The organism is Chloroflexota bacterium, from assembly GCA_013152435.1.
GTDB lineage: Bacteria > Chloroflexota > Anaerolineae > DUEN01 > DUEN01 > DUEN01.
The window spans coordinates 1-42300 of record JAADGJ010000038.1 but is presented as its reverse complement, the minus strand read 5'-3'; the positions used below and the strand labels follow the sequence as shown (position 1 = coordinate 42300).

The 42300-nt window shown below is 63.3% G+C and carries 35 protein-coding genes; 21 read left to right on the top strand and 14 right to left on the bottom strand.

Going from position 1 to position 42300, the window contains the following annotated elements:
* Positions 1-2151 (top strand): response regulator (locus GXP39_05135; GenBank protein NOZ27423.1); only part of this gene is annotated, 2151 nt, incomplete at its 5' end.
* Here GXP39_05135 and GXP39_05130 read toward each other — a convergent pair.
* Positions 2075-3337 (bottom strand): response regulator, encoded by a 1263-nt coding sequence (locus tag GXP39_05130; GenBank protein NOZ27422.1) that lies wholly within the window; start codon positions 3335-3337, stop codon positions 2075-2077. The two genes, GXP39_05135 and GXP39_05130, sit on opposite strands and share 77 nt — an antisense overlap.
* A gap of 255 nt (positions 3338-3592) precedes the next feature.
* Between GXP39_05130 and GXP39_05125 the strand changes: the two genes are divergently transcribed.
* The 6 genes from GXP39_05125 (at position 3593) to GXP39_05100 (ending at position 11282) form a co-directional block, all read left to right on the top strand.
* On the top strand, positions 3593-4705 hold the full coding sequence (locus GXP39_05125; GenBank protein ID NOZ27421.1) for a hypothetical protein: 1113 nt from the start codon (positions 3593-3595) through the stop codon (positions 4703-4705).
* A 306-nt stretch (positions 4706-5011) separates the two neighbouring features.
* A complete protein-coding gene (locus tag GXP39_05120) occupies positions 5012-6406 on the top strand; it encodes an extracellular solute-binding protein (protein NOZ27420.1) in 1395 nt (464 codons plus the stop codon).
* Between the two features lie 327 nt (positions 6407-6733).
* A complete protein-coding gene (locus GXP39_05115) occupies positions 6734-7663 on the top strand; it encodes a sugar ABC transporter permease (GenBank protein NOZ27419.1) in 930 nt (309 codons plus the stop codon).
* Between the two features lie 122 nt (positions 7664-7785).
* Positions 7786-8574, top strand: a complete 789-nt coding sequence (locus tag GXP39_05110) for a carbohydrate ABC transporter permease (protein NOZ27418.1) — start codon at positions 7786-7788, stop codon at positions 8572-8574.
* Positions 8575-8622: 48 nt separating this feature from the next.
* Positions 8623-9861, top strand: a complete 1239-nt coding sequence (locus GXP39_05105) for a Gfo/Idh/MocA family oxidoreductase (protein ID NOZ27417.1) — start codon at positions 8623-8625, stop codon at positions 9859-9861.
* Positions 9862-9917: 56 nt separating this feature from the next.
* Complete coding sequence (locus tag GXP39_05100; protein NOZ27416.1) at positions 9918-11282, top strand: sulfatase-like hydrolase/transferase; 1365 nt, start codon at positions 9918-9920, stop codon at positions 11280-11282.
* Here GXP39_05100 and GXP39_05095 read toward each other — a convergent pair.
* The 10 genes from GXP39_05095 to GXP39_05050 all read right to left on the bottom strand — a co-directional run bounded on the left by GXP39_05095 (position 11276) and on the right by GXP39_05050 (position 21949).
* Positions 11276-12715 (bottom strand): CehA/McbA family metallohydrolase, encoded by a 1440-nt coding sequence (locus tag GXP39_05095; GenBank protein ID NOZ27415.1) that lies wholly within the window; start codon positions 12713-12715, stop codon positions 11276-11278. The genes GXP39_05100 and GXP39_05095 overlap by 7 nt on opposite strands.
* Positions 12716-13155: 440 nt before the next feature.
* The gene (locus GXP39_05090; GenBank protein NOZ27414.1) at positions 13156-14733 is read right to left on the bottom strand and encodes a VWA domain-containing protein; all 1578 of its coding nucleotides are present in this window, start codon (positions 14731-14733) and stop codon (positions 13156-13158) included.
* Positions 14734-14947: 214 nt separating this feature from the next.
* Positions 14948-15415, bottom strand: a complete 468-nt coding sequence (locus GXP39_05085; GenBank protein NOZ27413.1) for a hypothetical protein — start codon at positions 15413-15415, stop codon at positions 14948-14950.
* Entirely contained in the window at positions 15405-15851 is a 447-nt protein-coding gene (locus GXP39_05080) for a response regulator (protein ID NOZ27412.1), read from the bottom strand. The genes GXP39_05085 and GXP39_05080 overlap by 11 nt, the downstream gene beginning before the upstream one ends.
* A 314-nt stretch (positions 15852-16165) precedes the next feature.
* Positions 16166-16993 carry a ribonuclease III gene (gene rnc, locus GXP39_05075; GenBank protein NOZ27411.1) on the bottom strand — a complete coding sequence of 276 codons (828 nt, stop codon included), beginning with the start codon at positions 16991-16993 and terminating at the stop codon, positions 16166-16168.
* A 48-nt stretch (positions 16994-17041) separates the two neighbouring features.
* Positions 17042-17839: an ABC transporter ATP-binding protein gene (locus GXP39_05070; GenBank protein ID NOZ27410.1), complete on the bottom strand. Its 798-nt coding sequence runs from the start codon at positions 17837-17839 to the stop codon at positions 17042-17044.
* Positions 17839-18645: an ABC transporter permease gene (locus GXP39_05065; GenBank protein NOZ27409.1), complete on the bottom strand. Its 807-nt coding sequence runs from the start codon at positions 18643-18645 to the stop codon at positions 17839-17841. The genes GXP39_05070 and GXP39_05065 overlap by 1 nt, the downstream gene beginning before the upstream one ends.
* Before the next feature lie 86 nt (positions 18646-18731).
* On the bottom strand, positions 18732-19760 hold the full coding sequence (locus tag GXP39_05060; GenBank protein NOZ27408.1) for an ABC transporter substrate-binding protein: 1029 nt from the start codon (positions 19758-19760) through the stop codon (positions 18732-18734).
* Positions 19761-19839: 79 nt separating this feature from the next.
* Positions 19840-20952, bottom strand: coding sequence for a pyridoxal-phosphate dependent enzyme (locus tag GXP39_05055; protein ID NOZ27407.1), 1113 nt, complete (start codon positions 20950-20952; stop codon positions 19840-19842).
* A 91-nt stretch (positions 20953-21043) separates the two neighbouring features.
* The gene (locus tag GXP39_05050) at positions 21044-21949 is read right to left on the bottom strand and encodes a ChbG/HpnK family deacetylase (protein ID NOZ27406.1); all 906 of its coding nucleotides are present in this window, start codon (positions 21947-21949) and stop codon (positions 21044-21046) included.
* Positions 21950-22214: 265 nt separating this feature from the next.
* Here GXP39_05050 and GXP39_05045 point away from each other — a divergent pair, with 265 nt between their 5' ends.
* The 9 genes from GXP39_05045 to GXP39_05005 all read left to right on the top strand — a co-directional run bounded on the left by GXP39_05045 (position 22215) and on the right by GXP39_05005 (position 30510).
* Positions 22215-23495: a Gfo/Idh/MocA family oxidoreductase gene (locus tag GXP39_05045; GenBank protein NOZ27405.1), complete on the top strand. Its 1281-nt coding sequence runs from the start codon at positions 22215-22217 to the stop codon at positions 23493-23495.
* Entirely contained in the window at positions 23492-24271 is a 780-nt protein-coding gene (locus GXP39_05040; GenBank protein NOZ27404.1) for an MTAP family purine nucleoside phosphorylase, read from the top strand. The genes GXP39_05045 and GXP39_05040 overlap by 4 nt, the downstream gene beginning before the upstream one ends.
* Positions 24271-25479: a GNAT family N-acetyltransferase gene (locus GXP39_05035; GenBank protein ID NOZ27403.1), complete on the top strand. Its 1209-nt coding sequence runs from the start codon at positions 24271-24273 to the stop codon at positions 25477-25479. The genes GXP39_05040 and GXP39_05035 overlap by 1 nt, the downstream gene beginning before the upstream one ends.
* A gap of 63 nt (positions 25480-25542) precedes the next feature.
* On the top strand, positions 25543-26256 hold the full coding sequence (locus tag GXP39_05030; protein ID NOZ27402.1) for a class I SAM-dependent methyltransferase: 714 nt from the start codon (positions 25543-25545) through the stop codon (positions 26254-26256).
* A gap of 11 nt (positions 26257-26267) precedes the next feature.
* The gene (locus GXP39_05025; GenBank protein ID NOZ27401.1) at positions 26268-27275 is read left to right on the top strand and encodes a hypothetical protein; all 1008 of its coding nucleotides are present in this window, start codon (positions 26268-26270) and stop codon (positions 27273-27275) included.
* Positions 27268-27849: a UbiX family flavin prenyltransferase gene (locus tag GXP39_05020; GenBank protein ID NOZ27400.1), complete on the top strand. Its 582-nt coding sequence runs from the start codon at positions 27268-27270 to the stop codon at positions 27847-27849. Before GXP39_05025 ends, GXP39_05020 begins: the two co-directional genes overlap by 8 nt.
* Positions 27850-27907: 58 nt before the next feature.
* Positions 27908-28393 (top strand): pyridoxamine 5'-phosphate oxidase family protein, encoded by a 486-nt coding sequence (locus GXP39_05015; protein NOZ27399.1) that lies wholly within the window; start codon positions 27908-27910, stop codon positions 28391-28393.
* A 164-nt stretch (positions 28394-28557) separates the two neighbouring features.
* Positions 28558-29532, top strand: a complete 975-nt coding sequence (locus GXP39_05010) for a flippase-like domain-containing protein (GenBank protein NOZ27398.1) — start codon at positions 28558-28560, stop codon at positions 29530-29532.
* Positions 29533-29535: 3 nt separating this feature from the next.
* Positions 29536-30510: a glycosyltransferase family 2 protein gene (locus GXP39_05005; GenBank protein NOZ27397.1), complete on the top strand. Its 975-nt coding sequence runs from the start codon at positions 29536-29538 to the stop codon at positions 30508-30510.
* Between the two features lie 114 nt (positions 30511-30624).
* Here GXP39_05005 and GXP39_05000 read toward each other — a convergent pair whose 3' ends face one another.
* Positions 30625-31629, bottom strand: a complete 1005-nt coding sequence (locus tag GXP39_05000; GenBank protein NOZ27396.1) for a hypothetical protein — start codon at positions 31627-31629, stop codon at positions 30625-30627.
* Positions 31630-31931: 302 nt separating this feature from the next.
* Between GXP39_05000 and GXP39_04995 the strand changes: the two genes are divergently transcribed.
* Positions 31932-34367 (top strand): glycyl radical protein, encoded by a 2436-nt coding sequence (locus GXP39_04995; GenBank protein ID NOZ27395.1) that lies wholly within the window; start codon positions 31932-31934, stop codon positions 34365-34367.
* 18 nt (positions 34368-34385) lie between these two features.
* On the opposite strand, the gene GXP39_04990 is transcribed toward GXP39_04995, so the two are convergent.
* Positions 34386-35405: an ROK family protein gene (locus tag GXP39_04990; protein ID NOZ27394.1), complete on the bottom strand. Its 1020-nt coding sequence runs from the start codon at positions 35403-35405 to the stop codon at positions 34386-34388.
* A gap of 158 nt (positions 35406-35563) precedes the next feature.
* On the opposite strand from GXP39_04990, the gene GXP39_04985 reads away from it, so the two are divergent.
* From GXP39_04985 to GXP39_04970, 4 genes are all read left to right on the top strand, one after another.
* Positions 35564-36808: a methyltransferase gene (locus GXP39_04985; protein NOZ27393.1), complete on the top strand. Its 1245-nt coding sequence runs from the start codon at positions 35564-35566 to the stop codon at positions 36806-36808.
* 513 nt (positions 36809-37321) lie between these two features.
* Positions 37322-37594 (top strand): MoaD/ThiS family protein, encoded by a 273-nt coding sequence (locus GXP39_04980; protein NOZ27392.1) that lies wholly within the window; start codon positions 37322-37324, stop codon positions 37592-37594.
* 131 nt (positions 37595-37725) lie between these two features.
* Positions 37726-39834, top strand: a complete 2109-nt coding sequence (gene moeB / locus GXP39_04975; GenBank protein ID NOZ27391.1) for a molybdopterin-synthase adenylyltransferase MoeB — start codon at positions 37726-37728, stop codon at positions 39832-39834.
* Between the two features lie 84 nt (positions 39835-39918).
* The gene (locus GXP39_04970; protein ID NOZ27390.1) at positions 39919-40848 is read left to right on the top strand and encodes a cysteine synthase; all 930 of its coding nucleotides are present in this window, start codon (positions 39919-39921) and stop codon (positions 40846-40848) included.
* Between the two features lie 382 nt (positions 40849-41230).
* On the opposite strand, the gene rsmA is transcribed toward GXP39_04970, so the two are convergent.
* Complete coding sequence (gene rsmA / locus GXP39_04965) at positions 41231-42103, bottom strand: ribosomal RNA small subunit methyltransferase A (protein ID NOZ27389.1); 873 nt, start codon at positions 42101-42103, stop codon at positions 41231-41233.
* Positions 42104-42300: the final 197 nt, after the last annotated feature.

Here is a 42300-nt window from a genome sequence, read left to right as displayed (position 1 = left end):
CAGCAGACGGCGTGGCACCTTTTCACCATCAGCCTGGTCTTCACCTGGCTGTGGATGATGGTCGCGATCTTCGGACGGCCACAGGTGGCAATCAAGGCACTGCTGGTACTCGTGACCCTGCTGTTCTGCGCAGCGATCACCTATCTGATCTCCCAGCGCTCACCGAAGCCAGCCATGCCTTGTTTCCTGTTCAGCCTGACCGCAGCCATCACCTTAGCTCTCATCTTAATGCGGTCAGCGGACCTGGCCTATCTTTACGCCATTCCCGTGCTGCTCGCTGGCGCGCTGATGCATCCCTGGCTGGGCTTCGTTATGGCCGCGGCCTTCGATCTCGTGCTGCTGCTCGTCTACCCGAATCTGCGTGGCCTCCTCGCGAATACGTTCCTCACGCCCGGGATCCTCCTGGCCGTGAACCTCGCCGCCCTGGTGGCCTGGGCGTTCTCCCGTAATTTCTACATCGTCCTGGAATGGATGTACGAGAGCTACCGACTCGCCGAACAGCAGACCCGCGAGGCTCAGATGCATCGCAGCAAGCTGCTCACCGTACTCAACGATCTGGACCGCGCGTACCACCGCCTGTGGCGCGCCAATGAGGCACTCGCCTGGGCACGGCAGCAGGCGGAAGAGGCCAAACAGGCAAAGGCCCGCTTCGTCGCGAACGTCAGCCACGAGCTACGGACGCCCCTGAACCTCATCATCGGGTTCAGCGAGATGATGGTCACCGCCCCGGAGAGCTATGGCCAGCCGCTGCCGCCAGCCTACCGGGGAGATCTGAACGCCATCTACCGCAACGCCAAACACCTCTCGGACCTGATCGACGATGTCCTGGACCTCAGCAAGATCGAAGCCGACAGCATGCCGTTGAACAAGGAACAGGGGGATCTCCGGCAGATCGTGAAGGAGGCCACCCGCATGATCCAGGGGATCGTCGAGGCCAAGGGGCTGAGGTTGACACTCGAGTTGCCGACCGAGCCCGTACATCTTCAGCTGGATATCACGCGCATCCGCCAGGTGATCCTGAACCTGCTAAGCAACGCGGCCCGGTTCACTCAAGAGGACGGGATCACCGTGCGTCTGACGGTAGAAGAGGACCAGGCGACGGTGACGGTGACCGATACCGGCCCCGGCATCCCGGAGGACGTCTTGCCCAGGATGTTTGAGGAGTTCTACCAGGTGGACGACTCGATCCGGCGAGAACACGGCGGCACGGGGCTTGGGCTGGCCATCAGCAAGCGCTTTGTGGAGCTACACGGCGGCCGGATATGGGTGACGAGCGAGGTAGGACGGGGAAGCACCTTCGGTTTTTCTCTGCCCATCTCGCCGCCACCAAGGGAGACGGCTACGTATCGGCCGGCGTACGAGGTGCTGCCCTTTGGCGATGGCGCCGAGCGCATCTTGATCATACGACATGATGACCCCAGCGCTGCGTCGATGATCCAGCGCCATTTTGAGGGATACCGGGTGGAGCTGGCTCGCTCCGACGCGGAGCTGCTGGACACGGTCAGGCGTCTATGCCCCACGGCCGTGATCGTGGACGCGAGGGACAAAGGCAGAACAGAAGCCCTGTTGAGAGAGGCCCAGTGCGATGAGGTGCCGGTGATCAGCTGTCCCTTGCCCACACGTCCGAAAATGGCGCTGGAACTGCAGACGGCCGATTACCTGCTCAAGCCCGTGACGCGAGAGGTCGTCCGGCAGGCCTTGAGCAGGGTCTCGCGCCCGTTCTCGAAGGTTCTCATCGCCGATGATGATCCGGCCATGGTGCGCCTGCTGACACGCATGGTGCGCGCCGAGTACCCGCATGTGCAGGTGCTCCAGGCCTACGGCGGCGTCATGGCTCTAGAGATCGCGCGCAGCGAGCGACCGGAGGTTATGCTGTTGGACCTCTTGATGCCGGGCATGGATGGACTCGCGGTGTTGGAGCAGGTGCGAGCGGACTCTACGCTGGCCGACATGACGGTGATCGTGGTGACAGCCACGGAGTTGGGCGAGCAGGCCGCCAACCTGAGCGGCGAGATGACGCTGAGGATTCCGACCCCCCTCTCGGTCAGCGAATGGCTGCGGCTGCTGTGCTCGATCACGACGGCGTTACGCCCGACGCCGGAGTCAGAGGTAACCAGAGAGAAAGCTCCAGCCGCAGTGCCTCCTGGCTGACCGGCTTGCGCAGATAGCCATCCGCCCCCAGCGCCGTGGCCAGGCCGGGCTCGTTGAGGATGGAGCAGATCACCACCGGGATCTGCGCAGTGGCTGGATTCGTCTTCAATTGCTGCAATATCTCCCAGCCGTCCTGGCGAGGAAGCATCACGTCGAGCAGGATCAACGAGGGAGTGATCTGCTGAAGCACCTCGAAAGCCTCGACAGCCGTCCCCGCCCCGATGACCTCAATGGCATACTGACTCGTGAACCGCTGAAACAGGTTGATGATATCCGGCATATCATCGATGACCAAGACGTGATGTGGCCCAGCCAGCGGCATCCGGATCTCAACCCGCCACGGATCCTCCTGACAGGTGACCTGCCCTCCCTGCCTGCGGAGCAGCTGGAGGGCGACATCCCAGCCGATCCCCTCGCGCTTGGCCTCTCTGGAGATGGGAACGCCTCGCCCCGTCCCCGGCTTCCGGCTCAGTGTCAGATGCAGCTGCCCAAGCCGCCGCTCGATGTGGATCAAGAGAGACCGCTGCCCCGTCTGGTCAAGTCCGCTGGTGAGCAGATTGATGAGCGCCTGTCGTAGCATGGTCCGGTCGGCGTAGACGGGCAGGGACTCGGAGGGGTCGGACAGGACGATCCTCGCGCCGAGCTGGTCACAATAGGGCTTCAGATCGCTCAGGATCCCCTTCAACACGTCGTGGATATCCAGGACCTCCGGGTGGGCGCGAGCGTTGAGCTGTTCCACGGTCGCCTGGGCCAGGGTGCGGCGATCCGTAGGGGTGACGACGCGAGACTCTGCAGATTCTGTGCGGTCGTCTATCTGGAGTCGATCCCAGAGCACCGCGGCGACGGCCTCGACCCCTTCACGCAATTTCCGATAGACCTGGCGAGGGCTGATGGCCAGGATCCCCGCGATCTCCTCCGGGCCAAGCCCATCGATATAGCGATAGCACAGGGCGCTATAGCCGCAGCTGGCGTCAGGTGAGGTAGATGTGGCGTCGACCGGGCTGAGCTGCTCAATCGCCTCGATCAGGAGGCGCCGCAGTTTTTGCGCGCGGGTCACCCTGTCCGCGTCGGGGACGCCGTCCAGGTATCCGGCCAGAGGATGGCTCTGCAAATGGACGGGGTCGTACAAGTGCGTAAGGGCATCCCTCACGTAATCGATGAATTCGCTCCGGCTGATATCCCCCATGATCCCCCACCGGCGACACGGAACCCACGTGACAAAAATTGGCAGAAAGTTGTCAGAAAGGACCTTGACCCAGCCCAACGGAATCCATTATAGTTGAATCACGATGAGGACGTCAAACACATATTGAAGACGAGGATTTGTCCTCAATGATCGACAGATCGGGAAGGCCGTTCCAACTTCAGGCCGGCCTCCGAGCGGGCGGATCGGAGAGGCTATCCTCATAGAGCCGACACGGACGACTACGGATAGGGGAAAATGACACCTTCCATCTGGATGTCCCCTCGGGAGCGAGTGGAGGCGGCTTTGTTGGGCGGGACCCCGGATATGGTCCCGTTCACTATTTATGAGCGACATTTGCCCACCGGCGAGACAGAGCGACGCCTGCGTGACGATGGGCTGTGCATCGTGCAGCGTGAGCCGCCGGTGTATACGGTGGAGACTCCCAACGTCTCTGAGGAGCAAGTGCATTTCACCGGCGAGGACGGCATGCGGCGGGTGCGCACCATCCTGCGGACGCCCGTGGGCACGTTGACGGCGGTGTCCCGGATGGTCCCCGTGGGCGACACGGCTCTCGACAAGGTCATGCCGTGGACCCACTGGAGAGAGGAGTATCTCTTCAAAGGGCCAAACGATTACGAGCCTCTGGAGTTCCTGATCCGGGATCGTCGTTACCGTCCCAACTACGAGATATTCTCCGCCCGGATGGCATTGATGGGGGATGACGGCATCATGCGCGCCAACATCGGCTATTCCCCCCTGCAGGAGATCATCTACGTGCTGATGGGGATGGAGCAATTCGCCATCGAATGGGCCGAGCGACGGGACCGGGTGATGCGCCTGTACGACGCGTTGACGGAGGATCGGCGCAAGATCTATCCACTGGTCGCCCAATCGCCCGCGCGGATCGCCAATTACGGAGGCAACGTCAGCCCGGAGGTGGTGGGGCTGGAGCGATTCGAGCGCTATATCCTGCCCCACTATGACGAAGCGGCGGAGGTCCTGCACGCGCATGGGAAGCTGCTGGGCGTCCACTTCGACGCCAACGTCAGGCTGCTGGCCCCTGGGATCGCCCGCTCCAAGATCGATTATGTGGAGGCGTTTACGCCCATCCCGGGGAGTGATATGACGCTGGCAGAGGCGCGCGCTGTCTGGCCCGACAAGATCCTCTGGATCAACTTCCCCTCTTCCGTGCACCTGGCCCCTATCTCGACGGTGGAAGAGACCACCCGGCAATTGCTGCGCGAGGCAGCGCCTGGGGATCGCTTCATCATCGGCATCACCGAGGATGTTCCATCCGACCGCTGGCAGGAGACCTTCCCCGCCATCTTGCGCACCATCCGGCAGGAGGGGCGGCTACCGCTCTCCTAGGGCAACATTGACTCCCTCCCCAAGGGACGACCGATGATGGCCCTTCGGCATCGGCACAGCACACGTGACGCCCTCCGGCCCTAGCCCAGGAGCGAGATAGAGCACAAAGCTGTATCCGAGGAGGTGATGAGGAGGAGAGAACTCGACGTTCCCCATGTCTTCAAAAAGCGCTGACATCCCTCTCTCTTGATCGTATTGCGGAGCGATGGCCTGTTAGCCCTCACGTCTGGAACGTCATCCGTTTCCCCACAGGAGGCATTGACGGGAAGCTCTTCCCGCCGGCCTCACCGATTAAAGGAGGTCGTGATGGACAAGAAAAGGACTTTAAGCCGTCGGCGTTTCATGAAGGCCTCTGGTGTAGCCGCAGCGGCCGTCTTCATGGCGGCCTGCGCGCCCGCTGCGCCCCCGCAAGCCCCCGCCGAGGAGAAGGCCGAAGCCCCACCGCCCGCTGCCAAGGAGCCCATCACGCTGCGATACCGCAGCTGGCACTCGCCTGAGGCGTCCGTCGGCGATAAGGCATGGTATGAGTGGCTGTCCGAGAATTACGCCCAGGAAGCCCCCGACGTCACCCTCAAATTCGAATTCGTCCCGTTCGGGTCGGAGTATATCCAGAAAGTCCTAGCCGACTATGCTGCCGGAACGCCTCCCGATCTCCTGCACTCCTCCATCATCTGGGCGCGCGACTTCTACGACCGCGGCGTGTTGTTGGATCTCGACGATTACCTCGACGCGGTCCCAGAGCTCGCGCCGGATCAGTTCTACGGGGAGGCCACCAACCGATATCGCTCCAAGAACGGCAAGTATTACGGGGTGCCGTGGGAGGGGCCGGACTCGAGCATCATCGCGATCAACAGCAAGCTGGCCCAGGAGGTGGGCCTGGACCCGCACGGCGAAGACATCAAGACATGGGACGATTTCGTAGAGGCGGCCAAAGCGCTTACCAAGCGCGAGGGCGGCGAGATCGTCCAGGCCGGTTTCCTGGTGACCAGCATGCGCTACATTGAACCTTTCGCCTCTTGGATGTATAGTAATGGCGGCGCGCTGCATGACGATGCGATCACGCAGCCAACATTCAACAACGAGCGCGGCAAGCAGGTCCTGCAGCTACAATTGGATCTCCTGAATAAGCACCAGGTCTCGTTCCCCATCTCTCCGGAGCGACAGGACACGCAATTGTTCCTGCAGGGCAAGGCGGGCATGATCTACGCCGGCACCTGGTCCACGACGCACTTTGAAGGGATCGCGCCTGAGGGATTCGAGTACTGGTTCATGCTCTTCCCCCAGGGGCCCATGGGGGATGGCCCCAGCACGACGACCTGGTCGAACATGTTCGTGCTGCCTAAGAAGACGAAGTATCCGGACAGGGCCTTCGAGCTGATGCGATACTGCACAACGCCTCCGGTCGTCATCAAGCGCTTCGAGCTTTCCACGCGCACCACGCCCTTGAAGGCCATCTTCGAGAGCGAGGCCTGGCAGCAGCTGCTGAAGAAGTATCCTCAGCTGGAGGTCAAGATCCCGGCTGCCGAGGCCGGCGGCGTCTATCCCTACTTCCCCTTCTTCACGGAGGCCAATGACGCGCTCGGTACGGAGCTGGAGCGGGTCATCCTGGGCGAAAAGGACATCGAGGAGGCGCTGGCCGAGGGCGAGAAGAAGGTGCAAGAGGTCATTCAGCGACGCCAGAAGGAGTTGGAAAAGTCATAAACCGCATGTGGAAGGGCTCAGAGCGTGCCCGAGAAACCCCGCTGCCCCTGCCATGGAGAGGTCCGGAGGGGATTCCCCCCTCCGGACAAAGCTCATCTCTCGCCTTTGACCTGCCCGGCCTCGGCCCAGGTCCCTGCGGAAGGGGCCGAGGCCGGGAAAGTGGGATTTCTGCGATCAGACACGCTCCCACGCACGGCCGCCGAGGCATGATCGAACGTTCCCGCCGTGAGCCTGACCGGACAGATGGAATAGGATCGACAGAGCCGACTGTGCTTCTGGATTCAGGCAGGGGCGCAGTCGGCTACTATTGGGCAGAGGTGCAATGAAATGGCTCAGAATGCGGATCCGAAGCGATCTGAGGAGATCTACGTCGCCCCTCCCCTGTGGAAACAGCCCCGCAAATGGATCGCCGGGTACATCTTCGCCGGACCGGCGACCATCTTGATCGTCCTGTTCTCGATCATCTCCATTGTCATCTCCCTATACCTCAGCTTCTTCAACTACGACGTCATCTCTGAAGTGACCCCCTTCGTCGGCTTCGACAATTACAGGGAAGCCCTCTATGATGATGAGCTGTTCTGGATCTCGTTGAAGAACACGGCCATCTACGTAGCGGGCGTCGTACCTGGCATCACGGTCATAGGCTTCCTCCTGGCCCTGGCGGGACACAAGGTGACGCATGGGCGGGGGGTCTTCCGCACCGTTTACTTTCTGCCCTCTATCACACCGATGGTGGTCATCGCCCTGGTCTGGATGTGGCTCTATAGCCCCAAGGGCATGATCAATCAGATCCTCGCCCGCATCGGGATCCCGGGCCCGAATTGGCTCTTTGATGAAAACCTGGCGATGGCGGCCGTCATCGTCATGAGCATCTGGCAAGCGGTGGGATATTACACCGTGATCTACCTCGCAGGCCTGGCGGACATCCCACAGGATTACTACGACGCTGCCAGGGTGGACGGAGCGAACTGGTGGCAGGAGATCGTCTACGTGACGGTGCCGCTTCTGCGTAACGTGACGCTGTTCGTCACCGTGACCCTGGCGATAGCAGCCTTTCAGATGTTCACCCAGGTATACGTCATGACGGAGGGCGGGCCTGGCACGGCGACGATGACCATGCAGTTTCTCATCTTCCGGAACGGATTCCAATACTTCCGAATGGGATATGCGGCCGCCATATCCTGGCTGCTATTCATCGTCATCTTCGTGCTCGTCATGTTCCAAATGCGCACCACGCGCTCCGAGCAACTGTTCTGAGGGGAGGGGATATGAGCCAGAGGGAATCCTTCCAACTGTCACAGCGTGATCTCCTCGAAGCTCCATGGAGCGCGGAAGCGCTTAGACTGATGCGAGACGCATTGCTCCGTGGGTGGCTCTATGTGATTCTCATTGTCCTTGCTGTTATTATGGTCTTCCCGTATTATTGGATGCTGGTCAACTCGCTGAAGGGGCCGAGAGGGTTCACAGCCGATCCGTACTCCCTGATCCCGAAGACGATCAGCTTCGAATCAATCGGCTACGTGTGGGGGGCGGGAAGCGTCGCCACCTACCTCAAGAACAGCCTGATATACGCCACTGTGGTCCTGCTCATTCAGACGTTCATAAACTCGCTGGCTGCGTACGCCTTCGCACGCGTTGAGTTTCCAGGGCGTAATGTGCTGTTCATGGCCGTATTGGCCACGATGATGTTGCCGTATTCCGTCCTGCTCATCCCCACCTACCTGATCGTTTGGAAGCTCGGGTTGGCAAACACGAGAATGGGGGTTGTGGTGCCGGCCTTCGCCAGCGCTTACGGGATTTTCATGTTGCGCCAGTTCTTCCTCAACATCCCTATGGAGCTGGAAGATGCGGCTCGCATCGATGGATGCAGTCGCTTCCGGATCTATGCTCAGATCATTCTGCCCCTCGCCCAACCCGCGTTGGTGACGATCGGGTTGTTCACCTTCATCTCCCAATGGTCCGATTTCACGTGGCCGCTGGTGATCTTGAGTGACTCTACAAAATACCCCATCACCGTGGGGTTGTCGTTGTTCCGGGACGAGAACTACTTCTATTGGGATCGGACGTTTGCAGCCTGTCTGCTGGGCACACTGCCGCTGGTTTTCGTCTTCTTCCTGGGGCAACGCTACATCCTCGGCGGCATCAGCCTCACGGGCTTGAAGGGCTAGAGGGGGCCAGCCGATCTCAGAGCGTATCTTCACTACAGGAGCGTCGTGATGGATCCCATTCGCATCATCGTCGTCGGCTGCGGTGGCAATCGCGGGGCCTGGTTCGTCGGCCAGCTGGCCCGGCATTCCGACTATCGCGTGACAGCCCTGGTCGATCGGGTGGAGGAGGCGGCGCAGGTCGTCGCCGAACACTACGGCCTGGCGGGTGTCCCCGTGTACCCGGACACCGCCGAGGCGCTGGGGCAGGTGCCCTGTGACGCCGTGTTGATCGCCACGCCGGATGGCCACCACGTGGAGCCGGTGGTGGTCGCGCTGGAGAGAGGAAAGCATGTGTACGTGGAGAAGCCGCTGGCCATCACCCTGGAGGACTGCCTGAAGATCGTCAGGGCCGATCGGGAGGCCGGCGGCCGCACGATGGTCGGCTTCAATCTCCGCTTTGCCCCGCTGTACAGCCACATGCGGCAGATGATCGCCGAGGGCGCCGTGGGGCGGGTGCTCACCATCCAGACCGACGAGTTCTATTACGGCGGCCGCACATACTTCCGCCGGTGGAATCGGCTGCGCCGCAACAGCGGCGGCCTGTGGATCACCAAGGCCTGCCACGATTTCGATCAGCTGTACTGGCTGGCCGATGCCTGGCCGGTCCGGGTCAGCGCCAGCGCCCGCCTGACCTATTACGTCCCAAAGCCGGAAGCGGGGGAGCGATGCAGCGACTGCCCGATCGAGCCGGAGTGCCCCGATTCCTACCTGAGGGACACGCGGCACGTCTCGCCGCTCCGACGACGGTTGGAGGCGATCCGTGAGGCGGCAGGTGCGCCACCTCCTGACCTCTGCTTGTACAACTCCGAAAAGGACACCTTCGATCACGGGATCGCCCAGGTTGAGTTCGAGAACGACGCGCTGGCCGTCTATACGCTGAATGTGGTGGCCCCGTTCACCGATCGGCGGGTCCGCATCGGGGGGACCGAGGCGACGATGGAAGGGCAACTGAGCAGCACGGACATCCTGTACTGGCGCCGCCACCAGGTGGATCGTCCGGACCAGGCGGAGCGCATCTCCCTGCTGCCCCCCGGGCGGACGGAGATCGATTCCCACGGGGGAGGAGATGTCTTCCTGCTGGACGATTTCGCCGCCTTCGTGCGTGGGCAGCCCTCGCGTGCGATCCCACCGGCCGAGGCCTCGGTGGCGGTGGCCATCGGGCTGGCGGCCACGCAGGCGTCCGATGCGAACCGAACGGTAGAGATGGCGGAGATACCCGGCTGGGAGGAGCTTCGATCGATCGGATGAGCAGAGAGCGGGTCCTGTGCTGAAAGATTGAGCCCGGTCTAGAAAGAGAAGCGGGTATGAGGATCATCTATTTCGATATCGACTGTCTGCGGCCGGATCATCTGGGCTGTTATGGGTACGGGAGGCCCACGTCTCCCACCATCGACGCCATAGCCCAACAGGGGATACGCTTTGAACACTACTACTGCTCGAGCTCGCCCTGCCTCCCCTCCAGGACGGCCTGGGCCTCCGGCCGCTTTGGGATCCGCAACGGCGTGATCTCCAATCACGGCGCTGGAGCCCGATTTTACATCAGGACAAGACCCTATGGCGGCCCTCAGCCGGAAAACGAGATGCTAATGCGCCATCTGAGGGCACACGGATACGACACCATCAGCTTCTCGAACTTCGCCGACCGACACAACGCGCTCTGGTTCATGTATGGGTGGAGCGAATATCACACGCCCAATCTGAAGGGCGGCCAGGAGACGGCGGAGGAGGTCAACGAAGCCGTGCTCCACTGGCTAAAGCACAACGCCACCCGAGAGAACTACTTCCTCCACATCAACTACTGGGACGTACACCGATGCTATAAGATGGACGCCTCCTGGGCGGATCGATTCCGGGAATTCCCCGTAGAGCAACCGTGGCCGGACGAGGAGACGATTCAAGCCCATCAGAATATCCACGGGCCGTTCACGGCACAGGGACAATTCCCGGATGGCGTGAGCCCATTTCCTCTCATGCCCGGCTCCATATCCTCCCGCGAGGATTTCGAGCACATGATCAACGGCTATGATGCCGCCATCGCCTACACGGACCACCACATGGGCATCGTCCTGGACGCGTTAGACCGGCAAGGCGTGCTGGACGACGCGGTCATCATCATCTCTGGAGACCACGGAGACGCCTTTGGCGAACACGGCATCTATTCAGACCACGTGTGTGCGGATGAATGCATCCACCGGATCCCTTTGATCATCCGATGGCCCGGCGTCTCCGCAGCCCATCAGAGATCGGACGCCTTCTTATACAATGTGGACTTCGGGCCCACGCTATGTGATCTCCTGGCCATCCCCGTCCCCGCTGACTGGGATGGCCTCTCGTTCAAAGACAATATCCAGGGCAAGCCCGGTCTCGATCGGGAATACCTGGTCTGGGATCACGGGCTCTACACCGTTCAGCGGGCCGTCCGAACCAAGACGCATCTGATGATCCGGACATACGACGATTTCGGATACCCGTTCGCGCCGGTGGAACTCTACGACATGGTGGAGGACCCATATCAGACGCGAAACATATGCGACGAGCGTCCTGAGATCGTCCAGCAATGCAGTCACTTCATGGAGGAGTGGATCCAGGAACAGCGGATGAAAGGGCATTGCATCCCGGATCCATTGGAGGAGATATTACGAGAGAGGGCAAACAGCTCAGATCACTGAGAACGCAGATAGATCGGGTTTCCCAGCGCGGCGATCCTCGGCTCGCCGCCTGGGAGATCGCCCCACTCCGACTCAGGGTAGACGATCTCAGCCCGCACGAAGCCCGCATCGACGGGTACCCGCGCTGCATACTCGAAACCATCGCTCGTGATCGGGACGGCCTCCGCCAACCCGGACCGGGTCAGCAACCAGAGCACCTTGCCAGAGGCCCCAAGCACACGGGCGTGCACGAGCGCCTCCGACGCTCCCCTGCACGGCAGCTCATCTCCCATCATGACCGTGTGTCCACCCGCCTCAGCCGTCAGCTCGATCCTCGGCCCGGCGGGGCTCTCGCTGATGAAGACATGACCGGCACGAACGCCCGCCAGGATCGTCTCCTGAGCAAGCGCCTCGGCATACACCCAGGTCGTCGGCGTACCCACCTCATAGAACCCCAGGACGCCTCGGAAGGGCGGCTGGTGCCGATCGCTGCCCCCTACGGCGACCACGCGTCGCCCCTGCTCCAACAGGCGCATCCAAAAGCGGCGAGACTCCCAGTTCCGCACGAACCAAGGGGCCTGCCACACCTCCACGCAGTCAAAGGGGAGGTCCGTGCCGTACTCCCACGGCGGGCCGCCCTCCTTGGGATGATTCACGGAGAATAGTCGTCCCCGCCGATGGGCCTCCTCAATGACCCGGGCGACATCGTCCCGAGAGCGGCAGCGGAAGTCCAACCATCGATCGATCCCCCACACATTCGCATGGCCGTAATACGTGGTCACCTCCACGCTCGGGATCAGCAGCAGATCGTCCCCGCTGAGGGTCCGCAGATGCGGCACCTGGCTCACCGTGTTGTGATCGGTGACGGCCACGAAGTCCAGCCCCCGTGCCCTTGCAGCGGCGGCCAATCCGCCCGGAGATCCCGAGGCATCGCTATGGTACGTATGCGATTGGAAATCACCGCGGAACCAGCGAGGGCTGTCCTCGCCGCCCATCGCCGGCCGGACCACGTGTCCCCTCTCCAGCCCAGCCACCTCCGGCAGGCTGAGCGTGGGATAGCCCTGGCCGAGGCCCGGATCGTCCCACAGCCACACGTCGACCTGCCATCGACACCCGGCTTCCTGGATCCTATACAGCCCCAGCATCACGGACCAGCGGCCGGCGGGAAGCGGGCCGGGCAGATACCCGGGCGTCGCATCCCGTTCGGCCACCGTGAAGCGATCACGAGCCCCCCCGCTCCATCCCCGGAACCCGTGCACATTGCCGCCACGAGAATCAAACAGGCCGATATCGATCGTGTTGCCGCCACCCTCCCGGCCCTCGTACTCGTACCGGACGTCGATACGATGAACTCCCGGGGGGACGTCGAAGAAGAGGTACCGATAGTCGCCCTGCGCCTTGTCGTCCGGCGTAAAGCGACCCTGGAAATGGTATGTGGGATTGGACGAGGTCACGGCCATCTCCGACAACTCACCTGATTCCCAGAGACCCGCGTGCGAAGCGACGCACTGCCCGGGCTATCTCTCTCAATATCACTATTCCACAATCCGAAATGACCAGCTGATCTCTCCGTCAGGGAACAGATGCAACGCGCCATCAGAGCGTGTCTGAAAATTACCGGCAAGGTGTCTGAGGGTCTCCTTCGACTGCCAGCTCCACAGGGGGAGGTGTGGAGGGGCTTCCCCTCCGCGGAAACCCTGCTTTTCCGGCCTGCACCTGCCTTTCTCGGCCCTTCCCGAAGGACTCGGACCGAGGCCAGGCAGGTCGAAGGCGGGAGAAAGGCTTTTTCCGGAGGGGTTCCGCCCCTTCGGGCCTCCCCACAGCAAAAGCAACGGCATTTCCCAGACACACCCTCAGAGGCGCGTTGCACCTGTCTGCGCCGGTGAGATCCCGGCTATTCCTGCGCCGCCAAGCGGTTGGCCTGCGAGATCAAGTACACGAGCTCCGTCACGTCGGCGTCGTCCGGCATGGCCGCACTCACCCGCTGGGCCAGCGCCAGCACATCCTCGAGCTTGGTGTTCTGGGCCCAGTAGCTCTCCCGCAACACCTCAGCGAACTCGGCCACGGCTGCATCCAGCTGGAAGCTGATCGGGGCCTCCTCGAACGTCGGCAGGATGTCTGAGGTGTCCAACGACTTCTGGATCTCTGTCACCTCGCCGGTATCCGGATCCTGGTACCGTACGAACACGGTGGCCACCCGTCCCTCGGCCCCCTCATGCAACTTGAACTCGTACAGCGCCGTCACGCTGTGCCCCGCACCGACCTCGCCCGCATCCACGGAGTCATCCCGAAACTCCTCCGCCTGCAAACGGCGATTCTCATACCCCAGGAGGCGGAACCGGCTCACCACCTCCGGATTGAAATCGACCTGCACCTTGGCATCCTGAGCGATGACCTGGAGCGTGCCCGTCAGGTTCTCCACGAAGATGCGTCGGGCCTCCGCCAGCGTATCCACGTAGGCATACGAGCCGTTGCCATTGTCCGCCAACTGCTCCATCAGCACATCGTTGTAGTTGCCCATACCAAAGCCCACCGTGGAGAGGGTCACCCCGTCTGCCACGTATCCTCGGATCTCCTCCAGGATCCCCTCAGCGCCCGTGCGTCCCACGTTCGCCACGCCATCGGAACAGAGGATCACCCGGGTGATCCGGTCCTCCGCCAACGTGCGGACCGCCATCTGATAGCCCAATCGCAGCCCCTCCTCGGCGTTGGTCGATCCGCCGGTCTGCAACGATTCGATGGCAGCGATGATGGCATCCCGGTTCGAGGCCGAGGTGGGTTCCAGGACGACCTGGGCTCGTGATCCGTAGACGACGATCCCCACCTCGTCGGTTGGGCGCAGCTCATCCACCAGCAGGCGCAAAGCCCGCTTTACCAGCCCCAATCGGTTCTCACGGGACATGGAGCCCGACACGTCGATGACGAAGATCAGCGAGGCGTCCTTGCGATCCTCCGCAGGGATATGACGCCCCTGCAGGCCGATACGCATCAGGCGATATCTCTCGCCGCGGAAGGGAGCCGGCGCCGCATCCAGTTGGATGGCGAACGCCCCCTCCTCCGGCTCAGGATAGTTGTGCTTGAAATAGTTGACGAACTCCTCCACCCGGATGGCCTCCGGCGGAGGCAGGTTCCCATCGGTGATGTAGCGGCGTACGACGGTATAGGACGCCGTATCCACATCCATGCCGAACGTGGAAAGATGCTCATCCTCCGTATCGATGAAGGGATTCACCCCATAGGTCTTAAAGAAGGTGGCGTCATAGGGCTCAGCATTGGGTGGGGTCGTCCCGCCGGTGGACATCGGCGCCTCGGGCATCGCCTCCTTCGCCATAACGGCGGGGGTAGCCATAGGAGCCTCTCTCCACTCCTCCTGGGGGGAGGGAGCCAGCCCGGCCGGGGCGCAGGCAAAGGTGAATACGATCATCGCCACGATGATCCAGCGCAGGCGGGGGATACTGGGTCGTGCAGTCATGAGATACCTCCTCGTTCTTTAGGAAGAAACGCCGTGTGGGCTCATTCCAGGGACGACCGACGCAAACCGTTTGTTCCCAACGCAATGGATCCCGCCCTACGCTGGAATAGAAATCGCCGAGCGTCGACGACGCTCGGCGCCGAAAGCGTTGAGCACACAATCCCTCCCAGGCCGATCTCGATCCCATGGGGCCGTGCGATAAGCCCGATTACGGCTATGAGCTGGCCGCCGCAGCGATCGCTCCCCCGATCGCCCCCAGGATGGCGGCGAAGACGAGATTGCTGATGCAACATAGCCCCGCGCTCAAAGTCACCATGGGGAGGGAGAAGAACATCTGGGGGTCAAGCCCAGCCTGCCGATACATCTCCATAAGCTGTGGAGGGAGGCTGCGCATGGCCGTCTGCGCCCCTCCCATGAGTGTATACGCCAACGGTGTGGCGATCATGCTGGCAATCCCATATCCCAAACCGGCCAAGGCCCCTGCCGCCGCCCCGGCCCCGGCCCCCGGCCCGGCGTCACGCGGGGCCGGCATCCAGAGCGCGGCCAGAATCCCGATCACGACGTAGAGAATCAGGGATAGTGGGACGACCAGGCATCCCAACAAAGGCACGACGGAGATCAGGCCCAAGAACGCACCCAAAGCTGCGCCGATGAGGCCAGCTCGCCACGTGCTAGGAGCCATTCGGACCCTCCTCACTCAGGCCAGAGGCCCCGTTTCCCTGCGTGGCCTCACGATCCAGGTTCGTCAACACACGGTCAATGCACACCAGCAACTCGGAAGGGGAAAACGGCTTGATGATGTACTCAACGATCCCAGGAGTCTGCAAGCCCTTCTCTCGCTCCTCCAGGCTCCCCCGAGCGGTGATGATGATGATCGGGATATCACGCAGCTCCGGATCCTCTCGCATCTCACGATGAACGGCCCATCCGTCGACTTCGGGCATCATCAAATCCAGCAACACCAGATCCGGCCGTTCGGCTCGCACGCACTCGATCGCCTCTTTCGCGCTGGTGGCGCCGAGAACCTCGATGGGACGCCGACGCAACGCCAGCCGGATGAGGTCGATCATCTCCGTCTGGTCCTCTACATAAAGAATCTTCCACGTACGATCTGCCATATCACCATCCCTCGGCCACTCATGATCACGATCGATCTCCCGTGGGCGCGATCATTCCAGCATACAGAAAAAATGTAACACCCATCCAGGAAGCTGTCCATCGCCTTTTGGTCCCGGGTATACTCAACCCGAAGATGCATCACGCCCAGCCCGGAAGATTTCCCTATGGAGCGGCTCGGTGGCTATCCGAAGAACGCCCCTCCATGCGAACAATTTCCCGCACTTAAGGATACACGATCCCTGCCAGCCCAAGCATGACAAAGGGCTGATTTTTTCCCTGCAGGTCCCATGCCGCATTCCACGGAACGGTCAGATCATGGATTGGGATGCGATGATGAGCCAACGGCAGGCGAACGATCGCCCTGCTCGCCCTCCTCTGGCTCCTCGTCCACCGAGATCGGGAGCTTTCCCTCCGCCTGAAGCCGGGCCAAGGTGTCCAATGCCGCCTGGGCTGCAGCCTGAGCGGCCAGTTGCTTGCTCCGCCCTTCCCCCTCGCCGTATACCACGCCGTTGATCAGAGCCTGCACGGTGAATTCCTTCGCGTGATCGGGGCCGCGCTCGTCCACCGTTCGATAATAGGGCGTGGCTTGAAAATGCGCCTGGCTCCATTCCTGGAGTCGGCTTTTGGCGTCCTTGTTCAGCGCCTCCTGAAGCACACGATCCAATTCCGGCTCGATGAAGGGGCGAAGGAAATCCTTGACGGCCTCCAGGCCCTGATCCAGATAGAGCGCTCCCACCAGCGCCTCGAACGCGGCACACAACGTGCCCGGCCGATCCCGTCCCCCCGACTCCACCTCGCCACGCCCCATGAGCAGGAATTGGCCCAACGAGATCCGCCGGGCGAAGCGCGCCAGCGTGTCCCGACGCACCAGCGCCGCCCGCATATTCGTAAGCGGCCCCTCACGCTGCTCCGGGAACTTGTGATACAGGAACTCGGCGACGAGGAAATCCAACACGGCATCGCCCAGGAACTCCAGCCGCTCATTGTCGGCCAAAGGGAAATCTGGGCTCTCGTTCAGGAACGACCGATGGGTCAACGCCCGCTGCAGCAACGTCTTATCGCTGAAGTGCAGGCCCGTATGCGACTCGAACCGTTCCAGAGTCTCCGTGATTTTCGCCAAAGGGTGTCCCCCCTTACGCATCTTGTGGGGGATAGAAGCTCTTGTCATCATATACCCCGACTTATGCTATCACAAACGCTCCACAGGCGCAATGGATTTCATGCTCTCCTCACGAATCAGCTCGACGACCTCCCGCTTGATCTGCATAAACTCGGGCGACATCTCGATCGCGTACGATCGGGGCCTCGGCAGCGGCACATCAATCTCCCGCTTGATGCGTCCCGGCCGATTCGTCATCACATACACCCGGTCAGCCAGGAAGATCGCCTCGTCGATGTCGTGGGTCACGAACAGGATCGTGGTCTTACTCTGTTCCCACACCTGCAACAACAGTTCCTGCATCAGCCCCCGGGTCTGCGCGTCCAACGCGCCGAAAGGCTCGTCCATCAAGAGGATGGATGGATTATACGCCAGCGCCCGGGCGATCGCCACCCGCTGCTGCATACCACCGGACAACTGATTGGGATACACATCGGCGAAGTCCTCCAGTCCCACCAGGCGCAAATGCTCCCGGGCGATCTCCTCCTGTTCCGCCCGGGACAGCCCCCTCCGGCGCAGCGAGAACTTCACGTTATCCAGGACCTTCAACCATGGGAAGAGCGTGTAGGACTGGAAGACCATCCCCCGATCGGCGCCCGGCCCATCGATCCGTCGCCCGTCCACCTCGATGATCCCATCCGTCAGGGGGATCAAGCCCGCCACCAGGTGCAGGAACGTCGACTTGCCGCATCCGGACGTCCCCACGATGGTCACGAACTCGTTGGCCGCCACATCCAACGAGATCCCATCCAGAGCCACCAGCGGCCCCTGTTCCAGATGGAAGACCTTTCTGACCCCTCGCGCACGCAGCTTGATGGGACGACTCATCAATGACGCCCTCGCACCCACGGGAACAGACGTCGATACAGAAACTTGAAGGAGAAGTCCGTGATCAGGCCCAACAACCCGATGACAATGATCCCCAGGATGATCCGCTCGGTCTGGAGATAGCGCTGAGCACGCATGATGCTGTATCCCAGCCCCGAGGAGGCCGCCACCAGCTCGGCCACCACTAGGTAGGTCCAGGCCCATCCCAACGTGATGCGCAGCGTATCCACGATCCCCGGCAGGGAATACGGGGTGATCACCTGGGCCAGGATCTCCCACTTGCTCAGGCCAAAGGTGTAAGATACGTTGATGAGGTCCTTAGGCACGTTTTTCACGTTATCTGCGATCATCAGTACCTCCTGGAAGAAGGTGCCGATGAACAGGATCACGAACTTCTGCGTATCCCCCACCCCAGCCCATAAGATGGACAATGGCACAAACGCCACGGCCGGCATGTACCGGATGAAATCGATGGGTGGCTCGAAGAGGGCCTCAAAGAAGCGGAAGTTCCCCATGAGGACGCCGATAGGCAGCGCCACCAGCGTGGAGATGAGCCAGCCGACCATAATGCGATAGATGCTGGCCCAGGTATCCGCCCACAGCGACCCATCCCGAGCCCCCTCTACGGCAGCCTCCAGGATAGCCGTCGGCGTGGGGAGAAAGATGGGGCTCACCAGTCCGCCGTAAGTCAATACGCACCAGATGACGAACAAGGCGATCAGGAATACCGTGCTGATCGCCATATAATGGCGACGCGGGATCTCCTCACGCAGCAACAACAATTCGCTTAACACCTCTCCCCCCATCCACAGGAGATGTAGGATGGAGGGCCAAAGGTGCCCCGCTTTGGCCCTCCATGCCGGTGTTCACTCCTACACATCTACCTGCACACTCACGGCAGATAGGACGGATCCAACACATCCTCCGGATCCGGCACGCTCTCGACCGCCCCCGAGGCCAGCAAGACCTGCATCACCTCTCGATAGGTCTCCTGGATGGGACCGGAGAATTGTTCCTTGTTCTCCTCTAGATCGTACAGCTTGATCCCCTTCCACGCGACCTTGAATTCCTCAAGATCACTTCCCACCGCGTCGGCGATAATCCGTTGCCCTTCCTCCGGATACTCATCCAGGAAGTCCATGGCATCCTGCCAGGCCAGAATCATCGCCCGCACCTGGTCGCCCTTCTCATCCAACACGTTCTTGGGGAAGGCCAGGAAATCGCCGATGAGCCCGGGCTTGACGGCCGCACTGTAGATGATCCGATACCCCTCACCCCGGGCCAGAGCGGCGGAGATGTACGGCTCATACGTGACGGCGACATCCACCCGCCCGGCGACGACGGCAGCGCCCGCGTCGGCGGCGGGCATGGGCACGACCTCGATATCATCCTTGGTCATCCCGTTCTGCATCAGCGCATAGCTGAGCAGCAGATCGCTGGTTGTGCCCTCCTCAAAGGCCACCTTCTTGCCCTTCAGGTCCGCGATGGTCTCGATGCCCGGCCCGGCGATGATGGCATCCGCCTCAAAAGAGGCATCCTCTAGCAGGACCAGCTTCAGGTCCACACCGGCGTTGATCAAATACGCCGAGGTATGCGTGGCGATGTTCGCCCCGTCAAAGCGGCCCGCGGCCAATGCGGCATTCAGGTCCTGGTCGGTGACGAAGTCGACCAGCTCGACGTGAATACCATGATCCTCAAAGAAGCCTTTCTCTTTGGCGATCCACCAGGGGCCGTAACCGATCCAGGGTTGGGTGCCGATCTTGAGCGTGGGCATCTCCGCGGGGGCTTCGGCGGGCTCCGGAGTGGGGGTAGCCTCCGCAGCAGGCGCCGCCGGAGCGGGAGGGGCGGCAGGCGGCGCACAGGCGCTCACCAGCACAGCCAGGGCCAATGTCAACCCGATGAGAGACAAGACATGCCGCATAAGAGCCTCCTTTCCTCCTGAAGCATGACTATCGGCCAACGTTTACGATTATGAACGCACCCATGTGCTCTGGGTCCCGTCACTCTGATGCCACCTTGGGCGGGCTCTTCAACCCAGATCCCGTCAGCGCCACAACCACGATCTCCCCGGGGGTGACGTAGGGGCGTATCTGGGGCAGGACGGCTGCGGCCGTCGCCGATGTGGGCTCGACGTAGAGGCCCGCACGGGCCAGTCGCTCCTGCGCCTCCGAGATCTGCGTCTCCGTCGCCACCAGCGCGATGCCATCGCTCTCCCGCAGCGCCGCCAGCAATGCCCGGCCCCGCACCGGCTGCACGATGGCGATCCCCTCCGCAACGGTGGATTGGGCCGGAACAGCCTCCACCTCCTTGCGCCCGGCCGTCATCGCCGTCACCAGAGGCGCGCATCGCTCCGCCTGAGCGGCCACCAGGCGGGGCAGTCGATCGCTCACCCCCGCCGTGAGCAGGGCCTGGAACCCCCTCCAAACGCCCAACAACAGCGTGCCCTGCCCCACCGGCGTCACGAACCAGTCAGGGACCCGATGCCCCAACTGCTCCCAGATCTCCCAGGCGGCGGTGGCCATCCCGACCAGCGTCAGCGGATGCCAGACGTGACTGGCGTACACAGCGCCCGCGGCAGCCTCGGCCTCAGCCGCCCGCGTGGCCTCCAGGCGGGGGCCAGGCACCGGCACCAACTCGGCGCCGTAGACGGCGATCTGGGCCTGCTTGGCCGGGCTGGCATACGCCGGGACGAACACACGGGCCTTTACACCCGCCCGGGCGGCATAGGCCGCCAGCGAGGCGCCCGCGTTCCCCGACGAGTCCTCCACCACCCGATCGACCCCACGGGCTACGATGTCATTGATCACCAGGGCGGTGCCCCGATCCTTGAAGGAGCCGGTCGGGTTGAGCCCTTCCAGCTTCCAATATAGATCCACCCCTTCCCACACGCCGGAGATCAAAGGGGTCCAGCCTTCACCGAGGGTGATCGGATCACTTGTGAGCGACGGGGGTAACATCGCTTGGTAGCGCCACAAGCCAGGCCGATAGGAATCGATCGCTTTCGGGTCGAAGCGGGGGAGACCGACCATCTCACGAGGGCCGCCGCAGGCGCAGGCCCATTGATCTGCTGGCCAGGACTCGCGGGCGCCACAATGGGTGCAGACCAGCTTCATTTGTACACACATGCTCAGAAGGGATAGCCGGGCGGATTATAACATAAAAGCCCCGTGCGTAAAACGCGGACATGTGCCGTGTGTGACAAAATCATGTGGAGGCCTCCCCGCGCAAGAGGTCCCGCAACGTCCGATACCCGATGACATGGATGCCGTTCTCCGCCAGCCAGCTCCAGAACTCGGGATCTGAGAAGACCTCCCAATCAGCGACCCGGCCACTCCAATCATCCTCCGGAGCGATGGCCCGAACCTCGTCTCCCGGGCGAGCCGCATGATAGATCAGATGGGTCAATCCCGGCGGGAGCTCCTTCACCAAGAACTTGTATCGCTCCTTTCGGCTGTCCCCCGGCACGTCGTACAGATCCGTCAAATGATCCAGGACCGGGAGTCGTCCATCCCGCTCCAAAGCCTCCACAAGCTCCGAGATCGCCTCTACAACGTCCGGCGACAAACCATACCGCTCCACCTGCTCGCGCCGGATGCGCGGCAACATGACGGGCACCCGATACGTCAGCCCCAATTCCACGTAGGCGGACAGCAAGGCCGGATGGACGATCCCCCCCATGTGGGTATCGATATGGGTGACATCGAGTCCCGCCGCCAGCGCCCGCTCGACCTGAGCGCGCATCTCGATGATAGCGGCCTCAGGTTGCATGTGCGCATGAAGGCTCTCCACATCGGGCCAGAAGTACCCCTCATGGTCCAACAAGCCGCTCTGAGGATCGCACGTGGACAGCGGGCGCCAGCGATACAGAGACCACTCGCTGGTCAACGTCAAGTGAATGCCCACGTCCGCCTTCGGATGCGCGTGGGCCCATCGGATCGTCTCGTTGACCCAGGGACAGGGCATCATCACCGAGCCGCAGGCCACCGGAGCCGCCTCCGCGATATCGGCAAAGGCGGTGTTGGCCGCATGGCACATCCCCAAATCATCGGCGTGGAAGATCACCACACGATCGTCAGGGGAAAACCCCAAACGGGCCAAGAAGGGATTCATGGATACCTCCGCATTCAGAAGATGATCTCCAGACCTCGAAAGGGCACGCCCGAACGGCCCTCCAAGGCCACCGAAGCATAGGCATGGGAGGAGAAAATGTCAAAAACGGTGCCACCAACGTCGCATCTGCAGAGGAATATGATATAATGCCGGCGCTCGCAAATGAAGCCCCATATGTCCCGTGGGAATACACCACCGGGCATTCTGGGGAGTTGCGCGATATCCACTTTATAGTGCATAATTCTGTTGCACAGGAGGAAAGGACATGTCGCAGCCGGTCGAAGCGGTACTGGTCGGAGCCGGGAATCGGGGACGCGAAGCCTACGGGGCCTACGCGCTCCGCTATCCACACCGACTCAAATTCGTGGCGGTTGCCGAGCCCATCGCGGAGCGAAGAGAGCACTTCGCCAGGCAACACAACATCCCGCCGGAGCGTCAATTCGCCTCCTGGGAGGACCTCTACGCCCAGGGCCAGCTGGCGCCCGCGCTGGTCAACTGCACGATGGATCGTGACCATGTGGCCTCTACGATCCCCGCGCTGGAGCTGGGATACCACGTGCTGCTGGAGAAGCCCATGGCCACGACCCCGCACGACTGCGTGCGCCTGGTGCGCGCGGCCGAGAAAGCCGACCGTATCCTCCAGATCTGCCACGTGCTGCGGTACACCCCCTTCTTCATCGCGGTGCAGGAGGCGGTGCAATCCGGGCGCCTGGGCGACGTGATGACCGTTGAGCACAAGGAGAACGTGGTCTACTGGCACATGGCTCACTCGTTCGTGCGGGGCAACTGGCGCAACAGCCAGACCTCCAGCCCGATGATCCTGACGAAATCCTGCCATGATCTGGATATCCTGGCGTGGACGCTAGGCACCCGATGCCTGCGCATCTCCTCCTTCGGCTCCCTGACCCTCTTCCGCCCCGACCGAGTAGGACCGGAGATCCCGGAGCGGTGCACGGACGGCTGCCCCATCGAGAACGATTGTCCCTTCTACGCGCCGCGCATCTACCTCACCGAGTACACCGGCTGGCCCGTCTCCGTGATCTCCCTGGACACCAGCATGGAAGCCCGGCTGAAGGCGCTGCAGGAAGGGCCCTACGGCCGTTGCGTCTACCGTTGTGACAACAACGTGGTCGACCACCAGGTCGTGGCCATGGAGTTCGAGAACGACGTTACCGTCGTGTTCACCATGCACGGCCATTCCCATAAGGAAGGCCGCACAATGCGATATGACGGCTCCCGTGGTACGCTGCGAGGGAACGCGGCGGAGAACGAGATCATCCTCTACGATCACGTCACCGGGCGCGAGGACGTCATCCGGCCAGGACGCATCGGCGGCGGGCATGGCGGCGGCGACACCGGCCTGATGAACGCCTTTGTGGAGGCGGTGCGCAATCCCGGGCGGGAGGTGCTCAGCTCGGCTCGGGCCTCGCTGCAGAGCCATCTGATGGCATTCGCCGCCGAGGAGGCGCGCCAGACCGGACGAGTGGTGGATATGGCAGAATACGCCGGGCAAGTGGAAGCAGAAGTGATCGCGGGGGAGGCATGAGCGAGGCACGGGTGCTCCTGTTGGTAGCCATCACAATCCCCCCTCCGGCGCTGGAGGCGCTGGGCCCGGTGGTGGCCGAACACACCGTGGACACGCCCTGGGGAGCCATCGGGCCCATTGCGGAGCGATCCCGGCCGGGCGGCCCCGCCCTCCTGGTGCAGCCCTACTTCGGGCTGCCCACACGGCTGGACCCGAGGGCGACGGTGTGGGCCGCCCGACAGCTAGACGTCCAGCGCGTGATCGGGTGGGATGCGGGCGTGGCGCTGAGCCGATTCCTGCATCGCGGGGACACGCTGATCGTGGATGATTACATCGATCATGCCCACCATCAGCCGACCACCCTGTTCGAGGAGCAGGGCATCGGAGGGATCGGACAGGATCCGGCGTTTTGTCCCCAGATTCGCTCCGTGCTGCAGGAGGCTCTGCCGGGGGCTATAGACGGCGGCACCTACCTGGCTGTGGACGGCCCTCGCCGGGAGACGAAAGCGGAAGCCCGGATGTACCGGGCATGGGGCGGCGACGTGATCGGACAGAATCTGGTCCCCGAGGCCGCCCTGGCCAAGGAGCTGGGCCTATGCTACGGTGGGCTGGTCACCGTCACCGATCACTCGGCAGACCTGCCCCCCGAGCCCGAGACGGGAGCCGTCCGCAACACGCTGAAGATCGTTCTGGAGGCATTGCCCCAAGTGGCTCTGGCACTGGTGGGAGAGCCCACATGTGACTGTCAACAGGCGGGTACGGGAACACAAGACCGCCATCCTCTAGTGGAGCGTTGATGATCGAAACTCGCGGCATCCGTTCAGAAATCGAGCTACGCGAGGCAACCCGACTGACATTGGAGGCTTTCAGCAACGGCGGTTCTGATGAGGCCATAGACCGAAAGATCAGCCGGGTGCTCGCTCACCCCAGCTATGAACCGGGACGGATACGCGTGCGGATGGTGGGGGGACGCATCGTATCCCATCTGTGGATCATCGAGCGGACCATGCGACTTGGGTCGGCCGAGTGGCGTATGGGAGGCATTGGAGGCGTCTGCACAGCCCCCGACGCCCGAGGCCAGGGACATGCCTCCGCCCTGCTGCAGGATGCCCTGGACCTCATGCGCCAGGAGGGGTTCGACATCTCCCTGCTCGACGGGATTCGGGATTTCTATAACCGCCTGGGATACGCGGTCATCTGGCCCCATTCCCACCTGCTGATCCCCGTCGAGGAAGCCCGTGGCCTGAAGGGAGACTACGACATCCGGAAGATCTCGATCGCGGATATCCCTGTACTGGCCAGGCTGTACCACGCGACGTGGGGACAGAGGCCCGGGTCGCTCGTTCGGCAGAAGGCGCACTGGCGCTGGTTCCTGGAGGTTCCCCGCCCCGCCTGGGCAGCGACCAACGGCAAGGGACGGGTGCAGGGCTACGCCATCGTCTCGGAGCACCGTCCCGACGAGGTGATCGAGCTGGTAGCCGCCAACTCTGGAGCTGCCTATGCCCTGATACGCCATATCGCCGACTCCCTCGGGGACCGCTCGGAGACGATCCGGATCAACGTAGCTCGGGACGATCCCCTGGTGCGTTGGCTGCGCAGAGCCTGCCGGGTCACGCTGATCGAGAGGACGTCGCCCGCCGGCGGATGGATGGCCCGGTTTGTCAACCTGGAGCAGGCGATGACGAAGATCCAGGACGAACTCAGCGCTCGCTTCCTACGCTCCCCCATGCAAGACTGGCGCGGCCGGGTGAATCTGGTGACGGATATGGGAACCATCGCCCTGTTCTGCCGATACAGCCGCGTCGTCGTGCGGGAGACGGCCCCCACCGTAGGCTACACCTGCCGCGTCCCGCAAGATCGGTTGATCCAGCTGGTGCTGGGATTTCGATCCGTGGAGGATATCGCAGAAGATCCCGACGTGGCCATCCCGGAGATCGCCCGGCCGTTGCTAAACGTCCTGTTTCCGCCCCAGGCGGCCTACATCGCAGGGCTCGACTGGTTCTGATCCCGGCCAAACGGGCCCCGCGATCCGACGCTTCCACCCGTCCGACTCGAAGGCGCCATGCACATGTCCTCACAACCACCCTTCCCGGAAGGGGAAGACAAGGCCACATACGTCAACCGCATGTTCGCCGCCATCGCCGCCCGGTATGACCTCATGAACCGCCTGATGACCGGCGGACGAGATCAAGCCTGGCGCCGCTATGTGATCGAGATCGCCCAACTGCCGCCGGGCGGCCGCCTTCTGGACGTCGCCACCGGCACGGGCGACATCGGCTACGAAGCCCTGCGTCAGGTCCCCGACGCTCAAGTGGTCGGCGTGGACTTCACCCTCGAGATGATGCGGGTGGGACAGCGCAAGCGAAACCTCGGCCGCATGGCCTTCGTGGGGGGAGACGCCTGTCGGCTGCCGTTTCCCGACGACACGTTCGATGTGGTGACGTCGGGGTTTGGCATGCGCAATGTGGTCGACCTTGAGGCGACCTTCGCCGAGCAACGACGGGTGGCTCGGCCGGGCGGCCGGATCATCTGCCTGGAGATCACCCCACCGGCCGACGGCTTGTGGGGAGCCTTGTATCGGATCTACTTCTTCCGCCTGGTCCCCCTCATCGGCGGGCTGATCACGGGACGACCGGATGCGTATGCCTACCTGCCCCACTCCACCGAGCGGTTCCTCGCCCCTGACGAGCTGAAGGCGCTCATGGAATCCGTCGGGCTGCGGCACGTGCGTTATCGCCGGCTGATGCTGGGGACGGTGGCGATCCACATGGGAATCAAATGAGAGGTGAGCCCATGAACGGATACGAGCGGGTGATGTCGGCTATCGATGGAGTGCGAGGGACGGAGATCCCCGCCGGGCCGTTGCTGATGACCTTTGCGGCCGCACACATCGGCGTCCCGTACGATCGCTACGTCCGGGATGCCAGGCTTCTGGTGGAGGCTCAATGCGCCGCGGCGGAGGAGTATGATCTGGACATCGTCACCGTCTGCTCGGATCCGGTACGAGAGGCACACGCCTGCGGTGCGAAGTGCAACTTCCCGGAGGACGGTGTACCCTCCGCCACCGAGCCGCTGATCCGGGATCCGGCCGACCTGGCCCGGCTGGAGATGCCCGATCCGGAGCGATCCGAGCGCACGCGTGACCGCATCGAGGCCGTGCGCCTGTTCCGGGAGCGGGTGGGCGGTCAGCGCGCCATCCTGGGCTGGATCGAGTCCCCCTTCCAGGAGGTGACCGTCCTCCACGGGCTACAGCAGACGATGCTGGACATGATCGATCGGCCCGACTTCGTGCGGGACATGCTCGCCTTCGCCGTGGAGATGGAGATCCGCTTCGGGCTGGCCCAGGCGGCCGCCGGCGCCGACATCATCGGGGCGGGCGATGCGGTGGCCTCGCTCATCTCGCCCCAACTCTACGAGGCCTTCAGCCGTCCCTATATGAGCCAGGTGTGTCGAGCGCTGCAGCGGGCCGGGGTCAAGGTGAAGTATCACGCCTGCGGTGATACGAGACACCTCCTGCCCTCCTTTGCCGGCCTGGGCGCTGACATCTACAACCTGGAGGCCGACCTCGGTCTGGCGCGCCGCCGCCTGGGAGATGATGTCTGCCTGAAGGGAAACGTGGATACCGTCGAATACCTGCTGGAGGGCACGCCCGAATCCGTATATCAGGCAGGCCAGGCGGCGATCCGGGCGGCGGGCGGTTACGGCATCATCCTCTCCGGCGGATGCGAGATCCCCAAGGCGACGCCGCCTGAGAACTTGCACGCGCTGGTGCGTGCAGCCCGGGAGTATCCCCATGACTGAGCGCCTGATCGTGGCCATCACCGGCGCCTCCGGCGTGATCTACGGCATTCGCCTGCTGGAGATGCTGGCCACCACCGATGAGATCGAGACCCACCTGATCCTCTCTCCTGCGGCCAAGATCACCATCGCCCAGGAGACGGGCTGGAAGGTCTCCGATGTGCAGGCGCTGGCCGAGGTCGCCTACGACAATCGGGACGTCGGGGCTGCGATCGCCTCCGGATCGTACCGAACCCATGGCATGGTCGTGGTGCCGTGCAGCATCAAGTCGCTGTCCGCCATCGCCCACTCCTACGCGGCCGATCTGGTGGCCCGGGCCGCCGACGTGACGCTGAAGGAGGGACGCCCGGTCCTGCTGGTGGTGCGGGAGGCACCGTTGCATCTGGGACACTTGCGGCTCATGGTCCAGGCAGCCGAGATCGGGTGCGTGATCTTCCCGCCGGTGCCCGCCTTCTACGCCCGCCCGCAGAGCGTGGACGAGATCATCGACAACACGGTGGGGCGTATCCTGGCGCGGCTGGGCATCGAGAACAGCTTATATCACCGCTGGCAGGGGCTGGCGGGTCCACGTGAATAAAGTGTGACGACCTTCATCCTCCGTTCATCGTCCATCGTCCGGAGCTTTGGGAAGCCAAATGCCGGATACCTTACGAGACCGCATCGCCAAGTTCCTCGCCGTACACACGACGATGACGCTGGCGACGGTGGGGCCGGACGGCGCTCCCCAGGCCGCCGCCGTGTTCTACGCGCCCGACGACAGGCTCAACCTCTACTTCCTCTCGGAGCCCGACTCCCGGCACGCCCGCAATCTGTCCCTTGATCCTCGCGTGGCGGCAACGATCCACGCCGACGGCCAGGATTGGCGATCCATCACCGGCCTTCAGATCGAGGGCACGGCCGAGCAGGTAAAAGACGCCCGAGAGCTGGCCCATGCCACCCGAACCTACGCCGCCCGCTTCGATTTCGTGGCCGGGCTGCTCACGGGCGCCGGGGAGGGACCCGCCACGCTCGTCGGCCCGCTGGCCCGCAGCCGCCTCTACGTGCTCCGTCCCCGCTGGATCCGGCTGATCGACAACCGGGTGCGGTTCGGACACAAGGAGGAGTGGCGGGTGAGCGAGTGAGCGAGTCGATGAATCAGCGAGTGGGCAAATCGGGATTGATCAGCGTGCACCAGCGAAATCAGCGTCCCATCTCCAGCAGGATTCGGAACAGTGCTGCCACCCCGTCATTGTACAATCCCCTATCCCTGTGCTAGAATGCGGCGATCGCACAGGAGAAGGGATCGTTGGGGACACCGAGATCGCCGCGTGGGCGACGCTATCTGAGCCAGATCATCAAAATCGCCGTCAGCGTGATCCTGCTGGCGGCGTTGTTGCGCGGGGTAGACTGGCGTCACATCCTGGCGGAGTTACAGCAGGCCAATCCCGCCTGGGTGGCGGCCGCGTGGGCACTGTTCGTCGCAGGGCTGGCATTGCGGGCCTGGCGCTGGGAGGGACTGCTAGTCGCCAGCGACATTCACGTCCCGCTGGGGATCCTCACCCGTTGGTACTTCATCGGCGGCTTCTTCAACACGGTGCTTCCCACCGGCTTCGGCGGCGACGTGGTGAAGACGTACGTGCTGGCCCGATACTCATCCCGCCCTGGCGCGGCCGCCGGCTCGGTCCTCGTCGATCGCTTCTCCGGCATCTTGGCGCTGTTGCTGATCGGCGGGGCCGCGCTGCTGGCCGCCCCCGGGCTGGCCACCCCCATCACGGCCGGATTGATCTGGCTGCTGCTGGTCGGCGCCCTGATCGCGCTGGCGCTCATGGCACAAAAGGGCGTACGGGATTGGGTGCACCAGCACATCCCCTGGCTGGCGCATACCAAGCTCGGACAGGCGCTGCTGGATGCCATCCCGGCCTATGGGATCCGTCCCATCCTGCGGGCTCTGGTCATCTCACTGGCCTTCGACGGGCTGCTCATTGGCGTCAACGTCTGCCTGGCGCACTCCCTCGGCCTGAGCGTGGCGCTGCCCTACTTCTTCATCTTCGTGCCGTTGATCTCCCTCTCCTTACTCCTGCCCTCGGTGGGAGGGTTAGGCGTGCGGGAGCTGAGCTATGTGGCCCTGTTCGGGCAGGCGGGTGTGGCGCCAGCGGCCGCCACGGCGCTTTCCCTGCTTTACTACGCGGTGACGCTGGGCTCCGGCCTGCTGGGTGGCCTCCTCTATCTCCTGCCCACATCAGAGCCCGTGCCCATGACATCCGTTTCCCGGAGGGAATGATCGGTGCCTGAGGAGACGCGATCCCCCGAGATCTCCGTGGTCATCCCGCTCTACAACGAGGCGGAGAACATCCCCGAGCTGTACCGCCAGCTCACGAAGGCGCTGGAGAGCATGGGCCGCCCGTACGAGATCATCATCGCCGATGACGGGAGCACGGACGGCAGTTTTCAGGCGCTGGCCGAGATCCACGAGCGGGATCCTCGCGTGAAGGTGATCCGCTTTCGGCGCAATTACGGACAGACGGCCGGGTTTGCCGCCGGATTCGAGCGAGCGCGCGGGGAGTGGATCGTCACCATGGATGCGGACTTACAGAACGACCCGGCGGACATCCCCCGGCTGATCGCCAAGGCGGAGGAGGGATACGATGTGGTGAGCGGCTGGCGAGTGCATCGCCAAGATGCGCTGCTCACTCGCAAGATCCCGTCTCGGATCGCCAACTGGCTGATCGCCCGGGTGACCGGCGTATATCTGCACGACTACGGCTGCTCGCTCAAGGTCTATCATCGGGATGTGGTGAAGAACATCCGGCTGTACGGCGAGCTGCATCGCTTCGTCCCGGCGGTGGCCAGCGGTGTGGGGATCACCGTAGCCGAGGTCCCGGTGAACCATCGCGCCCGGGAGCGGGGCCAGTCCAAGTATGCCGGACTGCGCAAGACTATCTCCCGCACCGTCAAGGTATTCCTGGACCTGCTGACGGTGCGGTTCCTGCTCAGCTACTCCACTCGCCCTATCCATATCTTCGGCACATTGGGGCTGGTGCTCTCCGGGCTGGGAGGGCTGCTGGGGCTCTACCTGACGTTCGAGAAGCTGGCCCTGGGACAGAACATCGGCACCCGGCCGCTGCTTTTGCTGTCGGTACTGCTGGTCATCCTGGGCGTGCAGATGATCAGCATGGGGCTGCTGGGCGAGGTGATGGTACGCATCTACTTCGAGGCGCAGGACAAGCCGATCTACGTGGTGCGGGAGGTGCTGGAGTAGGCGCTCAGCATACCGGCAAGCCCCTCGCTCACAGCTCATAGTATCCCAGGAGCCACCAAGGGCTGGAAAAGATCACCAGCTCCTTCACAATACCACGCCCGACACGGCTCGCGCTCATCCATCTCGGCGCCGACGGGAGAACAGCCACAACACGCCGGCTACGCCGCCCAACACGGTGAAGGGATGGGCACTGGCCCACAAGCCCACCCGTAGCGCCTTGCGAAACCGCTCCGTCTGCTCGGCCATCCCCAACGGCGGGACGACAGGCTGATCCCAATCGAAGTCCCGCAACCGGGTCAGGAACCCCTGCTGCACACATCCCTCCAGGCTGAACACATGGATGTCGTGGGTCCAACGATGGGCCAGACGGAGATCCCGAGCGAACTCGCTCCAGTCCAGAGGGGGAGGCAACGTAACCCCCTCGAACTCCACGCCGCCCCCGGTAACCCCCACGCCCACCGACTGGGCATCCCGTGCGTAGCTCCAGAGGAAGCCGGGGCCGCGCGGCCGCATGTAGCTGGTATACAACATCAGGACCTCACGGTCGGCGGGGATATCCACCAGGCCGCCCAGGCGCTGAAGCAGCGAGGAGCCCGCCTCCCGCTCGTCGATGATGAACGGGATCAGATAACTGTCCACATGGTAGCCATCCGCCCGAATCTGCGCCACCAGCGCGCTATACTCGATCTGGGCGCGACGCAGCCTCTCCCGATCGAAGAGCCGCCGCAACACCCTGGGCAGCACCTGCCATCGGTTGACCGCCAACTGCCGGGCCTCGCGGAAATCCGGCTCGATATCCAGGCCCACACCCGCCCAGCGAAGATCATGCTCGGCTGTCCAGGCCTTGAACGCCACATAGCGGGCGGCCGCCTGCGAGGCATTGTTCTGGTTGAACCAATACCCCTGGCTCTTGGGCAGCAGCAGCCAGGCGATCACAGGAATGCCTGCCTTGTTCAGGCGACGCACGACCTTGGCCCGTTCGGAGGAGAGGTCCAGGATGCCCAGGCTGACGCTGGCATCCAGGGCCTTTAGATCGTTGATCACCTTCGATCCGGAGAACAGCTCCTGCAACGCGTCAGCTTCCAGCTCGCAAAAGAACGTCAATCGAGGATGTGCCATATCCTTCGCTCCATGAGTAAGAGTTCATCTGCCGACGTCATCCTATCGTACCAGCTTTCGGGCGAATCGTACAGCCCGGAAGGACCGCCCCACGAGAGCCACCGGCCGACCGGGCTGCTTCGCACCCCCTTCTATCCTGACAGCAACTCGGCCCCATGCTAACGCAACGCGTCAGACGTGTCAAAGGCGGTGACACAGCGAACAGGCATAGAGCGCAATAAGTTGCTCCACCTCACGCTTGAACATATAATAGGATCACTGTGATTACCAGGATCGGCCGTTATGTCGAAGGAAGGCACCGGATGGACAGGACAATTGCGCTGAACCAACTTCGAGAGGACCCAATACTGGCGTTTCCGCCCGACGAGTGGAGGACCACCCGCCCTACGGACCGTATTGCCCGCCTGAAGCGGCGGATCATGGAGACGGAGCGCCAGATCGACATCGAGCGGGCCCGCTACGCCACACAAAGCTACAAGCGCACCGAGGGGCTGCCGATGCCCATCCGACGCGCCCATATGCTGCTGGACCTGGTGCGCCATATGAGCATCGCCATCTACCCGGGCGAGTTGATCGTGGGCAACCGGTCGCTGCTCCCCCGCATGGGCGTCATCGCCCCTGAGGGAGCGGTGAACTGGCTGGACGAGGAGCTGGAGATCCTGCCTATCCGGCCGCAAGACCCGTTCCAGATCAGCCCCGAGCAGATCCGGGAACTGCGAGGGGAGATCTTTCCCTACTGGCGCGGCAAGACGTTGGAGGACATCGTCGCCGCCCGGCTGCCAGACGACGTGAGGCGAGCCGTCAAGGGCAAAGCGTTTAGCCTGAATCAGACCGACCACGCCCAGGGGCACATCCTGCCCGATGTAGAGGGATGGCTGCGACTCGGGGTGAACGGCCTGCGAGACAAAGTGGAAGCCGCCCGGCAACGCCTGGAAGCCCAGACGGTGGAGCAGCAGATCTTCTACGAGGCGGCCTCCATCGCTCTGCAGGCCGCCCATGAGTTCATGAACCGCTACGCCAACCTGGCGCGAAGCCTGGCTGCCCAGGAGCCCGATCGCCAACGGCGAGAGGAGCTCTTGCGCATCGCCGACACGTGCCGCTGGGTCTCCGAGCATCCCCCTCGTGACTTCTGGGACGCCCTGCAGCTGGTCTGGTTCCTCTTCACGCTGCTACAGGTCGAATCGAACGCCAGCAGCTTCTCGCCCGGGCGCCTTGATCAATACCTGCTGCCCTACCTGGAGCAAGATCTGGCGGACGGCCGGCTGACCCTGCCGCAGGCCCAGGAGCTCCTGGAGGCGCTGTGGCTCAAGTTCAACGAGGTCGTCCTGCTGCGCAGCAGCGCCAGCGCCCGATACTTCGCCGGGTTTCCCATCGGCTTCAACGTCATCCTGGGCGGGCAACTACCGGACGGCCGGGATGCGACCAACTTCCTCAGCTACATGTGCCTGCGGGCCCAGGCGGACCTGCGGCTCACCCAGCCCAACCTCTCCATCCGCATCCACCGGAACAGCCCGGATGACTTCCTGATGACCGCCTCGTACGTCATCAGCCTGGGCACCGGTATGCCCCAGGTCTTCAACGACGAGGTCATCATCCCCGGCCAGATCCGCCGAGGCGTCGCCCCCGAGGACGCGATGAACTACGCCGTGGTCGGGTGCGTGGAGCTCTCCACGCCGGGCAAGGCGCTGGGCTGGAGCGACGCGGCCATGTTCAACATGACGCGCGTCCTGGAGCTCACGCTGTTCGGCGGCAAGGACCCGCAGACGGGCGAGCAGATCGGACTGGAGACCCCACCCCTGACCGAGATGCGCTCCTTCGCCGAATTGGAGGCCGCGTACGACCGGCAGATGGCCCATTTCATCGATCTGATGGTGAAGGGGTGTGATATCGTCGATCGGACCCACGCCGACGTATATCCCTCCCCCTTTCTCTCACTGGTCGTTCAGGACTGCATCGAGCGCGGCGTGGACGTGACCGCCGGGGGAGCGCATTACAACTTCTCGGGCGTGCAGGGCGTGCAGATCGCCAACGTGGCCGACAGCCTGGCCGCCGTGCGACAGGCCATCTTTGAAGAGGGATGGCTCACAGCGGAAGAGCTGCTGACGGCGCTCCGGGAGGACTTCGCCGGCCGGGAGCCGTTGCGCCAGCGCCTCATCCACCGGGTGCCCAAGTACGGCAACGACGACGACCGGGTGGACGATCTGGCGAGGAAATGGGCGGATCGCTACTGCGATCTGGTAGCCCGATATCCGACGATCCGAGGCGGCACCTATCAACCCGGCTTCTACACCGTCTCCGCCCATGTGCCCATGGGGGCCAACGTGGGCGCCACCCCTGACGGTCGACGCGCCGGGACCCCACTGGCCGACGGCGGGCTCTCCCCCATGGCCGGGCGGGATCGTCGAGGGCCCACGGCCGTCCTCCGCTCCGTCAGCAAGCTGAACCTGGAGCTGGCCTCTAACGGCACCCTATTGAACATGAAATTCCTGCCCACCTTCTTCGAAAGCGAGGCGATGCTGCGGAAGTTCATCACCTTCCTCCGCACCTTCTGCCGCCTGAGGATCCCGCACGTGCAGTTCAACGTGATCTCCAGCGAGACGCTGCGCGAGGCCCAGGCAAAGCCGGAGGAATACCGCCACCTGGTCGTCCGGGTGGCCGGCTACAGCGCCTACTTCACGGAGCTGGACCGGGAGCTACAGGACGAGATCATCCGGCGCACGGAGTTCGCCGAGATATAATCAGGCTCGGCTATCCGGTCAGGACACGGCGGACAGCGCCTGTCGGGCCAGCCAGCCGCATCCCAGGAGCGGCGCGTCATCCCACAGCTCGGTGCAGACGATGCGCACCTGCGCAGCTACCGACCGATAGCAATGATGCGGCACGGCCCGGCGAGCGGGCTCCAACAGCAGATCGCCACACCGGGCCACGCTGCTGCCGATCACATACAGATCGATGCCCAGGATCATGGCCATCGTGGCCACGGCGGCGCCCAGCGTCTCGCCCGCCCTGGCGAGCACCCGCACCGCCACTGGATCGCCCGCCTGAGCCTGTGCGGCCACCGTCTCCCCGGTGATCGGCTCCTCCATAGGGGCGGCCTGGCCCTCTCGTTGCAGCGCCCGTTGATAGCGCCGGGCCAGCCAGGGGCCGGAGAGATACGTCTCGACGCATCCCCGATTGCCACAGGAACAGGGCTCGCCGTCCGGGTCCAGGGTGATGTGCCCCACCTCGCCCGCCGTGTTGTGGAGACCCCGATAGAGCTGCCCATCGGCGATGATGGCCGCCCCCACCCCCGTGCCGACCACGATGAAGACCATGCTCCGCTCGCCTCGCCCGGCCCCGTAGTGAAACTCGCCCAACGCGGCCGCCTTGGCGTCGTGCTCCAGGGCCACGGGCACGCCCAGACGGTCGGACAGCATCTGCCGGAAGGACACGTTCCGCCATCCCAGGTTCGGCGGGTCGATGATCGTCCCCGTCACATGATCGACCGGCCCCGGCGTGCAGATGCCCACGGCGGCGACTCGGGCGCCATCCGGCACCTCTCGCTGTAAGTCCGATATCTGTTGAGCGATCCGCTCCACGGCCGACTCGGGACCATCCTCCGCCCGGGTCGGGATGCGCGCCCGCGCCACTACCCGATCAGCCGGATCGATCAACCCCAATGCGACCTTGGTCGCCCCCAGGTCGACGCCGACCACCCAATCCCCCATGGTTCCCTCCATGTTCCAGAGATCACGCACAGGCGCATCGTATCCCAGTGGCGATTCGCTGTCAAACATTCTTCAACGGCCCTCATCCCCCAGACCTCCTTCTCCCGGGCTCGAGAGAAGAGAGCTCAACGGTGGCGGGCGCCCATATGAACCTCGGACGAGATATGAGCGAACGGCCGTCATATGGTAGAATAAGGGTGTCTCATATACGCCACAAGGAGGAGGCAATGAACGCCCGTGAGCGGGTTCTGGCCGCCATCGCCCACAAAGAACCGGATCGGGTTCCCATCGACCAAGGGTCCATGCGGTCGACCGGCATCATGGCCATCGCCTACAACCGGCTGAAGGCTCATCTGGGCATCGGAGAGGGGACGACGTTCGTCTACGACCTGGTGCAGCAATTGGCCCAGCCCGAGGATTGGTTCCTGGAGCGATTCCACGTGGATGCGATCGACCTCGGGCGGGCGACGACGGGGCCCGCGCAATGGAAGCCCTGGACGCTGCCCGATGGCTCGCCGGCCATGGTGCCCGACTGGTTCCAGCCGGAGCGGGAGAACGGCGCCTGGGTGATCAAAGACGCTGGTGGGACGGTCATCGGGAGGATGCCCAAAGATTCCCTGTACATCGACCAGGCGTACTGGCCGCTGGCCGGCCCCGACGGCCTCGACAACTATGAGCCGCTCGAGGAGAAGATGGCGCAGGTCATCTGGGCCGCGCTACCCTCCCCGCCGTTCGACCGCCCTCTCACCGACGAGTGGCTGGACGAGATCGGCCGGGTGGCCCGCCATCTCTATGAGAACACCGACTACGCCATCTCCCTCTCCATCGGCTGCAACCTGTTCGAATGGTGCCAGTGGCTCTTCGGCATGGAGAACACGTACATCTACATGGCCGCCGAGAAGCGCAAGCTGGGCCGGTTCCTGGATCGCCTCACCGAGTTGCATCTGGAGACGCTGAGCCGCCTGTTGCCCAAGGTGCGCGGCTATGTGCAGGTCCTGGTCGTTGGCGATGACCTGGGCATGCAGACCCGGCCGCAGATGTCGCCGGAGATGTACCGGGAGCTGTTCCTGCCACGCCACAAGCGCATCTACCAATACGCTCGGGAGCAGGGCGACGCCCATATCTTCCTGCATTCGTGCGGCAGCATCTACGATCTGATCCCCGACCTGATCGAGGCCGGGGTGGAGATCCTGAACCCGGTCCAGACCAGCGCGGAGGGCATGGACCCCGAACGGCTCAAGCGGGAGTTCGGGAGGGACCTCACCTTCTGGGGCGGCGGCTGCGACACGCAACACATCCTGCCCCACGGCACGCCCGAGGAGGTGCGAGAGGATGTACGGCGCCGGCTGGAGATCTTCATGCCCGGCGGAGGATACGTCTGGAACCAGGTGCACAACGTGATGGCCGATGTGCCGCCGGAGAACGTGGAGGCCATGCTGGAGGCCGCCTACGAGTTCGGACGATATGGGTGAGAGGGCCACGATCTCAATTGGGAGATTTCCACAACTCGATTTGACAATATCTCCCGAAGGCATATAATGTCGGTAGTCTGAAGCGCGTCGGGTGTGTGTTCATCACACCCCCCAGATCCAGGAAAGAGATCCGTAAGGAATACGTATGCGAATGGGTTTCGCCCTCCAGTCAAAAGGCTGGCAATCGCTGATGTCGTTTACGTGCATCTGTCCATAGCGGGAGCAATCGATCGTCCCAGGGAAGAGCCTGGTGTACGATGCGGTTGCCCCGCCTATCGGCAGAGGCGATGAGTCACGCCAGCTTGGGCAAACCCGTGTCGCATATGGATACATAAAAATCAATACGTCTCTCTTCCGGCCGTTCAACGATCAGGACAAGGCCCCATCACCGGGACATCATCAGGCCGGTCGTACCAAGCGTTTGTGCGGGACTCATCGCATAGCTTTTCGCTATCAGGATGAGTCCCGTTTTTCTTTGCACGAGAATCCAACTTTCAACACAGGAGGACAACCATGGTCACGGTTTACATTCCGACTCCACTACGTCGCCTCACCGGCGGCCAATCACGGGTCCAGGCATCCGGTCAGACCGTCCTGGAGATCGTCGAGGACCTGGAGCGGCAATTCCCGGGCTTTCGGGACCGTCTATTGGATGAAAACGGCGAGATCAAGCGCTTTCTCAGCGTCTATGTGAACGAGGACGAGATCCGCACCTTGCAGGGCAAGAACACCCCGGTCTCCGAGAGCGACAAGATCTCCATTGTGCCCGCTATGGCCGGCGGATGACGAGAGACATACAGAAGGCCCGGCGCCATGCCGCCGACGCGACGGCACGGGCCGTTGCGATACGGATCCTCGCCTGGATTGGGCGCGCTAATCGAGCGAAGCGAGAACACCAGATATGAGGAGCATGAGCCATGCCTGAAAAGGCAAAAGGTTTCTTGATCACAGCGGAGTGGTTAAAGGAGCATCTGAAGGATCCCGATCTGCGGATCATCGACGTACGCCCCACGCTGGAGCAGATCGAGTCCGGCTATCCATGGGGCCACATCCCGGGAGCGGTCCATTTGGACACCCGGCAGCTCTTCACCACGATCGATGGCATACCGGGCAAGCTGGTGCCACAAGCCACCGGCGAGGCCATCCTCGGCCGGCTTGGGCTCTCCCGGGATGACCGGGTCGTGGTATACGACGACTCAGGAGGGCCGCTGGCGGCGCAGATCGCCTGGCTGTTGGACTACTGGGGCCAGAGGGAAGTGTATCTGCTGGACGGAGGATGGCAGGCCTGGCTGGAGGCCGGAGGCGAGGTGAGCACGGACGAACCACGCCTTTCGCCAAAGGAGTATCACGCCCAGCCAGACGAGAGCAAGATCGCGACCATCGACTGGATCGAGGCGCATTTGGGACACCCGGGCGTGATCCTGGTGGACACGCGAACGCCTCAGGAATACGAGCGAGGCCATCTACCCGGCGCAATCCACCTGAATTGGGAGGACAACGTTACAACCGGGGATGTGCCGCGGTTCCTCGACGCCACGACGCTACGCCACCGGTTCGCAGAGGCGGGCATCACGCCGGACAAGGAGATCGTGGTGTACTGCGAGTCGGGGGCCCGCAGCGCTCACACCTACTGGGCGTTGCGACTGGCCGGATTCGAGAAGACGCGCAATTATGAGGGCTCGTGGGCCGAGTGGAGTCGGCGCCACGGCGTCACGGAACCCCAGCCCGTCACGGCCCAGACCGAAGACGCGCCCGTGGGGCCATGTGGACTGCCGCTCACGTCGACCGCCACGGAGACGACCGCGGAGCCCGCCGCCACCCCGCAGGGCCGGCTGACGCGTGATCAGATCCTGGCACAGGCCCGGGCGCAGGTGCCAGAGCTCGACGTATACGAGGTGAAGCGTCGCCTCGATGCGGGAGAGCCCCTGACGCTGGTGGATATCCGGGAGCGGGACGAGTGGGTCCAGGGGCATATCCCCGGCGCCCGTTTCGTGCCACGCGGCTTCCTGGAGCTGCGCATCGAGGAGATCCAGCCAGATCGGGACGCGCCCATCGTCGTCTACTGCGCGGGCGGCGTGCGCTCCCTGTTGGGCGCTCGTGATCTGAAGGCCATGGGATACACAAACGTTTACTCCATGGCCGGCGGGTTCACGCAGTGGAAGAACAGCGGGCTCCCCTTTGTGGTCCCTCGCGTCCTCAACGAGGAACAGCGCACCCGCTACAGCCGCCATATCCTGATCCCGGAGATCGGCGAGGAGGGTCAGCTCAGATTGCTGGAGTCGAAGGCACTACTGATCGGCGCAGGAGGGCTGGGCTCACCGGCGGCGCTCTATCTGGCGGCCGCCGGCGTCGGCACCATCGGCATCGTAGACTTCGACGAGGTCGACCTGTCCAACCTACAGCGCCAGATCCTGCACGGCCACAGCGATATCGGCCGCCCCAAGGTGGAGTCCGCCATCGACACGCTCAAGGAGATCAACCCGGACGTGCAGGTTATCCCCCACCGGGTGCGCCTGGATTCCAGCAACGCGCTGGACATCCTCCAAGAGTACGACATCATCCTGAACGGATCGGACAACTTCCCCACCCGGTACCTGGTGAACGATGCCTGTGTGCTGCTGGGGAAGCCGCTGGTCGACGCCAGCATCTTCATTTTCGAGGGACAGGTGACCCTGTACGACACGACGCAAGGCGGTCCCTGCTACCGCTGCATCTATCCTGATCCCCCACCCCCAGGTGAGGTACCGTCTTGTGCCGAGGCGGGCGTGCTGGGCGTCCTGCCCGGCATCATCGGGTCCCTCCAGGCTATCGAGGCGATCAAATACATCCTGCAGATCGGCGAACCGCTGATCGGCCGGCTACTGATGTTCGACGCGCTGGACATGACATTCCGGACGCTGAGGATTCGACGGGACGAGGAGTGCCCCGTCTGCGGCGAGCATCCCACCGTAACCGAGCTGATCGACTACGAGCAATTCTGTGGGCTCCCCTCAAGGCAACCGGCGGCGGCAGGGAATGGCCGCTAGCAGACCACAACACCCTTCTCACGAAGGAGAGTGAGGGAGACCATGTCACCAGTTCACGTGATGGAGCGGATCAAAACGAATGGGATGAGCCGTAGGCCAGGGGCCTTCCCCGCCGACATGACGATTTTGGACTACATCGGCAACACGCCCATGTTCCGGCTCACGCGCATCACCCGGGACCTTCCCCCCGCGGTCGAGCTGTACGTCAAGGCGGAGTGGGCCAACCCGGGCGGCTCCGTTAAGGACCGTCCGGCGCTGCGCATCATCGAGGAGGCGGAGCGAGACGGGCGACTGACGCCGGAGAAGATCATCATCGACGCCACTAGCGGCAACACGGGCATCGCCTATGCCATGATCGGGGCGGTCAAGGGGTATCAGGTGGAGCTGGTCATGCCGGCCAACGTCACCCAGGAACGCCGCCAGCTCGCCCGCATCTACGGGGCCCGGGTCATCGAAAGCGACCCCATGGAGGGAGCCGACGGGGCGATTCGACTGGTGCGACAGATCGTGGCCGAGGCGCCCGAGCGGTATTTCTACGCCGATCAATACAACAACCCGGCCAACTGGCAGGCCCACTACGACACGACCGGGCCCGAGATATGGGAGCAAACCAGGGGGCGGGTGACCCACTTCGTGGCTGGCGTCGGGACATCGGGCACGCTCATGGGGGTCGGCCGGCGGTTGAGGGCATACAACCCCCGGGTGCAACTCATCGCGGTGGAACCGGCCGATGATCTGCAGGTCATCGAGGGGCTCAAGTACATGGCGACGTCCATCGTGCCCGGCATCTACGATCCGACGCTGCCGGACCGCACGATCCATATCGAAAGCGAGCGCGCCCGGGAGATGGCGCGGCGGCTGGCACAGGAGGAAGGGCTCTTCGTCGGCTTCTCAGCCGCCGCCGCAGTGGATGCGGCGCTCCAGGTCGGCCATGAGCTAGAACGAGGCGTCATCGTGGCGCTCCTGCCGGACAGCGGGGTGAAGTACTTGAGCCTGGACCTGTTCAAATTCTAGGCGGTTTGCGCAACAGGATAGCGACGTGACTACCCGAAATCCGCTATCCAGGCGTTCAGTCGAAAGAACCCCGGAACCTTCGAGGTTCCGGGGTTCTTTCAAAGACACCTCTTGTGAATGCCCGAGGGCAGCCGCAAGCCCCCCCACCGGCGTCATGCAAGAGCGTGATAGCAGAGGCAACGGGAAACCCACTCTTCCGGCCTGCACCTGCCTTTCTCGGCCCTTCCCGAAGGACCCAGGCCGCGGCCGGGCAGGTCGAAGGCGGGAGAAGGGCCCTTTCCGGAGAGGCTTCGCCCCTCCAGGCCTCCCCATAGCAGGGGTAACGGCATCTCTCAGACACACTCTCAGACGCGCTCTAAGGCCGAGTCGCATGATCTCCAGCCTAATCGGTCGAAGGAGCCAATGCTCGCGCCAATCGCCCCCACTCCTCCAGCGAGAGCGTCTCCGCCCGACGGCGAGGGTCGATGTCCACCGACTGCAACGCAGCAGCGACCTCCGCAGAAGGCCGATGCAGCCCGGCCGCCAGGGCATTACGCAACTGCTTGCGCCGCTGACTAAAGCCTGCCCGCACTACACGAAAGAACCAGCGCACATCTTCCACAGGCACCGCTGGCTGCACACGTCGCCGCAACCGCACCACAGCCGAGTCGACCTTAGGACGTGGATAGAACGCGCCCGCCGGGATCCGATCTACGATCTCGACATTCGCATAGAAATGCACGCTCACCGCCAGCAGGCTCATATGTGGCGGCCGCGCGGCCATACGCTGCGCCACCTCTCGTTGCACCGTGAGGACCAGCAACGCTGGGGGCACGCGTGCCTCCAAAAGGTGCCGCACGGCAGCCGAGGTGATGTAGTACGGCAGGTTGGCGACGACTTTGTAGCTTGGGGGCTGCGAGGGGGCACGTTCGGCCGTCGCCTCCTCGATGAGGCGAGCGGGATCAAGCGCCAGGACATCCCCATGGATCACCCGCACATTGGAACGTCCGGCCAGCGTCTCCTCCAACACGGCCAACATCCGTTCGTCCAGCTCCACGGCCACGACGAACCCGGCCACCTCCGCCAGCCGGACGGTCAGCGTGCCCAGACCCGGGCCGATCTCCAGCACCACGTCATCGGGGGTCAGTTCCGCGGCCGCCACGATGCGGTCCAGATGCGCCTCATCGACCAGGAAGTTCTGCCCCATCCCCTTCCGGGGCCGCAGATCGAACCGCCGCAGAATCTCGTGTACGTTCACACCCACCCTCTCCCCCACTACTTCACGTCGCTCCAGCCGTCAGCGCGTTTGAAAATTTACCGGTAAGATGTCTGAGGGACTCCCTTAGCTACCAGCTCCACAGGGGGAGGTGTGGAGGAGACCTTGTCAAGTCCTGAAATACGTTTACAACAAAAAGGGGGGAAAAGGGGGCGAATCATCAGGAATCCTCCTGCGGACCAGGCACCCACACGACC

Bases quoted from the DNA above. Each gene is read 5' to 3' on its own strand.
- GXP39_05130 (NOZ27422.1), bottom strand. From the start codon at position 3,337: ATGGGGGATATCAGCCGGAGCGAATTCATCGATTACGTGAGGGATGCC.
- GXP39_05125 (NOZ27421.1), top strand. From the start codon at position 3,593: ATGACACCTTCCATCTGGATGTCCCCTCGGGAGCGAGTGGAGGCGGCT.
- GXP39_05120 (NOZ27420.1), top strand. From the start codon at position 5,012: ATGGACAAGAAAAGGACTTTAAGCCGTCGGCGTTTCATGAAGGCCTCT.
- GXP39_05115 (NOZ27419.1), top strand. From the start codon at position 6,734: ATGGCTCAGAATGCGGATCCGAAGCGATCTGAGGAGATCTACGTCGCC.
- GXP39_05105 (NOZ27417.1), top strand. From the start codon at position 8,623: ATGGATCCCATTCGCATCATCGTCGTCGGCTGCGGTGGCAATCGCGGG.
- GXP39_05100 (NOZ27416.1), top strand. From the start codon at position 9,918: ATGAGGATCATCTATTTCGATATCGACTGTCTGCGGCCGGATCATCTG.
- GXP39_05090 (NOZ27414.1), bottom strand. From the start codon at position 14,733: ATGACTGCACGACCCAGTATCCCCCGCCTGCGCTGGATCATCGTGGCG.
- GXP39_05085 (NOZ27413.1), bottom strand. From the start codon at position 15,415: ATGGCTCCTAGCACGTGGCGAGCTGGCCTCATCGGCGCAGCTTTGGGT.
- GXP39_05080 (NOZ27412.1), bottom strand. From the start codon at position 15,851: ATGGCAGATCGTACGTGGAAGATTCTTTATGTAGAGGACCAGACGGAG.
- rnc (NOZ27411.1), bottom strand. From the start codon at position 16,993: ATGCGTAAGGGGGGACACCCTTTGGCGAAAATCACGGAGACTCTGGAA.
- GXP39_05070 (NOZ27410.1), bottom strand. From the start codon at position 17,839: ATGAGTCGTCCCATCAAGCTGCGTGCGCGAGGGGTCAGAAAGGTCTTC.
- GXP39_05065 (NOZ27409.1), bottom strand. From the start codon at position 18,645: ATGGGGGGAGAGGTGTTAAGCGAATTGTTGTTGCTGCGTGAGGAGATC.
- GXP39_05060 (NOZ27408.1), bottom strand. From the start codon at position 19,760: ATGCGGCATGTCTTGTCTCTCATCGGGTTGACATTGGCCCTGGCTGTG.
- GXP39_05055 (NOZ27407.1), bottom strand. From the start codon at position 20,952: ATGAAGCTGGTCTGCACCCATTGTGGCGCCCGCGAGTCCTGGCCAGCA.
- GXP39_05050 (NOZ27406.1), bottom strand. From the start codon at position 21,949: ATGAATCCCTTCTTGGCCCGTTTGGGGTTTTCCCCTGACGATCGTGTG.
- GXP39_05045 (NOZ27405.1), top strand. From the start codon at position 22,215: ATGTCGCAGCCGGTCGAAGCGGTACTGGTCGGAGCCGGGAATCGGGGA.
- GXP39_05040 (NOZ27404.1), top strand. From the start codon at position 23,492: ATGAGCGAGGCACGGGTGCTCCTGTTGGTAGCCATCACAATCCCCCCT.
- GXP39_05035 (NOZ27403.1), top strand. From the start codon at position 24,271: ATGATCGAAACTCGCGGCATCCGTTCAGAAATCGAGCTACGCGAGGCA.
- GXP39_05030 (NOZ27402.1), top strand. From the start codon at position 25,543: ATGTCCTCACAACCACCCTTCCCGGAAGGGGAAGACAAGGCCACATAC.
- GXP39_05025 (NOZ27401.1), top strand. From the start codon at position 26,268: ATGAACGGATACGAGCGGGTGATGTCGGCTATCGATGGAGTGCGAGGG.
- GXP39_05020 (NOZ27400.1), top strand. From the start codon at position 27,268: ATGACTGAGCGCCTGATCGTGGCCATCACCGGCGCCTCCGGCGTGATC.
- GXP39_05015 (NOZ27399.1), top strand. From the start codon at position 27,908: ATGCCGGATACCTTACGAGACCGCATCGCCAAGTTCCTCGCCGTACAC.
- GXP39_05000 (NOZ27396.1), bottom strand. From the start codon at position 31,629: ATGGCACATCCTCGATTGACGTTCTTTTGCGAGCTGGAAGCTGACGCG.
- GXP39_04995 (NOZ27395.1), top strand. From the start codon at position 31,932: ATGGACAGGACAATTGCGCTGAACCAACTTCGAGAGGACCCAATACTG.
- GXP39_04990 (NOZ27394.1), bottom strand. From the start codon at position 35,405: ATGTTTGACAGCGAATCGCCACTGGGATACGATGCGCCTGTGCGTGAT.
- GXP39_04985 (NOZ27393.1), top strand. From the start codon at position 35,564: ATGAACGCCCGTGAGCGGGTTCTGGCCGCCATCGCCCACAAAGAACCG.
- GXP39_04980 (NOZ27392.1), top strand. From the start codon at position 37,322: ATGGTCACGGTTTACATTCCGACTCCACTACGTCGCCTCACCGGCGGC.
- moeB (NOZ27391.1), top strand. From the start codon at position 37,726: ATGCCTGAAAAGGCAAAAGGTTTCTTGATCACAGCGGAGTGGTTAAAG.
- GXP39_04970 (NOZ27390.1), top strand. From the start codon at position 39,919: ATGAGCCGTAGGCCAGGGGCCTTCCCCGCCGACATGACGATTTTGGAC.